This is a genomic window from Plantibacter sp. 2H11-2, assembly GCF_050031945.1.
In the GTDB taxonomy this organism is placed as follows: Bacteria; Actinomycetota; Actinomycetes; order Actinomycetales; family Microbacteriaceae; genus Plantibacter; species Plantibacter auratus.
The window spans coordinates 514,583-569,609 of the sequence record NZ_JBNBBL010000001.1; the positions used below are offsets into that span (position 1 = coordinate 514,583).

57 protein-coding genes, 1 tRNA gene and 1 riboswitch (2 of these 59 cut by a window edge) are annotated in these 55,027 nt (G+C 70.1%); of the genes, 27 read left to right on the top strand and 31 right to left on the bottom strand.

Features of this window, described 5'->3' with window-relative positions; genetic code table 11:
• Positions 1-15: riboswitch (glycine riboswitch) on the bottom strand (it extends 71 nt beyond the left edge of the window).
• A 151-nt stretch (positions 16-166) separates the two neighbouring features.
• From ACQG07_RS02360 to ACQG07_RS02395, 8 genes are all read left to right on the top strand, one after another.
• On the top strand, positions 167-949 hold the full coding sequence (locus ACQG07_RS02360) for an NUDIX hydrolase (RefSeq protein WP_426737032.1): 783 nt from the start codon (positions 167-169) through the stop codon (positions 947-949).
• Complete coding sequence (gene nadA, locus ACQG07_RS02365) at positions 946-2,253, top strand: quinolinate synthase NadA (protein ID WP_426737033.1); 1,308 nt, start codon at positions 946-948, stop codon at positions 2,251-2,253. The genes ACQG07_RS02360 and nadA overlap by 4 nt, the downstream gene beginning before the upstream one ends.
• A gap of 1 nt (position 2,254) precedes the next feature.
• Complete coding sequence (gene nadB, locus ACQG07_RS02370) at positions 2,255-3,880, top strand: L-aspartate oxidase (protein WP_426737034.1); 1,626 nt, start codon at positions 2,255-2,257, stop codon at positions 3,878-3,880.
• Entirely contained in the window at positions 3,874-4,725 is an 852-nt protein-coding gene (nadC, locus tag ACQG07_RS02375) for a carboxylating nicotinate-nucleotide diphosphorylase (RefSeq protein WP_159878220.1), read from the top strand. Before nadB ends, nadC begins: the two co-directional genes overlap by 7 nt.
• A 1-nt stretch (position 4,726) precedes the next feature.
• Complete coding sequence (locus tag ACQG07_RS02380; RefSeq protein ID WP_426737036.1) at positions 4,727-5,869, top strand: cysteine desulfurase family protein; 1,143 nt, start codon at positions 4,727-4,729, stop codon at positions 5,867-5,869.
• Positions 5,870-5,977: 108 nt separating this feature from the next.
• Positions 5,978-6,178 carry a hypothetical protein gene (locus ACQG07_RS02385; protein WP_064296429.1) on the top strand — a complete coding sequence of 67 codons (201 nt, stop codon included), beginning with the start codon at positions 5,978-5,980 and terminating at the stop codon, positions 6,176-6,178.
• A 135-nt stretch (positions 6,179-6,313) separates the two neighbouring features.
• Positions 6,314-6,529 (top strand): hypothetical protein, encoded by a 216-nt coding sequence (locus tag ACQG07_RS02390; RefSeq protein ID WP_079705518.1) that lies wholly within the window; start codon positions 6,314-6,316, stop codon positions 6,527-6,529.
• Positions 6,530-6,747: 218 nt separating this feature from the next.
• Entirely contained in the window at positions 6,748-7,317 is a 570-nt protein-coding gene (locus ACQG07_RS02395; protein ID WP_426737037.1) for a carboxymuconolactone decarboxylase family protein, read from the top strand.
• A gap of 16 nt (positions 7,318-7,333) precedes the next feature.
• Here the strand turns inward: ACQG07_RS02395 and ACQG07_RS02400 are convergent, their stop codons facing one another.
• Positions 7,334-8,989, bottom strand: coding sequence for an ABC-F family ATP-binding cassette domain-containing protein (locus tag ACQG07_RS02400; RefSeq protein ID WP_274499652.1), 1,656 nt, complete (start codon positions 8,987-8,989; stop codon positions 7,334-7,336).
• Positions 8,990-9,199: 210 nt separating this feature from the next.
• On the opposite strand from ACQG07_RS02400, the gene ACQG07_RS02405 reads away from it, so the two are divergent.
• Both ACQG07_RS02405 and ACQG07_RS02410 read left to right on the top strand, forming a co-directional pair.
• Positions 9,200-10,411 (top strand): ice-binding family protein, encoded by a 1,212-nt coding sequence (locus ACQG07_RS02405; RefSeq protein WP_274499651.1) that lies wholly within the window; start codon positions 9,200-9,202, stop codon positions 10,409-10,411.
• Between the two features lie 46 nt (positions 10,412-10,457).
• The gene (locus ACQG07_RS02410; protein ID WP_085510499.1) at positions 10,458-10,805 is read left to right on the top strand and encodes a LysR family transcriptional regulator; all 348 of its coding nucleotides are present in this window, start codon (positions 10,458-10,460) and stop codon (positions 10,803-10,805) included.
• Positions 10,806-10,818: 13 nt separating this feature from the next.
• Here the strand turns inward: ACQG07_RS02410 and ACQG07_RS02415 are convergent, their stop codons facing one another.
• Positions 10,819-11,709, bottom strand: coding sequence for a hypothetical protein (locus ACQG07_RS02415; RefSeq protein WP_426737038.1), 891 nt, complete (start codon positions 11,707-11,709; stop codon positions 10,819-10,821).
• A gap of 36 nt (positions 11,710-11,745) precedes the next feature.
• On the bottom strand, positions 11,746-11,988 hold the full coding sequence (locus ACQG07_RS02420; RefSeq protein ID WP_426737039.1) for a hypothetical protein: 243 nt from the start codon (positions 11,986-11,988) through the stop codon (positions 11,746-11,748).
• A 134-nt stretch (positions 11,989-12,122) separates the two neighbouring features.
• Between ACQG07_RS02420 and ACQG07_RS02425 the strand changes: the two genes are divergently transcribed.
• Both ACQG07_RS02425 and ACQG07_RS02430 read left to right on the top strand, forming a co-directional pair.
• Positions 12,123-12,641 carry a hypothetical protein gene (locus ACQG07_RS02425; RefSeq protein WP_426737040.1) on the top strand — a complete coding sequence of 173 codons (519 nt, stop codon included), beginning with the start codon at positions 12,123-12,125 and terminating at the stop codon, positions 12,639-12,641.
• Between the two features lie 29 nt (positions 12,642-12,670).
• Positions 12,671-12,976 (top strand): hypothetical protein, encoded by a 306-nt coding sequence (locus tag ACQG07_RS02430; RefSeq protein ID WP_426737042.1) that lies wholly within the window; start codon positions 12,671-12,673, stop codon positions 12,974-12,976.
• A gap of 69 nt (positions 12,977-13,045) precedes the next feature.
• Here the strand turns inward: ACQG07_RS02430 and ychF are convergent, their stop codons facing one another.
• Positions 13,046-14,119 carry a redox-regulated ATPase YchF gene (gene ychF / locus ACQG07_RS02435; RefSeq protein WP_085510494.1) on the bottom strand — a complete coding sequence of 358 codons (1,074 nt, stop codon included), beginning with the start codon at positions 14,117-14,119 and terminating at the stop codon, positions 13,046-13,048.
• Between the two features lie 132 nt (positions 14,120-14,251).
• Between ychF and ACQG07_RS02440 the strand changes: the two genes are divergently transcribed.
• Positions 14,252-14,833, top strand: coding sequence for an exonuclease domain-containing protein (locus ACQG07_RS02440; RefSeq protein ID WP_064296572.1), 582 nt, complete (start codon positions 14,252-14,254; stop codon positions 14,831-14,833).
• A 58-nt stretch (positions 14,834-14,891) separates the two neighbouring features.
• Entirely contained in the window at positions 14,892-16,271 is a 1,380-nt protein-coding gene (gene rmuC / locus ACQG07_RS02445) for a DNA recombination protein RmuC (RefSeq protein ID WP_426737043.1), read from the top strand.
• Between the two features lie 79 nt (positions 16,272-16,350).
• Here rmuC and glpX read toward each other — a convergent pair whose 3' ends face one another.
• Positions 16,351-17,349 (bottom strand): class II fructose-bisphosphatase, encoded by a 999-nt coding sequence (gene glpX / locus ACQG07_RS02450; RefSeq protein ID WP_064296437.1) that lies wholly within the window; start codon positions 17,347-17,349, stop codon positions 16,351-16,353.
• A 50-nt stretch (positions 17,350-17,399) separates the two neighbouring features.
• On the bottom strand, positions 17,400-18,395 hold the full coding sequence (locus ACQG07_RS02455; RefSeq protein WP_426737044.1) for a fructose-bisphosphatase class II: 996 nt from the start codon (positions 18,393-18,395) through the stop codon (positions 17,400-17,402).
• A gap of 76 nt (positions 18,396-18,471) precedes the next feature.
• Here ACQG07_RS02455 and fbaA point away from each other — a divergent pair, with 76 nt between their 5' ends.
• On the top strand, positions 18,472-19,497 hold the full coding sequence (gene fbaA / locus ACQG07_RS02460) for a class II fructose-bisphosphate aldolase (RefSeq protein WP_085510491.1): 1,026 nt from the start codon (positions 18,472-18,474) through the stop codon (positions 19,495-19,497).
• 62 nt (positions 19,498-19,559) lie between these two features.
• On the opposite strand, the gene ACQG07_RS02465 is transcribed toward fbaA, so the two are convergent.
• Entirely contained in the window at positions 19,560-20,168 is a 609-nt protein-coding gene (locus ACQG07_RS02465; RefSeq protein ID WP_085510490.1) for a DUF6264 family protein, read from the bottom strand.
• Complete coding sequence (locus tag ACQG07_RS02470; RefSeq protein ID WP_426737339.1) at positions 20,165-21,196, bottom strand: 4-hydroxy-3-methylbut-2-enyl diphosphate reductase; 1,032 nt, start codon at positions 21,194-21,196, stop codon at positions 20,165-20,167. The genes ACQG07_RS02465 and ACQG07_RS02470 overlap by 4 nt, the downstream gene beginning before the upstream one ends.
• A 134-nt stretch (positions 21,197-21,330) precedes the next feature.
• On the opposite strand from ACQG07_RS02470, the gene xseA reads away from it, so the two are divergent.
• From xseA to ACQG07_RS02495, 5 genes are all read left to right on the top strand, one after another.
• On the top strand, positions 21,331-22,590 hold the full coding sequence (gene xseA, locus ACQG07_RS02475) for an exodeoxyribonuclease VII large subunit (RefSeq protein WP_064296441.1): 1,260 nt from the start codon (positions 21,331-21,333) through the stop codon (positions 22,588-22,590).
• A gap of 9 nt (positions 22,591-22,599) precedes the next feature.
• Entirely contained in the window at positions 22,600-22,836 is a 237-nt protein-coding gene (locus ACQG07_RS02480; protein WP_064296575.1) for an exodeoxyribonuclease VII small subunit, read from the top strand.
• Positions 22,833-23,528, top strand: coding sequence for a DUF4245 domain-containing protein (locus ACQG07_RS02485; RefSeq protein WP_167620449.1), 696 nt, complete (start codon positions 22,833-22,835; stop codon positions 23,526-23,528). The genes ACQG07_RS02480 and ACQG07_RS02485 overlap by 4 nt, the downstream gene beginning before the upstream one ends.
• Positions 23,525-24,166, top strand: a complete 642-nt coding sequence (locus tag ACQG07_RS02490) for a carbonic anhydrase (RefSeq protein ID WP_079705503.1) — start codon at positions 23,525-23,527, stop codon at positions 24,164-24,166. The genes ACQG07_RS02485 and ACQG07_RS02490 overlap by 4 nt, the downstream gene beginning before the upstream one ends.
• A gap of 62 nt (positions 24,167-24,228) precedes the next feature.
• The gene (locus tag ACQG07_RS02495; RefSeq protein WP_082455866.1) at positions 24,229-25,632 is read left to right on the top strand and encodes a class II fumarate hydratase; all 1,404 of its coding nucleotides are present in this window, start codon (positions 24,229-24,231) and stop codon (positions 25,630-25,632) included.
• Positions 25,633-25,704: 72 nt separating this feature from the next.
• On the opposite strand, the gene ACQG07_RS02500 is transcribed toward ACQG07_RS02495, so the two are convergent.
• The 4 genes from ACQG07_RS02500 to ACQG07_RS02515 form a co-directional block, all read right to left on the bottom strand.
• Positions 25,705-26,286: a prepilin peptidase gene (locus tag ACQG07_RS02500; RefSeq protein WP_426737045.1), complete on the bottom strand. Its 582-nt coding sequence runs from the start codon at positions 26,284-26,286 to the stop codon at positions 25,705-25,707.
• Positions 26,287-26,386: 100 nt separating this feature from the next.
• Positions 26,387-27,811, bottom strand: a complete 1,425-nt coding sequence (locus ACQG07_RS02505; protein WP_086473691.1) for a PhoH family protein — start codon at positions 27,809-27,811, stop codon at positions 26,387-26,389.
• Positions 27,812-28,014: 203 nt separating this feature from the next.
• Positions 28,015-29,181, bottom strand: a complete 1,167-nt coding sequence (locus ACQG07_RS02510; protein ID WP_426737046.1) for an aminotransferase class V-fold PLP-dependent enzyme — start codon at positions 29,179-29,181, stop codon at positions 28,015-28,017.
• Complete coding sequence (locus ACQG07_RS02515; RefSeq protein WP_085510483.1) at positions 29,178-29,960, bottom strand: isoprenyl transferase; 783 nt, start codon at positions 29,958-29,960, stop codon at positions 29,178-29,180. The genes ACQG07_RS02510 and ACQG07_RS02515 overlap by 4 nt, the downstream gene beginning before the upstream one ends.
• A 73-nt stretch (positions 29,961-30,033) precedes the next feature.
• Between ACQG07_RS02515 and trhA the strand changes: the two genes are divergently transcribed.
• Positions 30,034-30,750, top strand: coding sequence for a PAQR family membrane homeostasis protein TrhA (trhA, locus tag ACQG07_RS02520; RefSeq protein ID WP_202939035.1), 717 nt, complete (start codon positions 30,034-30,036; stop codon positions 30,748-30,750).
• A gap of 43 nt (positions 30,751-30,793) precedes the next feature.
• On the opposite strand, the gene ACQG07_RS02525 is transcribed toward trhA, so the two are convergent.
• Positions 30,794-31,117, bottom strand: a complete 324-nt coding sequence (locus tag ACQG07_RS02525) for a hypothetical protein (protein WP_426737048.1) — start codon at positions 31,115-31,117, stop codon at positions 30,794-30,796.
• A complete protein-coding gene (gene mca / locus ACQG07_RS02530) occupies positions 31,114-31,989 on the bottom strand; it encodes a mycothiol conjugate amidase Mca (protein WP_079706259.1) in 876 nt (291 codons plus the stop codon). Before mca ends, ACQG07_RS02525 begins: the two co-directional genes overlap by 4 nt.
• A gap of 168 nt (positions 31,990-32,157) precedes the next feature.
• On the opposite strand from mca, the gene ACQG07_RS02535 reads away from it, so the two are divergent.
• Positions 32,158-32,592 (top strand): DUF4307 domain-containing protein, encoded by a 435-nt coding sequence (locus tag ACQG07_RS02535; RefSeq protein ID WP_159878183.1) that lies wholly within the window; start codon positions 32,158-32,160, stop codon positions 32,590-32,592.
• Positions 32,593-32,748: 156 nt separating this feature from the next.
• Positions 32,749-33,240 carry a transcription elongation factor GreA gene (greA, locus tag ACQG07_RS02540; protein WP_229938696.1) on the top strand — a complete coding sequence of 164 codons (492 nt, stop codon included), beginning with the start codon at positions 32,749-32,751 and terminating at the stop codon, positions 33,238-33,240.
• Between the two features lie 86 nt (positions 33,241-33,326).
• Here greA and ilvA read toward each other — a convergent pair whose 3' ends face one another.
• Both ilvA and ACQG07_RS02550 read right to left on the bottom strand, forming a co-directional pair.
• Entirely contained in the window at positions 33,327-34,583 is a 1,257-nt protein-coding gene (gene ilvA / locus ACQG07_RS02545) for a threonine ammonia-lyase (RefSeq protein WP_079705493.1), read from the bottom strand.
• A complete protein-coding gene (locus ACQG07_RS02550; protein ID WP_426737049.1) occupies positions 34,580-35,902 on the bottom strand; it encodes an AI-2E family transporter in 1,323 nt (440 codons plus the stop codon). The genes ilvA and ACQG07_RS02550 overlap by 4 nt, the downstream gene beginning before the upstream one ends.
• A 111-nt stretch (positions 35,903-36,013) precedes the next feature.
• On the opposite strand from ACQG07_RS02550, the gene ACQG07_RS02555 reads away from it, so the two are divergent.
• Positions 36,014-37,360: a winged helix-turn-helix domain-containing protein gene (locus tag ACQG07_RS02555; RefSeq protein ID WP_426737050.1), complete on the top strand. Its 1,347-nt coding sequence runs from the start codon at positions 36,014-36,016 to the stop codon at positions 37,358-37,360.
• Between the two features lie 38 nt (positions 37,361-37,398).
• Positions 37,399-38,925, top strand: a complete 1,527-nt coding sequence (locus ACQG07_RS02560) for a hypothetical protein (protein ID WP_426737051.1) — start codon at positions 37,399-37,401, stop codon at positions 38,923-38,925.
• Positions 38,926-39,004: 79 nt separating this feature from the next.
• Here ACQG07_RS02560 and ACQG07_RS02565 read toward each other — a convergent pair whose 3' ends face one another.
• The 6 genes from ACQG07_RS02565 to ACQG07_RS02590 all read right to left on the bottom strand — a co-directional run bounded on the left by ACQG07_RS02565 (position 39,005) and on the right by ACQG07_RS02590 (position 45,046).
• Positions 39,005-39,889 (bottom strand): M48 family metalloprotease, encoded by an 885-nt coding sequence (locus ACQG07_RS02565; RefSeq protein ID WP_079002033.1) that lies wholly within the window; start codon positions 39,887-39,889, stop codon positions 39,005-39,007.
• 19 nt (positions 39,890-39,908) lie between these two features.
• Positions 39,909-40,475, bottom strand: a complete 567-nt coding sequence (locus ACQG07_RS02570) for a LemA family protein (protein WP_064296457.1) — start codon at positions 40,473-40,475, stop codon at positions 39,909-39,911.
• Positions 40,476-40,609: 134 nt separating this feature from the next.
• Positions 40,610-41,920 (bottom strand): D-arabinono-1,4-lactone oxidase, encoded by a 1,311-nt coding sequence (locus ACQG07_RS02575; protein ID WP_426737052.1) that lies wholly within the window; start codon positions 41,918-41,920, stop codon positions 40,610-40,612.
• Positions 41,920-43,164, bottom strand: coding sequence for an alanine racemase (locus ACQG07_RS02580; protein WP_426737053.1), 1,245 nt, complete (start codon positions 43,162-43,164; stop codon positions 41,920-41,922). The genes ACQG07_RS02575 and ACQG07_RS02580 overlap by 1 nt, the downstream gene beginning before the upstream one ends.
• Positions 43,164-44,420, bottom strand: a complete 1,257-nt coding sequence (locus ACQG07_RS02585; RefSeq protein WP_159878174.1) for an MFS transporter — start codon at positions 44,418-44,420, stop codon at positions 43,164-43,166. Before ACQG07_RS02585 ends, ACQG07_RS02580 begins: the two co-directional genes overlap by 1 nt.
• Complete coding sequence (locus tag ACQG07_RS02590) at positions 44,417-45,046, bottom strand: TetR/AcrR family transcriptional regulator (RefSeq protein WP_159878172.1); 630 nt, start codon at positions 45,044-45,046, stop codon at positions 44,417-44,419. The genes ACQG07_RS02585 and ACQG07_RS02590 overlap by 4 nt, the downstream gene beginning before the upstream one ends.
• 206 nt (positions 45,047-45,252) lie before the next feature.
• Between ACQG07_RS02590 and ACQG07_RS02595 the strand changes: the two genes are divergently transcribed.
• Both ACQG07_RS02595 and ACQG07_RS02600 read left to right on the top strand, forming a co-directional pair.
• Positions 45,253-47,439 carry a hypothetical protein gene (locus ACQG07_RS02595; protein WP_426737055.1) on the top strand — a complete coding sequence of 729 codons (2,187 nt, stop codon included), beginning with the start codon at positions 45,253-45,255 and terminating at the stop codon, positions 47,437-47,439.
• Between the two features lie 107 nt (positions 47,440-47,546).
• Positions 47,547-47,984 carry a hypothetical protein gene (locus ACQG07_RS02600; RefSeq protein WP_426737056.1) on the top strand — a complete coding sequence of 146 codons (438 nt, stop codon included), beginning with the start codon at positions 47,547-47,549 and terminating at the stop codon, positions 47,982-47,984.
• 67 nt (positions 47,985-48,051) lie between these two features.
• On the opposite strand, the gene ACQG07_RS02605 is transcribed toward ACQG07_RS02600, so the two are convergent.
• From ACQG07_RS02605 to eno, 9 genes are all read right to left on the bottom strand, one after another.
• Positions 48,052-48,363, bottom strand: a complete 312-nt coding sequence (locus ACQG07_RS02605) for a rhodanese-like domain-containing protein (protein WP_426737057.1) — start codon at positions 48,361-48,363, stop codon at positions 48,052-48,054.
• A 275-nt stretch (positions 48,364-48,638) separates the two neighbouring features.
• The gene (locus ACQG07_RS02610) at positions 48,639-48,893 is read right to left on the bottom strand and encodes a hypothetical protein (protein WP_138946673.1); all 255 of its coding nucleotides are present in this window, start codon (positions 48,891-48,893) and stop codon (positions 48,639-48,641) included.
• A 95-nt stretch (positions 48,894-48,988) separates the two neighbouring features.
• A complete protein-coding gene (locus tag ACQG07_RS02615; RefSeq protein WP_426737058.1) occupies positions 48,989-49,204 on the bottom strand; it encodes a histone-like nucleoid-structuring protein Lsr2 in 216 nt (71 codons plus the stop codon).
• A 37-nt stretch (positions 49,205-49,241) separates the two neighbouring features.
• Positions 49,242-49,315, bottom strand: a tRNA-Leu gene (locus ACQG07_RS02620).
• 102 nt (positions 49,316-49,417) lie between these two features.
• Complete coding sequence (locus ACQG07_RS02625; RefSeq protein ID WP_192018229.1) at positions 49,418-50,968, bottom strand: NAD(P)/FAD-dependent oxidoreductase; 1,551 nt, start codon at positions 50,966-50,968, stop codon at positions 49,418-49,420.
• A gap of 66 nt (positions 50,969-51,034) precedes the next feature.
• Positions 51,035-52,252: a S8 family serine peptidase gene (locus ACQG07_RS02630; protein WP_426737059.1), complete on the bottom strand. Its 1,218-nt coding sequence runs from the start codon at positions 52,250-52,252 to the stop codon at positions 51,035-51,037.
• Positions 52,253-52,377: 125 nt separating this feature from the next.
• Positions 52,378-52,899 carry a DUF501 domain-containing protein gene (locus ACQG07_RS02635; RefSeq protein ID WP_426737060.1) on the bottom strand — a complete coding sequence of 174 codons (522 nt, stop codon included), beginning with the start codon at positions 52,897-52,899 and terminating at the stop codon, positions 52,378-52,380.
• Positions 52,900-52,937: 38 nt separating this feature from the next.
• Positions 52,938-53,717 carry a septum formation initiator family protein gene (locus ACQG07_RS02640; protein WP_426737062.1) on the bottom strand — a complete coding sequence of 260 codons (780 nt, stop codon included), beginning with the start codon at positions 53,715-53,717 and terminating at the stop codon, positions 52,938-52,940.
• 74 nt (positions 53,718-53,791) lie between these two features.
• A protein-coding gene (gene eno / locus ACQG07_RS02645) for a phosphopyruvate hydratase (protein WP_056007454.1) crosses the window boundary here: on the bottom strand, positions 53,792-55,027 show its 3' portion. 45 nt of this gene lie beyond the right edge of the window; only the last 1,236 of its 1,281 coding nucleotides appear in the window; its start codon lies off the right edge, out of view; it ends in the stop codon at positions 53,792-53,794.

Here is a 55,027-nt window from a genome sequence, read left to right on the forward strand (position 1 = left end):
TCCCGCATCGTGTTTGCGGCCCGATGTTCGATTGAGCCGCCAGCATATCGCGAGTGGTCGCCTCGGCGCAGGACCTTGTTCGAGTCAGGTGTACACTAAGCCTGTATCGAGTACAGGTCATTTCTACCTGAAGTGCCGCCGGTGCTCCGGAACACGGAGATCCCCCATGCAGCGATCGACGACTCCCGCGGAGCAGACGGACCCGCAGGTCGGCCTCGCGGTCTCGACCGTCATCTTCACGCTCCGAGCCGACGACGGGTTCGGCGCGACCGACCCGCAGTCGGGCATCTGGCTCCCGCTCGTCCGGCGCATCCGTGAGCCCTACGACGGCCTCTGGGCGCTGCCGGGCGGCCCGCTCGGTGCCGCGGAGTCCCTCGCGGACGCGGCCTCGTCGACCCTGGAGACGACCACCTCACTCCGCCCGCGGTACCTCGAGCAGTTGTACGCTTTCGGTGACCTCGACCGCTCCCCCGCCGAGCGCGTCGTCTCGATCGTCTACTGGGCGCTCGTCGGGTCCGACGAGGCGAAGCGCACGCGGCTCGGTCAGAACGTCCGCTGGTTCCCGGCCGACGCACTCCCCCCGTTGGCCTTCGACCACCGCGACATCGTCGAGTACGCCCTGTGGCGGCTCCGCAACAAGCTGGAGTACAGCCACATCGCGCACGCCTTCCTCGGCGAGACCTTCACCCTCTCCGAACTCCGGGAGGTGCACGAGGCGGTGTTGCAGAAGCAGCTCGACCCCGCGAACTTCCGACGCCAGGTCGAGTCCTCCGGCCTCGTCCTGCAGACCGACGAACTCCGCACCGGTGGGCGCCACCGCCCGGCGCGGCTCTACCGGTGGACCCAGCCCGTCACCCGACCGGAGACCCCGTCGCCCGGCCGGTCGACGAGCCGCAGGCCCACGACGTCCACCCCGACCACCCGTCAGCAGTCCGAGGAGCCAGCATGACCATCACCGCATCCGTCGACGACACCATCCAGCAGATCACCGAGGGTGCGTCCGACGGCGCGACCTGCGCGCCCGAGCTCGCGGCCGGGCCCTGGGTGTTCGACCTGCAGCCGCCGAGCTACGGCCCTGGCGCGTCGATGGGCGACGTCATCCCGACCGGTTCGCCTCGGCAGGGCCAGCTCCCGGCCGCCTATCGCGACGCCTCCAACGATGAACTCCACCGCCGCATCGTGGCCGCGAAGCAGACCCTCGGAGACCGCGTCGTGATCCTCGGGCACTTCTACCAGCGGGATGAGGTGGTCCAGCACGCCGACTACATCGGCGACTCCTTCCAGCTCGCGAACGCGGCCAAGGCACGCACCGAGGCCGAGGCGATCGTGTTCTGCGGCGTGCACTTCATGGCCGAGACGGCCGACCTCCTGTCCGGACCCGAGCAGGCCGTGATCCTCCCGAACCTCGCCGCCGGCTGCTCGATGGCCGACATGGCGGACATCGACCAGGTCGAGGAGGCGTGGGAGGCCCTCGAGGCGCTCTACGGGACCGAACCGGACGCCGACGGCCGGGTACCGGTCATCCCCGTCACCTACATGAACTCCTCGGCGGCGCTCAAGGGCTTCTGCGGTCGGCACGGCGGGATCGTCTGCACGTCCAGCAACGCGGAGACGGTCCTGCGGTGGGCCTTCGAGCGCGGACAGCGGGTGCTGTTCTTCCCGGACCAGCACCTGGGTCGGAACACCGCCAAGAAGCTTGGCGTGCCACTCGAGCACATGCCGATGTGGAACCCGAACCGCCCGCTCGGCGGCAACCAGGCGACCGACCTGGAGCAGGCAGAGGTCATCCTGTGGCACGGCTTCTGCTCGGTGCACAAGCGGTTCACCGTCGACCAGATCGACCGCGCCCGAGCGCAGCACCCGGGCGTCCGGGTCATCGTGCACCCCGAGTGCCCGATGGCGGTCGTCGACGCCGCCGACGAGGCGGGATCGACGGACTACATCCAGAAGGCCATCGCGGCGGCGCCGGACGGCACCACGTTCGCGATCGGCACCGAGATCAACATGGTGCAGCGCCTCGCCGCGCAGTACCCGCAGCACACGATCTTCTGCCTCGACGACGTGATCTGCCCCTGCTCGACGATGTACCGCATCCACCCCGGCTACCTGGCCTGGGTGCTCGAAGGACTCGTCGCGGGCGAGGTGCTCAACCGCATCACCGTCTCCGACGACGTGGCCGTCCCGGCCCGCCTGTCGCTCGAACGCATGCTCGCCGCGAAGCCACCGGTCGCCGCCGGAACCCAGGCCGGCTGACATGGCGACGGTGCTCGTGGTCGGGAGCGGGATCGCCGGGCTCGTGGCCGCGATCCACGCGAGTGAACGGCACGAGGTCGTGGTCGTCACCAAGGACGTCCTCGGCCAGAGCAACACGCGCTATGCGCAGGGCGGGATCGCCGGGGTCATGTTCGACGACGACCGCGTCGAGGACCACGTCCGGGACACGCTGCTGGCCGGTGCGGGGCTGTGCGACGAGGAGGCCGTCCGGGTGCTCTGCACCGAGGGGCCCGAACGGATCCGCGAGCTCATCGCCTTCGGTGTGGCGTTCGACCGCGACGGCGACGGCTTCGCGAAGGGCCTCGAAGCGGCCCACTCCTACCCCCGGGTGCTGCACGCCGGTGGTGACGCGACCGGCGCGGCGATCGAGACGGCGCTCGTCGAGACGCTTGCGGCCCGGCGGGTAACCGTGCTGGAGCACACCGTCCTCGTCGACCTGGTCGTCACCGCCGGGACGGTCACCGGTGCACACCTCCGGTCCTCCGAGCGAGGTGCGTTCACCGTCGACGCCGACCACGTGATCCTCGCCACCGGCGGTGTCGGGCAGCTCTACCCGTTCACGACCAACCCGGCGGTGGCGACGGGCGACGGCGCCGCTGCAGCACTCCGTGCTGGAGCGGTGCTGGCCGACGTGGAGTTCGTCCAGTTCCACCCGACCGCGCTCGCCGCACCCGGCAGTTTCCTCGTCTCCGAGGCCGTCCGCGGCGAGGGGGCCGTCCTCCGGGACGCGAACGGTGAACGCTTCATGCGGGCGCTGCACCCCGACGCCGAGCTGGCACCACGCGACATCGTCGCCCGAGGGATCGCCCGGGCCATGGCCGCGCAGGGCGGCGCCCCGGTGACGCTCGATGCGACCGCGCTCGGTGCGGACCGCCTCGCCGCGCGGTTCCCGGGGATCGACGAGCACCTCCGAACGTCCGGCGTGGACTGGTCGCGCACACCGGTCGCAGTCGCCCCGGCCGCACACTATTGGATGGGCGGTGTCGCCACGGACCTCGACGGCCGGACCACCCTGCCCGGGCTCCTCGCCGTGGGCGAAGTCGCACGCACGGGCGTCCACGGTGCCAACCGCCTCGCCTCCAACTCGCTCCTCGAGGGTGCCGTCTTCGCGGCCCGTGCCGTCGCGGCGATCGATGCGGCACCGGGTCCGATCGCCGGTCGCCCGAGGCTCGGTGGTGAGCGGGTCGTCCTCGATCCCCGTGCGTCCGATGACGACCTCCGACTCCCAACGGACGCCGTCGAGCCCTTCAGCCGCGCGGCGCTCCACGCCGTCATGTGGCGGGATGCCGGGCTGGTCCGTGACGCGCGTGGTCTTGAGCTCGCGCGCCGGACCCTGGACCGTTGGTCGACCGAGCTCGACGACGTCGTCACCGCGCCACGGTCGGTCGCGGCCACCGAGGACCGCAATCTCCTGCTGCTCGCCCGGGCCGTTGTCGCCGCTGCCCTCGCGCGCACCGAGTCACGCGGTGCCCACGCCAGGGACGACCATCCCGGTGTCGATCCGGATCAGGCGTCGCCGATCGCGATCACCCTCGCGACCCCGGCTGACGCGCCCCAGCCCACCACCCACCCATCCGTGAACGGAACCGTGCTCGCACCATGCTGACCCCACATCTCATCGACACCACCGTCACCGCGGCCCTCGTCGAGGACGCCCCGTGGGGCGACCTGACGGCGGCGACCCTCATCCCGGAGGACGCCACGGCCTCGGCCTCCCTGGCCGCCCGCGAGGCGGGCGTCTTCAGCGGTTCGGCCGTGTTCGAGGCGGCGTTCCGACTGACCGACCCACGCATCACGGTCGCGTTCCTCGTCGCCGACGGCGAACGGTTCGCTGCTGGCGACACCATCGCCATGGTGTCGGGTCCGGCGCGTGCCGTCCTGACCGCTGAGCGCGTCGCCCTGAACTTCGTCCAGCGGATGAGCGGCATCGCGACCATCACCGCGGCGTACGTCGAAGCCGTGTCCGACACCCGCGCCCGCATCGTCGACACCCGGAAGACGACCCCGGGCCTGCGCGTCTTCGAGCGCCACGCGGTGCGATCGGGCGGCGGGCACAACCACCGCCATTCGCTCTCCGACGCCGTCATGGTCAAGGACAACCACCTGGCGGTCCTCCTCGAGCGCGGCCTGACGGTCACCGAGGCGTTGCTGCGGGCTCGCGAGGAGCTCCCGCACACGACGACGATCGAGGTCGAGGTCGACCGCCTGGACCAGATCGAGGCGGTGCTCGCGGCGGGCGTCGACACGATCATGCTCGACAACTTCACCGTCGACCAGCTCCGCGAGGGCGTCGCGCTGATCGCCGGCCGCGCCATCGTGGAGGCGAGCGGGAACGTGACGCTGACGACGGTGCGGGCCATCGCGGAGACCGGCGTCGATGTCATCTCCTCCGGTGCCCTCACCCACAGCGTCCGGTCCCTCGACCTCGGGCTCGACGTCTCGGTCGACTGAGATGCTCTACCTCGACAACGCCGCGACGACGCCGGTGCGCCCGGAGGTGCTCGAGGCGATGTGGCCGTACCTGACGAGCACCTTCGGCAACCCGTCGAGCCATCACACCGTCGGCGAGGCGGCGGCCGGGGCGTTGCGGGACGCCCGGCGACGCGTCGCCACCGTGCTGGGCGTCCGACCTGGGGACGTGGTGTTCACCTCGGGCGGCACCGAAGCGGACAACCTCGCGGTCAAGGGCATCACCCTGGCGGCCCTCGATCGCGGACGCCATGTCGTCACCTCGCCGATCGAGCACGAGGCGGTCGCGGAATCGGTCGCGTACCTCACGCGGTTCCACGGGGTCGAGGCCACCGTCCTCCCGGTGTACGGGACCGGCCTGGTCGACCCGGCCGAACTCGCCGCTGCACTGCGGCCGGACACAGTGCTCGTCTCGGTGATGGCGGCCAACAACGAGATCGGCACGGTCCAGGACCTGTCGGCGCTTGGAGGCGTCGCCCAGGCCGCAGGCGTCCCGTTCCACACCGATGCCGTGCAGGCGGCGGGATGGCTGCCGCTCGGACTGGATCGCCTCGGCGTGGACGCGCTGAGCCTGGCCGGCCACAAGCTCGGTGCTCCGAAGGGCGTCGGACTGCTCGCCGTGCGCGGCTCCCTGCCGTTGGAACCGCTCCTGCACGGTGGCGGTCAGGAACGCGGTCGCCGGAGCGGGACCGAACAGGTGGCCGCCGCCGTCGGGCTCGCGACGGCGCTGGAGCTCGCCGAGCGTGATCGGGTGGAAGCGGTGGACCGCGTCAGCGGACTGCGTGACGCGTTCATCGCGAGGGTCATGAACGAGGTCCCGCGTGCTCGGTTGACGGGCCACCCCGAACGACGCCTACCGGGTATCGCATCGTTCGTGTTCCCCGGGACCTCCGGCGAGGCGGTCCTCCTCGAACTCGAACGGCGGGGCGTCATCTCCTCGAGCGGCTCCGCGTGTGCCGCCGGCAGCGACGAGCCGTCACCGGTCCTCCTCGCGATCGGCATCGCTCCGGAGGTCGCGCAGACCGCCGTGCGCTTCAGTTGGACCGCCGCCGTCACCGCGGCCGAGCTGGACCGGACGGCGAGCGCCGTCGTCGCCTCGGTGGAGGCCGTCGCGGGTCTCCGCTGAACCCCACGACGACCGACCGGACGGATCCGGCCGCGCGTTCGGTGACGGCTGTCCGACGCCGGGTGTCTGGCGGCACCCTCCGCCGGAGGCTGGGCTACGGTGGGATCCATGAGCACCGAGCAGGACGCGGCAGACCGCGCACGACGTCGACACGACAACGAGGACGCTGACGCCGTCACCCGGTTCCTCGCCGAGCGTGACCCGGAGTACGACCTCCACACCGAACGTCTGGTCGACCCGGAGGAGGTCATCCTCAAGGACTGGCTGCCGCACGCGACCCCGACCGACGGTGGCGCCCCCGCCCCCTGAGCGACGGCGCCCCCGCGCGCCGGATCGTCTCATGATCTAGCCGTCCACGCCTCGGAACACAAGTGGTTGCCTCGCGGGCGCGGGCCCGCGAGGCTGGAACGGTGACCGAGAGTCGGGATCAGAGACGGAGCTGACATGGGATTCCTGGACAACGCCAAGGACGCTGCTGAGGCGACCGGCCGGAAGATCGGCGAGACCGTCGAAGACGCCAAGGACCGGATCGGCGACAAGGTCGACGAGGCCAAGGCCGACGCGAAGGTGAAGCAGGCGGAGGCCGACGTGAAGAAGGCCGAAGCCGAGCGCGACACCACCGAGGCGAAGAACGACTACAAGGAGCAGCTGCGCGACTGACGCGCCCTCTGAACGACGAGGACCCCGCCTGGCGAACGCCGCGGGGTCCTCGCTCATTGTCGGGGCGCGGGTCTCCCCGGCGACAACCGGGGCCGGTGATGCCGATGTGATCGCCGAGACCAACCGGAAAAGGGTTCTGACAGCGCCGATCTCGAGTGCCATCATGAACGGTAGCCGCGGACACCCGGCCCGCGACCCGTTCCGACGAGGTGGCCGACATGTCGATCCTCCGCACCATTCCCGAAGCCGATGCCGATGCGACGACGGCCGCGATGTACGACGACGACATCGCCGACCAGGGATTCGTCGCGGCGCACACGAAGGTGATGGCGTTGAACCCCGCGGCCTACGCCGCGTGGGAGGCGCTGATCGGTGAGATCGCCCGACCGCTCGGCCTGCGACGCTACGAGCTCGTGACGCTCGCCGCGGCGCGAGGGACGCGGTCACGGCATTGCCGTCTCGCTCACGGCCGGAGATCGCTGTCGCTCTTCGAGGAGGACCAACTCGTCCGCATCGCGGCGGACTATCGCGACGCTGGCCTGAGCCCCGCGGAGGTCGCCATGATGGCCTACGCCGAACGGGTGGGTCGCGACTCGGACCGGATGACCGACGCCGACAGCCTGACCCTGCGCCAGCACGGCTTCTCCGACCGGGAGATCCTCGACATCACGCTCGCTGCGGCCGCCCGCAACTACTACAGCCGGGCGATCCAGGCGCTCGCGGTCGAGGTCGACGTTCCCGAGGACATCGGACCCGAACTCCGTGACGCGCTCCTCCGGGGCCTCTGAGCGGTACCGCCGCGGGCTAGCGCTCCGCGACCTGGCCGGCCTCGACGACCCACCGCCGTTCGATCCGGACGGTGTCGAGCATGCGGCGGTCGTGGGTGACGAGGAGGAGTGTTCCGTCGTAGCTCTCGAGTGCCTCCTCGAGCTGTTCGATCGCAGCGAGGTCGAGGTGGTTCGTCGGCTCGTCCAAGACCAGCAGGTTGATCCCCGTCGCCTGGAGCACGGCGAGCCCGGCGCGGGTGCGCTCCCCCGGTGACAGCTCGTCGACGGGCCGGTTCACGTGGTCGGCCTTCAGCCCGAACTTCGCCAGTAGCGTCCTGACCTCTCCCGGACTGAGGTCGGGCACGATCGCCTCGAAGCGGTCAGCGAGCGGCTCCGTGCCGACGAGCAGTGAGCGGGCCTGGTCGATCTCGCCGATCCGCACACTCGAGCCGAGGCTCGCGCTGCCCGCGTCGGGTTCGCGGCGACCGAGCAGCGTCGCGAGCAGGGTGGACTTGCCGGCGCCGTTGGGCCCGGTGATGCCGATGCGATCGCCCACGTTCACCTGGAGCGACAGGGGGCCGAGCTGGAAGTCGCCCTGCCGGACGACGGCCTCGGACAGCGTCGCGACGACCGTGCTCGAACGCGGTGCGCTGCCGATCGTGAACTGCAGCTGCCACTCCTTGCGCGGTTCCTCGACCTCGTCCAGCCGGGCGATGCGGCTCTCCATCTGCCGGACCTTCTGGGCCTGCTTCTCCGAGGACTCCGCCGAGGCCTTCCGCCGGATCTTGTCGTTGTCGGGCGCCTTCTTCATCGCGTTCCGCACGCCCTGGCTGGACCACTCCCGCTGGACCCGGGCGCGACCGACGAGATCCGCCTTCTTGTCGGCGAACTCGTCATAGGCGTCGCGGGCATGCCGCCTGGCGACCTCGCGCTCCTCGAGGTAGGCCTCGTATCCGCCCCCGAAGACGCGGTTGCTCTGCTGTGCGAGGTCGAGTTCGAGGACGCGCGTGACGCAGCGGGCGAGGAACTCGCGGTCGTGGCTGACGAGCACCACACCCCCGCGCAATCCCTGCACGAAGCGTTCGAGCCGCTCCAAGCCGTCCAGGTCGAGATCGTTGGTCGGTTCGTCGAGGAGGACGATGTCGAATCGCGACAGGAGCAGCGCCGCCAGTCCGACGCGAGCGGCCTGCCCGCCCGACAGCGAGGTCATCATCGTGGTCGTGACATCCGCGTCGAGGTCCAGCCCGAGGTCGGCGAGGACCGCGGGGATCCGCTCCTCGAGATCGGCCGCGCCGCTCGCCAACCAGCGGTCGAGGGCGGCGGAGTAGACGTCCGCGGGGTCCGCACCTGCCTGCGGGGGTTCGGCGAGCGCCGCGGCGGCCGCGTCCATCGCCTCGGTCGCCGCAGCACAGCCGGTGCGCCGGGCGATGTAGGCGGCGACGCTCTCACCGACGACGCGCTCGTGTTCCTGCGGCAGCGCGCCCACGAATGCGTCGGAGGGCGACAGCGTGATCGTGCCTGCCTGCGGTTCGAGGGAGCCGCCGAGGAGCTGGAGCAGGGTCGACTTCCCCGCGCCGTTCATCCCGACGACGCCGATGACGTCGCCCGGTGCCACCGTCAGATCGAGGCCGTCGAACAGGGTGCGGTGGCCGTGTCCTCCGGCCAGGCCTTGGGCCACGAGCGTTGCAGTCATGCTGCAATCGTCTCATTCGGAGCGGGCCTCGCCGAACGTTCATTTCACGCCACGAGTCGGCCGAGTAGCGTAATGCACTGAGATAACGATTGGCTACGTCAGGAGCGCTAGCCGATCTCGTGACCCCCGAAGGTGTTACACAGGGAACAGTTGCGGTCGATGTCGCCATGTTCCTTGGCTTCGCGCCCCTCCCACACGGAAGGGGCCCTGATGCGCCTCGAACTCTCTCCACCCGCCCGCAGCGCCAGACCCGCTCGCACTCGCCCACGGCTTTTCGCCGCAGCGGCAGTCGTGACCGTCGGGCTCCTGGCCATCGGTGCCGGACCGGCGAACGCCGCGACCACGATCGACGGCCCGATCAACCTGGGCACGGCAGCCAAGTACGGCGTGCTCGCAGGGTCGACCGTCACCAACACCGTTATCGGCGCGACCACGATCAACGGCGACCTCGGGCTGAGCCCGGGGAGCTCGGTGACCGGCTTCCCGCCGGGCATCGTGACCGGCGTTCAAGACGTGACCAACGACGTCGCCGCCACCGCCAAGAACGACCTCCTCACCGCGATGGGGGTCGCGTCGAGCCTCACGCCGAACGTGCAGGGCCTTGGCGACCTCGCTGACCTCGACGAACCCACGCCTGGTGTCTACTCGGGCGGCGAACTCTCCCTGACCGGCAACCTCACGCTCCGCGGAACCGCCGAGTCCGTCTGGGTCTTCCAGGCAGCCAGCACCCTCATAACCGACAGCGGTGCATCGATCACTCTGCTCGACGGCGCGAGCGCCTGCAACGTGTTCTGGCGTGTTGGGAGCTCGGCCACACTCGGAACCGCCACGGCCTTCGCCGGAACGATCCTCGCCGACGCGTCCATTACGGCGGGGACCGGGGCTACCGTCGAGGGAAGGCTGCTCGCCTCCACCGGCGCCGTGACGCTCGACAACAACGTGATCACCCGCCCGACCGGCTGTGACGACGGTAGCGGCTCGGTCGTGACCACGAGCCCGGAGATCACCTCCGCTCCGCTCCCCGGTGGCACCGTCGGCACGACGTACGACAGCACGGTCACCTCGACCGGCAGCCCGGACGCCACGTACACCGTCACCTCGGGTGCCCTGCCCCCGGGACTCGTCCTCGACAGCGTGACCGGTGGCGTGACCGGCACGCCCACGACGCCCGGGACCTACACGGTCACCATCACCGCGAGTAACGGTAGTGCGCCCGACGACTCCATCGAATCGACGATCGTCATCGTCCCGCCGGGCACCCCGCAGGTCCCCGGTCAGCCGGCGGTCCCGAGGCTCCCCGACACCGGGTTCCAGGGATCCACGCTCGCGATCGTGGCCGGCTCCCTGCTCGGCCTCGGCCTGCTCGCGGGTATCGCCTCGGTGATCGTGCGACGTCGCCGACGCGACCAGCTGGGTGGCTGACGCGACACTGGTCGGTAGCCTGACGCCGTCACCGTAGGCTGAGGGCATGGATCACAAGCAGCTGCGCTCCTTCGTCGCCTCCGCGGAGACCCTCCACTTCGCGAAGGCGGCCAAGGCGCTCGGTGTGCCGCGGAGCACCGTCGTCGCCGACGTCCGGAAGCTCGAGGAGAGCGTCGGAGCGGACCTGTTCGCCCGTGACGTGGAATCCACACAGCTGACGGACGCCGGCTACGCGTTCCTCATCGAGGCGCGTCGCCAGCTCGACGCCTCTGCGGCAGCGGCCGCCAAGTCGGCTCCCGCGCCTGGTGGCAAGGCCAAGGCGAACAAGGGCAAGGGTCGCGCGCCGAAGGTCAAGGGCGAGCCGCTGCCGTACAAGAAGCGCCAGGGTCGCTGATCCGCACCCGCCGTCAGCGGTCCTGCGTCTCCGACGCGGACTCGACGACCCGCACCGATTCGCCTCGCCGCTCCGCGTCGGCTCGGGCCGTCCGAGCGATCGACACGAGGGTCTCGACGGGCGTCGGCGCGGCCGAATCGACCGCGACACCGAGGTTGGCAGCGCCGGCGAAACCGTCGAGCTGCTGCGTCACGGCCTCCCGGTAGCCGGCGGCGATCGGTGCCGCGAGGTCGTGGAGACCCGAGAGGCCGGTCGGCCCAGATTCGACCGACGTGGCCACGAGGATCGTCCCGCTCCACACGCGGGTGCAGACGGACCCGGCCGGCAGATCACGGAAGACCGCGGCTGCGAGCAGTGCCTCCAGCTCCCCCGCCGTCGCCATCCCGTAAGCGCGGCGGAGGTCGCCGTAGCCGTCGATCGCCACGACGAGGACGGCGAGGCGACGATCGGACTGCTGGCCCTCGCGGAGTCGGGTCGCCTCGGCGATGAACGCCCGGCGCCCCACCGCGCGGACGCCCACCCGCTCCGAGGAGAGGCGCTGCTTGCGCTCCCAGGAGCGCAGGAGGACGAGGCCGACCGCCACGAGGACCACGAACACGAGGTTCATGTACGTGACGAAGGCCGTGCCGAACAACCGCTCGAAGAGCTCCGAGTGGGGACCGCCCGTGAGGTAGACCGCGAGGCGCACGGCGGTGAACGCCGCGTGCAGGATCATGACGACGACGAGCACCAGCGACGCCGGTGCCGTTCGCATCCGCCCCCGTCGCGCCTCGTACGCGACCAGCAGCGACAGCATGATGAGCGAGATGAGCCGGGCGATGGTGCCGGCCCACTCCGGGTCGTCGGTGGGGTCGAGGACGGCGGAGATCGCCGTCACGCCGACGAAGAGGGTGCCGAGCAGCACGAGGCTGCGTCGCCCGTTGAACAGCCGGCACCCGACCTACAGGGCGGCGATCGAGGCGACCATGGCGGCGTTGGCGACGGCGACGATCCATACCGAGTCGCCGTTGAGCGTGGCGGCGAGGTAGCTGACCGCCGAGAGGAGGGTGGTGGCGAATCCGGACATCCAGGCTGCCATGTGGCGTCCGGCGAGGGTTCGCGCGCTGTCGAGTCCGTAGAAGATCCCGCACGCGGCGCAGACGATCACCGCCACCACCAGCATGCTCGCCAGATCGATCGTCATCCGGTGCCTCCCGTGGCGCCCGTTCGGGTGGCGCCTCATCGAGCGTACCGCCGGAGCAGTACCCCGCTGGCGGCATGGGCGTCGGAACCACCAGGGTGCTGAACCACGGTGACCCGATGTGCCACCATCGATCCATGCGCGAATCGCCCGACCGTCCCGTCGCCGTCCGCGCGACGGCGTTCCGTGGCACGTCGAGATGGCGCCGACGGCCGCTGCGGTTCGTCGGCTACGACACCCTCCTGTCGGACGGTTCCGTCAGGTTCGACGTGGATCTCGCCGCAGCCATGCCTACCCAGCCGGCGGATGCCTCGACCCGCGACACGAACGTCCACGACCGCTGCCCCGAGGTCGGTGCCGGTCCGTGGGTCGACGGGTTCGGGCGTGCCGTCGACGGACCCGAGGACGGCGGACCGCCGCTGAGCGTTCGACGCCGGGCGCGCCCGCGACCCTCCGCCCTGCCCGGCCGCCGCCCATCTGCGAAAGCCGGGCGACGCTGGCGCATCGGGTTCGGCGTGGCAGCGCTCGGAGTCGGCGCCCTGCTCGTCATCGGCCCGCTCCGCGACACCCCTCTGGGCTTCCTCGGGGTGGTCAGCGCGTTCGCCGGGCTCGCGGCCCTCGCGGGCCTGGTCCCTCGCGCCAAGCGCTGGTGGTGACGGTGCGCTACGTGGACCATGAACCAGGAATGTGGTTCCTCGTCGAGCAGGAGGGTTCGCTCTACCTCGACGCGAGGTACACCTACAGCGCCCTCATCGACGATTCCGCGCTCATCCGGCTGAACGACACCGAGCTCGCCGCCTACCTCGCGGGCGACCACGATGTCCTGTCCGACCTCGCCGGACGCATCCACAACAGTGCGCCCTACCGGAGTGAGTCGCCGTTCTTCAGCAGGGATCTGTACCGCAGTGCAGACGGCGCGCAGTATCGCGAAGCCGTCTCAGCCGCGATCGCCGATCACACGTGGATCGCGGAACAGCGGCGGAAGCGGTAGCCACGACCGAGAGCGCTCATTCCGTCGACGTTGGGGCTGGTCGACGACGCGACGTGCGCTTTCGACGGGCTAGACGTTGAAGCGGAACTCCACGACGTCGCCGTCCTGCATGACGTAATCCTTGCCCTCCATGCGGGCCTTGCCCTTGGAGCGGGCCTCAGCGACGGAGCCGGTCTCGACGAGGTCATCGAACGAGATGACCTCGGCCTTGATGAAGCCCTTCTCGAAGTCCGTGTGGATGACGCCGGCCGCCTGGGGCGCCTTGGCACCCTGCGGGATCGTCCACGCACGCGACTCCTTCGGACCCGCCGTGAGGTAGGTCTGGAGACCGAGCGTCGCGAAGCCGATGCGTGCGAGCTGGTCGAGGCCGGACTCGGTCTGGCCGGTCGACTCGAGCATCTCGCGGGCGTCGTCCTCGTCGAGGTCGACGAGCTCCGACTCGAGCTTGGCGTCGAGGAAGACGGCCTTCGCCGGTGCCACGAGGGCGGCCAGCTCGTCGAGCTTCGCCTGGTCCTGCAGGACGTCCTCGTCGACGTTGAACACGTAGATGAACGGCTTGGCCGTGAGGAGACCGAGCTCCTTGATGGGCGCGAGGTCGATCTTCGTCGCCGAGAGCGGGGTGCCGGCGTTCAGCGCGTCCTGCGCCTCCTTCGCCGCCGTGAGGACGGAGGGGTCGAGCTTCTTGCCCTTGACCTCCTTCTCGAACCGGGTGATCGCCTTCTCGAGCGTCTCGAGGTCGGCGAGGATGAGCTCGGTGTTGATGGTCTCCATGTCGGACGCCGGGTTCACGTCGCCGTCGACGTGCACGACGTCGGGGTCGGCGAAGCCGCGGACGACCTGCGCGATGGCGTCGGCCTCACGGATGTTCGCGAGGAACTTGTTGCCGAGGCCCTCCCCCTCGCTCGCGCCCTTGACGATGCCGGCGATGTCGACGAAGGACACCGCGGCGGGCAGGATGCGCTCGCTGCCGAAGATCTCCGCGAGCTTGCCGAGCCGGGCGTCGGGCAGTTCGACCACGCCGACGTTCGGCTCGATCGTCGCGAACGGATAGTTCGCTGCGAGCACGTTGTTGCGCGTGAGCGCGTTGAACAGGGTGGACTTGCCGACGTTGGGCAGGCCGACGATGCCGAGAGTAAGAGCCACGAGGGTCTATCGTACTTGGCCGCGCGTCCCCGTGGGTCGCGCCTCCGCTCCGGGCACGGATCGGCACCGTCGATCGAGCGGGTTGCGGCGTGCCACCCGAGCGGTGTCGGACGCTGATGCGAGGGTGAGGACGTGCCACTGGATTTCACCGCCATCGACTTCGAGACCGCGAACTCGTCATCCGCCTCCGCCTGCAGCGTGGGCCTCGTCAGGGTCCGCGACGGCATCGTCGTCGACCGCGCGGGCTGGCTCATCCAGCCCCCTGCCGGACACGACGCGTTCCTCGAGTGGAACACCCGCATCCACGGGATCGTCGCCACCGACGTCCTCGGGGCGCCGGGCTGGGCGGACCAGCTCGACACGCTCCTCGACTTCGCCCAGGGTGACGCCCTCGTCGCCCACAACGCCGGCTTCGACATGGGCGTCATCCGGGGTGGCTGCGCCGCCACCGGCCTCGACTGCCCCGACCTCAGCTACCTGTGCAGCCTCAACGTCGCCCGCAAGACGTATCAGCTCGACTCCTACCGGCTCCCCGTGGCGGCCCTCGCCGCCGGGTTCGACGACTTCCAGCACCACGACGCCACCGGCGACGCCGAGGCCTCCGCGCACATCATCATCCACGCCGCCGCCCGCCATGGAGCTTCCTCGATCGCCGAACTCGCGCAGCTCACGAGCGTGAAGATCGGCCGGATCGGGACAGCCGTCGCCGCCTGAGCGCGCGGTCGCCGCGCGGCCTCCGAGCGATGTCGGCGGCCCGCGACACACTGAGGGCATGGACAGCGCACTCGCCCTCGGGATCGGCCTCCTCATCGGACTCGTCATCGGCGCAGCCGTGGCGGTCCTCCTGCTGCAGCGGCGCGCCGGCGCGGGGTCGGTCGACCCGGCGCTGCTCGAGGCCAGGCACACCGCCCAGCTCGCCGACCTCCGCGGCCAGCAGGCGCAACTCCTCGCCGATGCGTCCGCCCGGGAGGCGGAACTCCGGGCCGCGCTGCGCGCAGAACTCGCCGCACTCGACGCCACTGCCGACGGTCTCGGGCGCGAGCTGAACGCCCAGCGCGAGCAGTACCGCGAGCTCGCCGAACGCCACCGCGCCGACGCCGAACGACGATCGCGCCAGGAACACGAGGAGAGCCAGGTCCTGCAGGCCCTCGCGCCCGTGCAGCACAGCCTCGAGCACATGCAGGCGAAGGTCGCGGAACTCGAGCAGCAGCGCAGCCGCCAGCACGGTGAGCTCGCCCAACAACTGAAGACGGCTTCGGAGTCCGAGGAACGCCTGCGGTCCACGACGGAGTCGCTCGCCTCGGCGCTCCGCAACAACGCCACCCGCGGCGTCTGGGGCGAGACCCAGCTCCGGAACGTCGTGGAAGCCGCGGGCCTCACGCAGCGCGTCGACTTCGACCTGCAGTCGAGCATCACGTCCGACAACGGCATCGGCCGACCCGACATGGTCGTGCGACTCCCCGGCGGCAAGTCGATCGCGGTCGACGCGAAGGTGCCGTTCGCGCAGTACCTCGAAGCCAGCACCATCCCCGTCACGGCGACAGGCGAGGAAGCCGCACGACGTACCGCCCTCCTCGCGCAGCACGTGAAGGCCGTGCGGTCGCACGTCGACGCCCTTGCGGCGAAGGGCTACTGGCGCGGCCTCGAGTCGAGCCCGGAGTTCGTGATCTGCTTCATCCCGAGCGAGTCACTCCTCGCCGCAGCACTCGACGCCGACGCGAGCCTGCTCGACTACGCCTTCGGCAAACGGGTCGCCCTCGCCTCCCCCGTCAACCTGTGGGCGGTCCTCAAGACGGTCGCGTTCACCTGGCAGCAGGACGTCCTCACCGAGGACGCGAAGCGACTGTTCGACCTCGGCAAGGAGCTCTACCAGCGGCTCTCGACGCTGTCGGACCACGCCGACCGCCTGCGCCGGTCCATCGAGAGCACGGTCACCAACTACAACCAGTTCGCCTCGTCGTTCGAGACCCGCGTGCTCGTCACGGCGCGCAAGCTCGACGGCCTCGACGAGGCGACGGTCATCGGTCAGGTGAGCCAGAGCGACGCCTCACCGAAGCGCCTCACCGCACCGGAGGCGCAGCCCTCGCCGGAGCCGTCCGATAGCGAGCCGACCGAGCTCGAGGCGCGACTCGCGCATCGGCTGCAGGACTGACCGGCACGAGCACCGCACGACGAAGCGCCCGGCACCACCGTGAGGTGGAACCGGGCGCTTCGCTCTGCTGGAGGAACGGCTACAGCCACTTCGCAGCTAGGTGGTCCGCCTCGACGCGACGGATGGTGCCGGAACGCGACCGCAGCACGAGGCTCTCGGTGCGGATGATCGGCCCCTTGCGCTGCACACCGTCGACGAGTTCACCGTGGGTGACGCCCGTCGCGACGAAGTACGTGTTGTCGCCTCGGACGAGGTCGTTCGCGCCGAGGACGCGGTCGAGGTCGTGACCGGCCGCGAGCGCACGCTCACGCTCGGCGTCGTCCTTCGGCATGAGCTTGCCCTGGATGAGCCCGCCGAGCGCCTTCACCGCACACGCGGTGATGATGCCCTCAGGCGTGCCGCCGATGCCGACGCACATGTCGATCCGCGAGTCGTAGCGCGCGGCGTTGATGCCACCCGCGACGTCGCCGTCGAGCAGCAGACGCGTCCCGGCACCCGCCGCGCGGATCTCCTCGATGAGCTGCGCGTGGCGCGGTCGGTCGAGGACGGCGACGCGGATGTCCTCGGGCTGCTTGCCCTTGGCCTTCGCGAGCTCGCGGATGTTGTCGCCGATGGACTGGCTGATGTCGACGACACCGATGCCGTCGGCGCCGGTGACGATCTTGTCCATGTAGAACACCGCGGACGGGTCGAACATGCTGCCGCGGTCGGACACGGCGATGACGGAGAGGGCGTTCTGGCGGCCTGCGGCGGTGAGGCTCGTGCCGTCGATCGGGTCGACGGCGATGTCGCAGGACGGGCCGCGGCCGTTGCCGACATGCTCGCCGTTGAACAGCATGGGCGCTTCATCCTTCTCGCCCTCGCCGATGACGACCACGCCGTCGAAGTTGACGGTGCCGAGGAAGGCGCGCATGGCGTCGACCGCTGCGCCGTCGGCGGCGTTCTTGTCGCCTCGCCCGATGAACGGCGCCGCCCTGATCGCGGCGGCCTCCGTCGCTCTCACGAGCTCCATGGCGAGGTTGCGGTCGGGCTGCAGATAGTGGGAGCCGGTTTCAGGCTGGGTCACTGGATCCTCCATGGATCGCTCGCCTCGTGGGACACGACGCTTCGGTGGATGAGGGTTTCAGCCTATCGAACCGGGCTGGGAAGGCCGCTGGGTGCGTCTCGATCGAGGCGCTTCCGTGACCTCGTCAGCGGGCTTCCGGGACCGACGACGACGGACTCGACCATGACACCGCCGTCCGCTTCGACCCGGACTCCGGCGAGTTCGGCTCCGGCGGCGAGCGCGGTCGACGTGACGGCGCTGAGCAGCAGCCAGGCGTCATCGCGGCAGAGTTCGTCGAGCGGGACCTCGCGATCGAGATCGGTCCCGGCCTCGACGAGCCGCGCACGTTCCTCCGGCGACTGCGGTGCGAAGCGCGCTGTCATCCAACCACCGAGGGCCTGGACCGCGGCAGCCGTGAGGATGCCCTCGGGGGCTCCTCCCACACCGAGGAGCAGATCGAGGTCGCCGTCGGCGGCCGCGGCCCGCAGGGACAGGGCGACGTCGCCGTCCATGAAGCTCACGAGCTCGGCACCGGCGGCGGTCACGGCCTGGGCGGTCGCCGCGTTCCGCGGACGGTCCTGGACCGCGACCCGCAGCTGCTCGACCGGCCGCCCCAGCCGGGCCGCGAGCCGGTCGAGGGTCACCGCGATCGGGTCGGCCAGCGACAACTCGCGTCCCCCGCCGGCGGCGACGAGCTTCTCGAGGTAGTACGCCGGGCCGATGTCGAACATCGCACCGCGCGGGGCGATGGCGATCACGGCGACGGAGTCCGGCTTCCCGGAGGCAGCGAGCTTCGTGCCGTCCACGGGGTCGACGGCGAGGTCGATCGCCGGCCCCGCTCCCGTGCCGAAACGTTCCCCGACGAAGAGCATGGGCGCCCGGTCCTTCTCGCCCTCCCCCACGACGACGCGCCCGTCGACCGGGAGCGATTCGAGCGCTCGGCGGAGCGCATCGACGGCGACCCCGTCGATGCGCATGCCGTCTCCACCTCCGACGAGACCCGCGACGGCGGCAGCCGCGCCCCTCGTGGCGTCGAGGAAGCCGTCGAGGAGGTCGGTGTCCGGAGTGCGCTCGATCATGTCCCCATCGTGCCGTATGCCTCGGAGCCCGAGTCACTAGACTTCAAGGCGAATCGTCCCCACGCAAGGAGAAGACATGCCCGTCGCCACCCCGGAACAGTACGCAGCGATGCTCGACAAGGCGAAGTCGAACGGGTTCGCGTACCCGGCGTTCAACGTCTCGAGCAGCCAGACCATCAACTCCGTCCTCCAGGGCCTCACCGAGGCCGGTTCCGACGGCATCATCCAGGTCACCACGGGCGGCGCCGACTACTTCGCCGGCCACACCGTGAAGAACCGTGCCGCCGGCGCGATCGCCTTCGCGAAGTTCGCGACCGAGGTCGCCAAGAACTATCCCGTCACCGTCGCGCTCCACACCGACCACTGCCCGAAGGACGCGCTCGACGGCTTCGTCATGCCGCTCATCGCCGCCTCCGAAGAAGAGGTGAAGGCCGGTCGCAACCCGATCTTCCAGTCCCACATGTGGGACGGCTCGGCGGTCCCGCTCACGGAGAACCTCGAGATCGCGACCGAGATGCTGAAGCGCACCAAGGCCATCAACGCCATCCTCGAGGTCGAGATCGGCGTCGTCGGCGGCGAAGAGGACGGCGTCAGCCACGACATCAACGAGCACCTGTACACCACCCTCGACGACGCCATCGCGACCGTCGAGGCGCTCGGCCTCGGCGAGCAGGGTCGCTACATGGCCGCCCTCACCTTCGGCAACGTGCACGGCGTCTACAAGCCCGGCAACGTCAAGCTCCAGCCCGAACTGCTGAAGACCATCCAGGACGGCCTCACCGCCAAGTACGGCCACGGCCCCAAGCCGCTCGACCTCGTCTTCCACGGCGGGTCGGGTTCCACCGACGCCGAGATCGCCGAGGCCGTCGCGAACGGTGTCGTCAAGATGAACATCGACACCGACACGCAGTACGCGTTCACCCGCTCGATCGCCGGCTACATGCTCTCGAACTACGAGGGTGTGCTGAAGCTCGACGGCGAGGTCGGCAACAAGAAGGTGTACGACCCGCGCGCCTGGGGCAAGGTCGCCGAGTCGGCGATGGCCGCTCGCGTCCTGGAGTCGACGAAGCAGCTCGGCTCGTACGGCACCAGCACCTCCTAGTCACCTGCACCAACAGAACGGGCCCGGCATCGCTGCCGGGCCCGTTCTTCGTGTGTGGACGACTACGGCTGCTGCGAGCGGACGTACTCCATGAACGCCGGGTCGGCACCCATGGCCACGGCGAGACAGATCACCACGACCAGGTTCGCTGCGACACCGGCGACGAGCGGGATCCAGAAGGTCAGTCGACCCGCGCGGAGGGACCGGCTCGACAGGATGATGGCGCCCACCCACAGGGCGATCTGGAGACCGAGCGCCAGGATGCCCATGGCGCTCGCGAGACCGTCCGAGGAGTACCCCGAGACACCCATCTGCACGAGTGCAGGGCGGATCAGTCCGGGGAGGTCGAGCAGACCCGGCATGGTCACGATCAGGCCGACGAGGCCGAGTCCGAGCAGGATCGACGTCGCGATCCGGTCTCCGGCGACGGGTCGTCGGGCGGCCACGGTCGGAGCGCCCGGCTGCACCACCCCAGGCTCATTCGCCTGCTCACGCGTCTGCTCGCGGAGGGTCGGCTCCTGCTGCTGCCGCGGTTGCCGTTCGACGGGGACGACCGGCGCGATGCCGAGCTCCTCCGCCCGCTGTTCGTCGATGGGCTCGGCGATCCGGGCACGCTGCTCCTCGGGGGACGCGTACTCACCGAACTGCGGACGGGGGCGGGATTCGCTCATTGTCGACGCCCTCCCAGGGCGCGCGGATCGGTCGTGCCGGCAAGGTCTTTGCGCAGCTCCTTCGGCAGGGAGAACATGAGGTCCTCCTCGGCCGTCTTGACTTCCTGCACCGCGCCGTAGCCGGCTCCGGAGAGTTCTTCGAGGACCTCGTCGACGAGGACCTCCGGCACGGAGGCGCCGCTGGTGACACCGACCGTGACGACGCCGTCGAGCCAGGCCTGCTGGATCTCGTGCGCGTAGTCGACGCGGTAGGCGGCCTTCGCGCCGTACTCGAGCGCAACCTCCACGAGGCGCACCGAGTTCGAGGAGTTCGCCGACCCGACCACGATCACGAGGTCGGCGTCCTGGGCCACCTTCTTGATGGCGACCTGACGGTTCTGGGTCGCGTAGCAGATGTCGTCGCTCGGCGGATCCTGGAGCTTCGGGAACCGCTCGCGCAGGCGGCGGACCGTCTCCATGGTCTCGTCCACCGACAGCGTGGTCTGCGAGAGCCACACGACCTTGTCGGGGTCGGCGACAACGAGGTCGTCGACGGCTTCCGGGCTCGTCACGAGCGTGACGTGGTCGGGCGCTTCACCGGCCGTCCCCTCGACCTCCTCGTGCCCCTCGTGTCCGATGAGCAGGATCTCGTAGTCGTCGCGGGCGAAGCGCACGGCCTCGCGGTGCACCTTGGTGACGAGCGGGCAGGTGGCGTCGATCGCGAGCAGTCCGCGGTCGGCGGCGGCATCGACCACGGCTGGCGAGACGCCATGCGCACTGAAGACGATGTGCGCGCCGGACGGCACCTCGTCGACCTCCTCCACGAACACCGCGCCCTGGGCCTCGAGCTGATCGACGACGTGCACGTTGTGGACGATCTGCTTCCGGACGTACACCGGCGCGCCATAGTGCTCGAGCGCCTTCTCGACGGCGACGACCGCACGGTCCACGCCGGCGCAATAACCACGAGGGGCGGCGAGCAGGACGCGCTTCTCGCCGGCGACGGGGAGGTCTGCGAGGCGTCCGGCGATGCGTCGGAGCCTCGGCATGCCGAGGCCGATGGCTGGGGCGTCGCGGAGATCGGTCACGTGTGGATTCTACGCGGCAGCGCTCGGGAGTCGGCCGTGAACGGTCGGGTGGTCCGCGACCCCGCGCCGTCGGTGCTCGCGGCTAGGCTGGAGGGATGAGCGATGCACCGGCCACCATGGAAGCCCCCTGGCCGGTCGCGCTCCTCGGCACGAAGCTCCGCGACTACATCGACCGCCTCGGCACGGTCTGGGTCGAGGGCGAGATCACGCAGTGGGGAGCCTCGGGCGGCAACGTCTACGGCAAGCTCAAAGACCTCGAGATCGATGCGACGGTCGGGTTCACCATCTGGTCGTCCGTCCGGGCGAAGATCCCCGCCGACCTCAAGCAGGGCGACCACGTGGTCGCGTTGGTCAAGCCGAACTACTGGCTCAAGGGCGGCACGCTCACCATGCAGGTCATGGCGATGAAGCACGTCGGCATCGGCGACCTCCTCGAGCGACTCGAACGACTCCGTCGGCAGCTCGCCGAGGAGGGGCTCTTCGACGCGTCGCGCAAGCGGCCACTCCCGTTCCTCCCACAGTGCATCGGGCTCGTCACCGGCAAGGACTCCGACGCCGAGAAGGACGTCCTGCGCAACGCTGAGCTGCGCTGGCCGTCGGTCCGGTTCCGCGTCGTCCACGCCGCCGTCCAGGGCGACCGCACCCCTGGCGACGTCGTGAGCGCTCTGCAGACGCTCGACGCCGACCCCGAGGTCGACGTCATCATCGTCGCGCGTGGCGGTGGCGACTTCCAGAACCTCCTCGGGTTCAGCGACGAACGCGTGGTCCGAGCCGCGGCCGCCTGCACCACGCCCCTCGTGAGCGCCATCGGCCACGAGGCGGACCGCCCGCTGCTCGACGACGTCGCCGACCTCCGCGCCTCCACACCGACCGACGCCGCCAAGCGGGTCGTCCCCGACGTCGCGGAGGAGTTCGCTCGCGTGCAGCAGGCCCGCGTCCGGTTGTCCTCCCGGGTGACCTCGTTGCTCGGTCACGAGATCGACCGACTCGCGACGCTCCGCACCCGTCCCGCGCTCGCCGACCCGTCCTGGATCGTCGACTCACGGGCGGACGAGCTGACCCGCACGGTCGCGAGGGGTGCCGAGCTCATCGACCGCGCCGTCGAGCGCTCCCAGCGCGAGGTGACGGAACTCCGCGCGCACCTCCGCGCCCTGTCGCCGCAGCGCACGCTCGACCGCGGCTACGCCATCGTCCAGCGAGCGGACCCGGAGGCCGGCGTCCCGGGTGGCGCGGTCATCCGTGCGGAGGGCGACGCCCCCGCCGGGACGGAGCTCCTGGTCACCCTCGCCTCCGGCGCGATCGGCGCCTCCAGTACCGGCCCGGCCACGGCTGCCGCCCGGACCGACGACGAATAGGATAGATGCATGCCAACCCCCTCCGATGTCCAGGAGCTCAGCTATGAGCAGGCACGCGACGAGCTCGTGCGTGTCGTGTCCGAGCTGGAGCAGGGCTCGGCGTCGCTCGAGGACTCCCTCCGACTCTGGGAACGCGGCGAACAGCTCGCCCAGCGCTGCGAGGAGTGGCTGATCGGCGCGAAGGCACGGCTGGACGCGGCTCGCGCCGCCCAGCTCGGATCCGGCACTCCGGACGCATCGCGGTGAAGGACACCAAGCCGCCGCGCGTCGTTGCCGAACTCGGCCGCCCCGAGACGCCGCAGGAGACCGCCGACCGCAAGGCGGAGAACTCCCGCCTCTACCGCTCGCGCAAGACCGTCAACAACCTCGTCCTGTCGCTCCTTGCCACGGTCGGCCTCGTGGTCGTGATCGTGCTCGCCGTGCCCCGAGGTGAGGCCCCGGAACGCCCGACCGTCGACTACGCGCAGCTCGCCGGTCAGGCGCAGCCCGATCTCCCCGTCCCGCTCCTCACCCCCGAGCTCGGCGACGACTGGGGCAGCAACTACGCCGACGTCCGCACCGCAGCCTCACCGGTCGCCGGCACACCCGACATCCGCTCCTGGAACGTCGGACTCATCTCCCCCGACGACGAGTTCGTCGGCCTCGTCCAAGGCGTGGACGCCAACGACACCTGGCTCCTCGCCGAGCTCGACGAAGCCCGGCCCACCGGAACCGTCACCATCGACGGCGTCGAGTGGGTCGAATACGCGAACGGCAGCGGCTCCGACGACGGCAACGTCGCGTACGCCCTGTCGACCGTCGCCGGTCGGAGCACGATCGCCGTGTTCGGCACGGCGAAGCCCGAGTACGTCCTCGATGTCGCACGCTCCGTGCGCACCGGGGTCACCGCCAACCTCGACGCCCCGTCGGGCGCCCCCGCAGAAACGGACTCAGAATGACCCAGAAGCGCCCCGGTGCCGTCTGGCGCGAGATGCAGCGCGGTAACGCGCGGTTCGTCGCCGGTCAGCCCGCACACCCCCGGCAGGACGTCGAACGCCGCGCCACGCTCGCGCACTCCCAGGCCCCGGAGGCGGTCATCTTCGGCTGCTCCGACTCCCGTCTCGCGGCCGAGATCATCTTCGACAAGGGACTCGGCGACCTCTTCGTCGTCCGCAACGCCGGCCAGATCGTCTCCGACTCGGTGCTCGGCACCCTGGAGTACGCCGTCGGCGTCCTGCAGGTCCCGCTCATCCTCGTGCTCGCGCACGACGAGTGCGGTGCCGTCCGCGCGGCGATCGACTCGCAGGCGGAGGACGCCGTCCCGCTCCCGCCGTACATCGACCGGCTCATCCAGCAGATCGTCCCCGCGGTGAGCGCCGTCGCCGGACCTGCCCCGATCGACGCGGCCGCGGTGGACTCCTCGGAGGTCGGTCGCCGCCACCTGCGGCGTACCGTCATGGAGGTCGTCTCGAGGTCCGAGCTCATCAGCGACGCGGTCGCCGCCGGCACGGTGGCCATCATCGGCGCGAACTACAAGCTCCTCGAGGGGACCGCCATGGCCGACATCGTCATCGGCGACGTCACGGTCCCCGAATAACCATCCGCTCGCCGTCCGGCGCAGCACCCACCACCGCAATCGCACGAAGGAGAACGAACAGCGTGGTAGACACCTCAGCAACCGAGTACCGCATCGAACACGACACCATGGGTGAGGTGCGGGTCCCCGCGAACGCGCTCTACGGTGCGCAGACGCAGCGGGCCGTCGAGAACTTCCCGATCTCGGGCAGCGGGCTCGAGTCGGCGCAGATCGCCTCGCTGGCCCGGATCAAGAAGTCCGCGGCACTCGCCAACGCCAAGCTCGGCGTCCTCGACCAGGGTGTCGCCGACGCGATCGCCGCAGCGGCCGACGAGGTCATCACCGGCGCACACGACGCACAGTTCCCGGTCGACACCTACCAGACCGGCAGCGGCACCTCGTCGAACATGAACATGAACGAGGTCCTGGCGACGCTCGCGAGCGCGCGCCTCGGCAGCCCGGTGCACCCCAACGACCACGTCAACGCCTCGCAGTCCTCCAACGACGTCTTCCCGACCTCGGTGCACATCGCGGTCACGAGCGCCCTCATCGACGACCTCATCCCGGCCCTCGACCACCTGGCCGTGTCGCTCGAGCGCAAGGCCGAGCTGTGGAAGACCGCGGTGAAGCCCGGCCGGACACACCTCATGGACGCCACGCCGGTCACCCTCGGCCAGGAGTTCGGCGGTTACGCGCGCCAGATGCGTCTCGGCATCGAGCGTGTGCGCACGGCCCTCCCCCGCGTCGCGGAGGTCCCGCTCGGTGGAACCGCGACGGGCACCGGCATCAACACGCCGAAGGGCTTCCCCCAGCTCGTCATCGAGCTGCTCGCGCAGGAGACCGAGCTGCCCATCACCGAGGCCCAGGACCACTTCGAGGCCCAGGGCGCACGCGACGGACTCGTCGACGCCTCGGGAGCCCTCCGGGTCATCGCGGTGAGCCTCACGAAGATCTGCAACGACCTCCGCTGGATGGGCTCCGGCCCGAACACCGGTCTCGGCGAGCTGCACATCCCCGACCTCCAGCCGGGATCCTCGATCATGCCCGGCAAGGTGAACCCCGTGATCCCGGAGGCCGTCCTGATGGTCGGCGCCCGGGTCATCGGCAATGACGCGACCATCGCCTGGGCCGGCGCCTCGGGCTCCTTCGAGCTCAACGTCGCGATCCCGGTCATGGGCACGGCGCTCCTCGAGAGCATCCGTCTCCTGTCGAACGCGACCCGGGTCCTCGCCGACAAGACCGTCGACGGCCTCGAGGCCAACCTCGACCGCGCTGCTGCACTCGCCGGCTCCTCGCCCTCGATCGTCACCCCTTTGAACAAGATCATCGGCTACGAGTCGGCGGCGAAGATCGCCAAGCACTCCGTCGCCAAGGGCCTGACCGTCCGCGAGGCCGTCGTCGACCTCGGGTTCGTCGAACGCGGTGAGATCACGGAGGAGCAGCTCGACACGGCGCTCGACGTCCTCTCGATGACGCACCCCGGCTGAGTCGACCCGCTCGTCGAACGACCGGACGGCCCCGGAACCCTCGCGGTTCCGGGGCCGTCTCCGTCCGTGTGGTCACGCCGAGATGGCGATCGCGCTCCAGCAGCCGAGGAGCAGGAACGGGCCGAACGGGATGCGCGTGCGCCAACCGGCGGAGCCACCACGTGAGCGTGCGAGGCACACGACGACCACACCCGCGAGGCCGGCCGAGGAGACCGACACCACCGCGAAGAGCAGCACCGCGGACGTCCCGAAGCAGCCGACCGCGAGGCCGAGCAGCGCGCCGAGCTTCACGTCCCCCATGCCCAGCCCGCCGAGGAGGGCGCACACGTACAGGACGGCTCCGACCGCGAACCCCATCAGGAGCGGTTCGAGCGGGGCCACCTGACGCACTGCGGCATCGACCGCGGTGACCGGCACCGCGATGGCGAGCGCCGGCAGCACGAGACGGTTCGGGAGCCGCCGCTCCGCGACGTCGATGCGCACGAGCGGCGGCGTGATGCAGGCGAGCCAGACGAGCACGATGACGACCGGACGCGGGTCGGGGCCGAGCCGGGCCACAACGACGGCTACGAGCAGCAGCGTCGAGCCGGCCATCGCCGCGGTGGCGACACGCGGGCGCAGCCGCCTGCCGGTGGAGGTCGGTCGCGAGGGCATCCCGTCAGGATAGGAGGATCCTCGTGCCGGCCTGCGGCGTTCTCCACAGGCGGCCAGGGTCGGCGGGGCGGGCCCTGCGAGCCAGCCCCGCCGACGGCCGCTAGGCCAGCTCGTTCCCTTCGAGCATCTCGGTCACGAGAGCCGCGATGGCCGAGCGCTCCGAGCGCGTCAGCGTGACGTGCGCGAACAGCGGGTGCCCCTTGAGCGTCTCGATCACCGAGGCGACGCCGTCGTGTCGGCCGACGCGCAGGTTGTCGCGCTGGGCGACGTCGTGCGTGAGGACGACCCGCGAGTTCTGCCCGATCCGGCTGAGGACCGTGAGGAGGACGTTGCGCTCGAGCGACTGGGCCTCATCGACGATCACGAAGGCGTCGTGGAGCGACCGGCCGCGGATGTGCGTCAGCGGGAGCACCTCGAGGATCCCCCGCTCCACCACCTCGTCGAGCACGTTCTGCGAGACGACCGCGCCGAGCGTGTCGAAGATCGCCTGTCCCCAGGGGTTCATCTTCTCGCCCTGGTCGCCGGGCAGGTACCCGAGCTCCTGGCCGCCGACCGCGTACAGCGGCCGGAACACCATGATCTTCTTGTGCGCCTGTCGCTCGAGGACGGCCTCCAGACCCGCGCAGAGGGCGAGCGCGGACTTCCCCGTCCCTGCTCGACCTCCCAGCGAGAGGATCCCGATCTCGGGGTCGAGCAGGAGGTCGATCGCGAGCCGCTGCTCGGCCGAGCGTCCGTGCAGACCGAAGACGTCGCGGTCGCCGCGGACGAGCTTGTAGCTGCGCTTGCCCGTGACCCGCCCGAGCGCGGATCCCCGGTCGGAGTGGATCACGAGGCCCGTGTTGATCGGCAGGTCCTCGATGATCGGCGTCGTCCCCTCCTCGCGCTCCCACAGCGTGCTCATGTCCTCGGAGCCGAGGGTGATCTCGGACATGCCCGTCCAGCCGGAGTCGACCGCGAGTTCCGCCCGGTACTCCTCCGCCTGCAGACCGATGGAGGCCGCCTTGACGCGCAGCGGCAGGTCCTTGGACACGACCGTGACCGTCAGGCCGTCGTTCGCCAGGTTCAGCGCGACCGCGAGGATGCGCGAGTCGTTGTCGCCGAGCTGGAGACCGGACGGCAGCGAGGCCATGCTCGAGTGGTTGAGTTCGACCCGCAGGGATCCGCCGTCACCGACGGGGATCGGGAAGTCGAGGCGTTCGTGCTCGATGCGGAGCTCGTCGAGGATGCGGAGTGCCTGACGTGCGAAGTAGCCGATCTCGGGGTCGTTGCGCTTGCCCTCGAGCTCGCTGATGACGACGACCGGGATGACGACGGCGTGCTCGGCGAACCGGAAGAGCGCCTTGGGGTCCGACAGCAGCACGGACGTGTCGAGCACGTAGGTGATCTCGGCCTGCGCCTGATCTCCCCCGCTCGCCGTGTGGTCGGCGGGTCGCCGGCTCGGTCTCGTCGACGCGTCCCGCGTCTCGGTCCCGGCTGACGTGTTCTGGATTTCTCGCGAGGCCACAACCACTCCCACCCCGAGCATCTGATGCTCGGATCACTGTGCGAAACGGCCGCCTGCAGGGTTTCGAGCCGAACTTGTGTGGCCGTCTCGACCGGGCTCCATGCCCGATGAGATGAACGTACGTCCGGCCGCCGACATCGACGCGACGACACGCCCCGTGTCCTGTTACGGGGAGGTGAACAGATGGGGGCCGTCTCCTGGCCCGCCGGTGGTCGGACTGCGGCTCAGTAGCTCGCGGCCGTCGCGAACGAGAGCAGCGCACCGCGCAGCTGGTCCAGCGTCTGCCGGCTGGTACCGGCGTGCACGCTGAGCCGCACGGCCCCGGCGCGGATCGTCGCGGTGACGCCGTGGTTCTCGAGCGAGGTCCACAGCGTGTCGAGGACGGACTCCTCCGGCTCCAGGACGACGATGCCCGCGCGTTCGTGCTCGTCTCGCGAGGAGACCACCGCGACGCCGAACTCGTCCGCGAGCTCGATCACCTCGGCCGTGAGCTCGGCGATCGCGGCGTGGACCGCCGCGGTCCCGACGGCGACCGTGTCCTCCAGCGACGCGGCGAACCGCGCCGCCGCGAGCGGGTCGGGCCTGGTGATCGAGTACGCGCGCGCCGATCGGCTCGGTGCCGGGGTCGCGTTGAACGGCCAGGCCTCGTCGGTGCCGGTCACGCCGGAGAAGACCGGCTCGAGTCGCTCGACGGCGCGGTCGCTCAGGGCGAGGAATCCGGTGCCCCAGCCCGCCCGCATCCACTTCTGCCCGCCCGAGGCGACCACGTCGGCGACGGCGTAGGGGGCGTCGACCACACCGAAGCCCTGGATGGCGTCGACGATCAGGAGGCGGTCGCCGATCACCTCGCGGACGGCTTCGAGGTCGCAGACGTAGCCGGTGCGGTAGTCGACGAGGCTCACGGCCACGGCGGTGACGGCGTCGTCGAGCTGCTCGCGCACGCTCTCGGCCGTCACGTGTCCGCGTCGCGTCTCGAGCCATCTCGGCGTGAGCAGGTGCCGGTGCTCGGCGGCCCGCTCCGCGGCGAGCGGCAGCGTGGGGTATTCCAGGCGGGAGAGCAGGACCGTTCCGCTCAGGCCGAACATCGCGTGCATGAGGCCCTGCGAGGTGTTGGGCTGGGCGACGATCTGGTCAGCTCGGAACCCGGTGAGCGTCCCGACGGCGGTCCGCATCCGTTCGTCCTGCACGTCGACCCCGCCGAGCGTGCCGGGGGTCGCACTCGCGAGCACGTCGTTCCAGCGGCTGGCCTCGAGGACGACGGACGCCGCCAACGGACCGACACTGCCGTAGTTGAGATAGCCGTCGACCTCACCGAATCCCGCTTGGAAGGCCTCCAACCGGGACGCCGTCTCCGGCTCGTCCGGCTCCGAGGCCGGAGTCGAACGGCTCATCCGCCGAACCGCCGCTGCCGTCTCGAGAAGTCGCGGAGGGCGCGGAGGAAGTCGACCTCGCGGAGGTCGGGCCCGAGCGCCTCGACGAAGTAGAACTCGCTGTGGGCGCTCTGCCAGAGCATGAAGTCGCTCATCCGCTGTTCGCCGCTGGTGCGGATGACGAGGTCGGGGTCGGGCTGGCCTCCCGTGTAGAGGTGCTCACCGATGAGGTCGGGGGTGAGCAGCGCCGCGAGGTCTTCCAGGCTCCGACCCTCGAGGTGGTGCTTGGCGACGATCGCGCGCATCGCGTCCACGATCTCGGTCCTGCCGCCGTAGCCGACCGCGAGGTTGATGTGCATGCCGGAACGGTCGGCCGTGCGCTCCTCCGCGCTCGTCAACGCCGTGCGCAACGACTCCGGGAGTCCATCGCTCGAACCGACGTGCTTCACGCGCCAGTCACGGTAGTGCGAGAGCCCCTCGGCGAGGTCGGCGATGATGTCGACGAGGTCGTCCAGCTCGTCCGGTGCGCGGTTCACCAGGTTGTCGCTCGACAGCAGGTACAGGGTGACGACGCCGATGCCGAGGTCGTCGCACCAGGTCAGGAACTCGCGCATCTTCGCCGCGCCGGCCCGGTGGCCGTGCGCCGCGGTGTCGTACCCGAGTTGCTTGGCCCACCGCCGGTTGCCGTCGATGATCATCGCGACATGGTGCGGCAGCGTCTGCGGAGTGAGCGCCTTCCGGAGGCGCCGTGCGTAGACGCCGTACAGGAAGCCGTCCACCGGTGCGGAATGCCTCGTCATCACCCTGCAACGCTAGTGCAGTTTCCTGCATCGCTCCCAGTACGCGTTCCGTGCCACCCCGTATCCTGGACCCATGACGAGTGGAGACCCCGAGCTGCCGAAGCTGCCGTTGCTCGAGGTCGCCGCCGACGATGCCGCCGCACCGGAGGAGGTCAAACCGACCTGGCGCGGATGGCTGCACGCCGGGATCTTCCCCATCTCGATCGTCGCCGGGATCGTCCTCGTCGTGCTCGCACAAGGCGCGGCCGCGAAGTGGAGTTCGACGGTGTTCGTGCTCACCTCGATGCTGCTCTTCGGGAACTCGGCGTTGTACCACCGGTTCTCCTGGCGCCCCTCGGTCAAGCTCCTCCTCAAGCGGATCGACCACGCCAACATCTTCCTGTTGATCGCCGGCACCTACACGCCGCTCGCCGTGCTCGCGCTGCCACCGGCGCAGGGCAACCTCCTGCTCGTGCTCGTCTGGGGAGGCGCGCTCCTCGGCATCGGCTTCCGCGTGTTCTGGATCAACGCCCCGCGGTGGCTCTACGTCCCGCTCTACCTGGCACTCGGGTGGGGTGCGGTCGCGTACCTCGGCGACATCGCCCGCGGCAACTTCGCCACGATGGTGCTCGTCGCCGCCGGTGGCCTGTTCTACACGGTCGGCGCGGTCATGTACGCGATGAAGCGACCGAACCCCTGGCCGGGGCGGTTCGGGTTCCACGAGCTCTTCCACCTGTGCACGGTGCTCGCGTTCCTCTGCCACTGGTCCGGGATCCTGCTGATCGCGATCGACCCGGTCTACAACCGCTGACGACCGACGGCCCACCGAGCGGCGAGGCGTCGCGGTGGTGGCGTCAGCGGGCCGACTGGTCCGACGGCGGGCGAGGGTCGTCCTCGACGCCTGCGGGGGCCGCCTCACCGGCGTCGCTCCCCGAGCGGTCCGCGGCTGCCCGCTCGGCGACCTCGGCCTGGAGCCGCTCGTCGATCTCCGCGCGGTAGTTGACCCGGCGCACGCGACGCACCATGTCGATGACGAGGAAGACGACGATGCCGGCGATGGCGAAGGTGATCACGAAGCCCCACGGTCCCGGCGTCACCTGGTTCTCGTCGAACGCCGGCGAGGGCGACGGCGACGGCGTGACCGCCAACAGGACCTCGGTGAACAGGTGGTGCATCATGCGGTTCCTTCGCTGGTGTCGATGCCGTCGAACAGCTCCGACTCTGGGGTGGTCGACGCGACGTGCGACGTGACCAGTTGGTAGTCCTCGAACGGCCATGCGGCACGGAGGACGTCGTTGGGCCAGAAGAAGAACGGTGAGTCTGGCGGCACCTGGCTGCCGTGCGCCCGTAGCGCGGCGTCGCGCGCCTCGAAGAAGTCGCCGACGCGCACGTGCGTCGTCGCGAGATCGGGCCGGCCGGCCATCCACTCGCGCATCTCGGCCAGTCGCTCGACCGCCGGGTCGTCGGGGTGGTGCTCCAACAGGTAGGCGTACACGGCCTCGAGCCGGGCGGGGCTGAACGAGCGGTCGTAGTAGAGCTTGTCGACCCGCCAGGGCTCGCCCGCTTCGGGATAGCGCGTGGGATCTGCCGCCGCTTCGAACGCCGCGACGCTCACCTCGTGGCACCGGATGTGGTCGGGGTGCGGGTAGCCCCCGTTCTCGTCGTAGGTGATGATGACCTGCGGCCGGAAGGAGCGGACGATGCGCACGAGCACACCGGTCGAGACCTCGAGGGGGATGTCGGCGAAGCTCGCGGGTGGGACCGTACCGTCGTCGCGTGCCATCCCGCTGTCCTGATAGCCGAGCCACCGGTGCTCGATGTCGAGGATCTCCTGCGCCGCGGCCATCTCGAGGCGACGGTAGCCGGGGAGGTCGCGCTCGATCATCGCGACGTCGGCGAGTCCGGGGTTCTGGAGGTCGCCGCGTTCACCACCGGTGCAGCTGACGACCATGACCTCGGCGCCGAGGCTCCGGTAGTGCGCGAGGGTCGCCGCCCCCTTGCTCGACTCGTCGTCGGGGTGCGCGTGCACGGCGAGCAGTCTCATGGTCATGGTGCTCCGCCTTCCGGCTGGTCTGCGCGAGGGGACCGCTTCGCGACTCGTGACGTGACGACGCGGTCGGGACTCCGCATCCAGGAAGAGGCAATACGCTTGAGGTGTCGACCTCGAGGCGTCTCGCACTCCTGGTCCAGCTTAACCGTTCGAACCGGAGCCCGTGACGTGACCTCTCCCCTGCAGGATGCCGGCCCTCAGGACGCCATCGCGGCGCGATACGGACGCACCCCTGGCAACCGTGCCCGCGACCGCCGCCTGATCTGGCTGGCCGCCGCCGCGTTCGCCGTCGTCTTCATCGCGTGGGTCGTGTGGGCCGGTCTCGACGGCAGTCGGCCGAGCATCGAGTCGCGCAACACGGCGCACGAGATCGTCGACGACACGATGGTCAGCGTGTCCTTCGAGGTCACCGGTCCGCAGGACACCCCCATGGCCTGCTCGGTCCAGGCGCTCAACGAGCAGTTCGCGGTCGTCGGATGGAAGGTCGTCGAGCTGCCGCCGTCCGAGCAGCGCACCCGCACGTTCACGGAGAGCGTCCGCACCACGGAGCTCAGCAACACCGGCGTCGTCGACACCTGTTGGGTGGTCGAGCGCCGCTCCTGACCCGCGACGGCGTCGGCGCGTGCACCGCACTCGCGCGCCGATCGTGCGATACTCGAAGGCAGTACTTCATACGCCCCGGCATTCCGCCGGGGCGTCTGGCATATGACGGGCGTTTCGGCCGTCGTGTGCGGACCCACCATGCAAAGGAGTTCCATCGTGTCCGAGCAGATCCAGGAGACGTTCCTCACCCAGCAGGCCTTCGACCGGCTGCAGGCGGAACTCGAGCACCTCAGCACGACGGGCCGCGAGGAGATCGCCAAGCGCATCGAAGCGGCTCGCGAAGAGGGCGACCTCAAGGAGAACGGCGGCTACCACGCCGCGAAGGACGAGCAGGGCAAGCAGGAGGCCCGCATCCGGACGCTCACGCAGATGCTGCGCGACGCCAAGGTGAGCGAGGCACCGCAGTCCAGCGGCGTCGTGGAGTCCGGTACCGTCATCACGGCCGTCGTCGCCGGTGGCGAGGAGCGGTTCCTCCTCGGCAGCCGCGAGATCGCCGGCAACACCGACCTCGACGTCTACAGCGAGGGCAGCCCGCTCGGCGCCGCCATCCTCGGTCTGAAGATCGGCGAGAAGACCACCTACGAGGCGCCGAACGGCAAGGAGATCACCGTGTCGATCAGCGCAGTGGAGACCTACACCGGTTCCTGATCCGGCAGGTCGCGCCTTCGCGACCGACCAGACGCACGAAGGGCCCCGCCGACACGGCGGGGCCCTTCGGTGTTCCGTCAGTCGGATCAGTCGTCGACGATCTGCGGGTCGTACCCCGCCTCGCGGAGCGTCTGCACGACGAGGTCGCGGTGGTCTGGCCCGCGCGTCTCGATGCTGAGCTCGAGTTCGACGTCGCTGATCTGCAAGCCGTGGCCGTGTCGGGTGTGCAGCACCTCGATGACGTTCGCGTTGGCCTGCGCGACGAGCTCCGCCGTCCGTGCGAGCTGCCCCGGTCGGTCGGGCAGCGGGATGCGCAGCGTCAGGTAGCGGTCCGACGCCGCGAGGCCGTGACTGACGACCCGCTGGAGCAGGAGCGGGTCGATGTTGCCGCCGGAGAGGATGGTGACCGTCGTGCCGGTCGGTTCGATCTTCCCGGCCAGGATCGCCGCGACACCGGCGGCTCCGGCAGGTTCGACGACGAGCTTGGCTCGCTCGAGGAGGACGACGATCGCCCGGGCGAGGTCGTCTTCGCTGACGGTGACGACCTCGTCGACGAGGGCGCTGATCATCTCGAAGTTGAGCTCACCGGGACGGGCCACGGCGATGCCGTCGGCGATGGTCGGCTGCACGGTGATGGTCGTCGGGGTTCCGGCTTCCAGCGACGCCGGGTACGCGGCCGCGTTCGCCGCCTGGACGCCGATCACGCGGATGGTGCGTCCTTCGAGGGCCGCGCGCTGCTTCATGACACCTGCGACACCCGAGATGAGCCCGCCGCCGCCGATCGGCACGATGACCGTCTCGACGTCGGGGACCTCCTCGAGGATCTCGAGCCCGAGCGTGCCCTGCCCGGTGATGACGTCCGGGTGGTCGAACGGCGGGATGAGGATGGCACCGGTCTCCGCGGCGAACTCGGCGGCGGCGATCAGCGGTTCCGCCACCGTGTGGCCGCGCAGGATGACGTGCGCACCGTAGTCGCGCGTGGCGGCGAGCTTCGGGAGCGGGACGCCGACCGGCATGAAGATGGTCGCGGTGATGCCGAGCTCACGGGCGGCGAAGGCGACGCCCTGCGCGTGGTTGCCCGCTGAGGCGGCGACGACCCCGCGCGCGCGCTCCTCAGGGGTCAGGCTGGACATGCGGTTGTACGCGCCGCGGATCTTGTAGGAGCCGGTGCGCTGGAGGTTCTCGCACTTGAGGTGCACGGGCACGCCGAGGACGTCGGCGAGGTAGCGCGAACTCTCCATCGGCGTGCGCTGGACGGTGCCGACGAGGGTGTCCCTGGCTCGCTCGAACGCGGCGAGCGACGGGCCGGGGAACACGGGTGTGGTGGTCGTTGAATCGGTCATGGTGTGCGGGGTCCTGGACTTTCTGGGGACGAGGTCTCTCGGAGGTCTTCGCTGGGGTGCTGGGGCTCCTGATCGCCTGGGCGATCCTGCGGCTCGTGGGACGAGCGGGAGCCCGGACGGATTCGCCTGGGGCTCGGGACGGTCTGCCAGATGGCGCCGTCGGCGTCCGGCTCCGGCGGAGCACTGCCGCCGGTCCGCCAGGTGCCGCTGGCGATGGTGTGGACCATCACGTTGATCACGGCCACCACGGGCACCGCGAACAGGGCGCCGGGGATGCCGGCGACGAGCGTGCCGCCCGCGACGGCGAGGACGACGGCGAGCGGATGGACCTTGACGGCCGTACCCATGATGAGCGGCTGCAGGACGTGGCCCTCGAGCTGTTGGACGAGGAGCACGACGCCGAGCATGAGCAGCGCGATGACGGGACCGTTGTAGACGAGCGCGAGGAAGACGGCCACGGCGCCGGTCACCACGGCGCCGACGATCGGCACGAACGAGCCGAGGAAGACGAGCACGGCCACCGGGATCGCGAGCGGGACGCCGAGGAAGAACGCGCCGAGTCCGATACCGACCGCGTCGATCGAGGCCACGAGGATCTGCGTGCGGACGTAGTTGCCGAGCGTCCGCCAACCTGCGCGACCGGCGCTGTCGACCGCGGGGCGTGCCCGCTGCGGGAAGACGCGTACCGTCCAACGCCAGATCGTCCGACCGTCGATGAGCATGAACAGCAGACAGAAGAGCGTCAGGAAGACGCCCGTCGCGACATGGCCGAGCGTCGAACCGATCGACAGGGCGCCCGAGAGCAGGACCTGGCTGTCCTGCTGGAGCGAGTCGAACGCCTGGGCGATGAAGTCGTTGAGCTGTGTCTCGGTCACGTGCAACGGACTGGCGAGCAGGAAGGCCTTGAAGTCGCCGTAGGCGGTCATGGTGCGGGCCTGCACGGAGGCGAACTGCGAGGTGATCTGCGAGATCGCGAGGAAGATCAGCCCGCTCACCACGGAGAGCGTGCCGACCATCGCGAGCGCGATGGCGAGACCCTTCGGCCAGCGGTGACGCACCAGGACGTCGACGACGGGCTTCAGGAGCGCGGAGACGAGGACGGCGATGAGCAGCGGGATCACGATGAGCCGGAGCTGCACGACGAGGAAGACGAGCAGCGCGACGACCGCGGCCACCAGCAGGATCCGCCAGGACCATGCTGCGGCCACGCGCATGCCGCGCGGGACGCTGCTCGATCCGCTCAGGTCCGGTTCGCGCACGGGCGAGGCCGCTTCGGGAAGGAAGCGTCCCCACCAGGTCTTCGGAGTGTCGTCCGCCATTGCTCAAGTGTATGGCTGGCACATGCCGGTGAGCGCATGCGGACGCCGGTCGGGCGGCGGTGCTTCCGCCGGTGCACGGCGGGTGTCCGACGCCGGTGCTAGCGTCGGGCCGTGTCCGCTTCCCTCTCCCCCGCCCTCGCCCGACGGATCGCGCTCGGTGCGCAAGGGTTCGGCGCCCCGCAGCGCACGACCCCGGCGGGTACCCGCACCCTGCGCTCGACGATCGATCGCCTGGGTCTCCTGCAGATCGACTCCGTCAACGTGTTCGAGCGCAGTCACTACCTGCCGCTGTTCGCGAGGCTCGGCGGATACGACAAGACGCTGCTGGATCGGCTGACCCTCGGAGCCGACGCGCCCTACCTCGAGTACTGGGCGCATGAGGCGGCCTTCATCCCCCGCGACTCGTGGCCGTTGTTCCGGTGGCGGATGGACGCGCACCGCGCGAAGCATGTCGGCGACGAGACCACCTGGGCGAGCCAGAACACGGAGATGTTGGACTGGGTCCGAGCGCTCCTGCGCGTCGAGGGGCCGCTGAAGGCGAGCGAGATCGAACACGACGCGAACGTCCGACGCGGACCCTGGTGGGGATGGTCCGATGTGAAACGGGCGTTGGAGGTCCTGTTCCTCTACGGCGAGGTGGTCACGGCCGGTCGCGACCGGTTCGAGCGCCGGTACGCGCTGGCCGAGCACGTGCTGCCGCAGCACCTCCTCGACCTCGACATCGCCCGGCCCGACGCGATCCGTGCGCTCGTCGAGCAGGCAGCGGCAGCGCAGGGCGTCGCGACCCTCGCGGACCTCGCGGACTACTTCCGGATCAAGCCGCAGACCGCGGTCCGCCGAGCTGTCGACGAGCTCGTGGACGCCAATGTCCTCGAACCCGTGACCGTGGCCGGCTGGGACCGACGCGGTGGGCCGCAGGAAGCGTGGCTGCACCGCGACGCCCGACGGCCGCGGCGGATCGAGGGGGCCGCGCTGCTCAGCCCGTTCGACCCTGTCGTCTGGTTCCGCGAACGCGCCCTCCGCATGTTCGGACTCCACTATCGGATCGAGATCTACACGCCGGAGCCCAAGCGCGTCTACGGCTACTACGTGCTACCGGTTCTCATCGACGGCGAGATCGTCGCGCGCGTCGATCTGAAGAGCGACCGCCAGGCCGGGGTCCTGCGGGTCCAGTCCGCCTGGTTCGAGCGTGGACACCAGGATGCCGTCGCCAGAGGGCTTCGTCCCGTCGCCGACGACGCGATCGCAGGACGCCTCGCGGAGCTCCTCGAACAGACGGCCCGCTGGCAGGGACTCGACGCGGTGGTCGTCGTCGACCGCGGGACGCTGGCGGCGCCCCTCGCGCATGCGGTCGGCACCCGGCTCGTCCCCGGCTCGCGCGCGCCGGAGATGGGTACTACTCCCCATGCTCAGGAGGCGCAATCACTCTCAGGGGATGCACACCGACTGCTAAGTTGATGAGCACCTTCATGGTCCGAAACGAGGGGAACCCGCCCATGAGCAACGACGACACCACACCACAGCAACCAGGCCGACCGAACCCGGGCGAGCAGCACAACCAGCCGTCCCAGGGCGACCAGCAGCCCTCGTACCAGCAGGGTCAGCAGCAGCCCAACCCATACCAGTCCGGACAGCAGCAGACGCCGAACCCGTACCAGCAGGGCCAGCAGCAGACGGCGAACCCGTACCAGCAGGGTCAGCAGGGTCAGCAGGGTCAGCAGGGTCAGCAGAACCCGTACCAGTCCGGGCAGCAGCAGACGCCGAACCAGGCGCCCCCGGCTCCCTACGGTCAGCAGACCGGTCAGCAGCCCGGCGCCCAGAACCCGTACCAGCAGGGCCAGCAGGGCCAGCAGCCCAACGGCCAGTACGCGACGGCACAGAACCCGTATGCGACCGGCGCTCCGAAGCAGCCGATGGACCCGAAGCAGAAGAAGCGGATCATCCTGTGGTCGTCGATCGCCGGTGGCGCACTCGTGCTCATCGCCGCCGCCGCCATCACCATCAGCGTGCTGAACACCACGGCGTTCGGCCCGCAGGCGAAGGTCGAGGAATACCTCAAGGCCATCGCCGCCGGCGACGCGAAGCTCGCGACGAGCCTCGTCGCGCCGGACCCCTCGATCGTCGGCAGCACCGACGACGAGTCCGCAGAGCCCGAGGCGACCCCGGACCCGTCCGCGTCGGCCGATCCGGATGCGGACGCCGAAGCCGAGGCTCCGGCCGCCGTCAAGCCGACCGCTCTGCTCACCAACGAGGTCTTGAAGGGCGCCGACGAGCGCATCAAGAACCCTGAGGTCGGCCGCGTCTACAACCGTAACGGCGAGGCACGCGTGCAGGTCACGTACGAACTCGGTGGCAAGAAGTACGAGGACTCGGTCACGCTCGAGAGCGAAGGCAAGCAGTTCCTGTTCTTCGACCAGTGGAAGCTCGCCAGCTCCCTCGTCGGCAGCATCAACGTCTACACCGGTCTCGGTGGCACGGCGTTCAGCGTCAACGGCGTCAACTTCGACGGCGCGTCCGACGAGAGCCTGTTCGCCTACCCGGCCATCTACACGGTCGCACCGCCGGAGAGCAAGTTCCTGCAGGGCGATGCCCAGACCATCACGCTGAGCTCATACAGCGCCGGCGAGGGTTCGGCCTTCATCGACATCGACGTGACCGCCACCGAGGCACTCACGACCGAGGTCACGAAGCAGGTCGTCGCGATGATCGAGAAATGCCTCGACGCCACCACGCTCGACACCACCTGTGGCGTCATGCCTGACTGGCAGCAGAAGCAGTTCACGAGTGTCGGCCCGGTGACCTGGACGCTCACCTCTCCCCCGACCGTCGAGGTCGATGAGAGCGGTTCGTACTTCTACACCTCGGACGGCCGGATCGACGGCTCGTTCGACGCCTCCTGGTACGGCAGCGCCGTGGCGGGTCAGCAGGTGTGGGACACGTACCTGAACTTCCCCGGCAAGATCACGATCGACGCCGACGACAAGGTCACGGTGACGTTCGACTCCGACGAGCAGACCGAGTAACGGTTCTCGCCTGAACGCCGAATGGGGCGGCACCTCCGGGTGCCGCCCCATTCGTGTGTCCGAGGCCGGAGGCCCTCGCCTAGAAGCCGCCGCCGATGGTGCTCAGGCGCTTGATCCGTTCGACGAGCGGCGGGTGGGTGCTGAACAAGCGGGCCACCGCGCCGGGCTTCAACGGGTCGGAGATCCAGAGGTGCGCCATGGACGAGTTCTGCTTCGCCATCGGTCGACCGTAGGCGGCGAGCTTCCCCAGTGCGCTCGCGAGCGCTTCCGGGTGACGGGTCGTGAGGGCGCCCGTCGCGTCGGCGAGGTACTCGCGCTGACGTGAGATGGACAGCTGGACGAGCGTCGCGAGCAGCGGTGCCACGAGCATCGCCACGATGCCGATGATGAGCATGACGGGGTTGCCGCCGTTGTTGTTGTTCCGGTTGCCGCCACCCCAGATCGTCATCCGGAGGAGCATGTCGGAGAGGAACCCGATCGCGACGACGAGCCCGAAGACGACCATGGACACGCGGATGTCGTAGTTGCGGACGTGACCGAGTTCGTGGGCCATGACCCCCTCCAGCTCGGCGTCGTTGAGGATCTCGAGGAGCCCGGTCGTCGCGGCCACCATCGCGTGCTGGGGGTCGCGACCCGTCGCGAAGGCGTTGGGCGCCGGGTCGGCGATGAGGTACACCTCGGGCATCGGCGTCCCGGTGGTGATCGCGAGGTTCTCGACGATGCGGTACAGCCTCGGGTTGTCGGCCAGCTCGATGCGCTGCGCACCGGTCATCGCGATGGCCTGCCGCCCGGCGAAGAAGTACTGGATCACCGCGTACACGACGGCCACGACGAGCACCACGATCGTGATCGTCAGGTTCTGGTAGAGATACCCCGCGAGCCAACCGAGGCCGCCGATGATGACCAGGAAGACGACGAAGATCAGGACCGTGTTGAGCTTGTTCCTGGCGATGGCGCGGTACATGGGACTGCGCTACCGCACGTCAGAACTGGACGCGCGGCGGTTCGGCGATCGCCGCGTTGTCGGTGACCTCGAAGAAGTCGTGCTCCGAGAACCCGAGGCCCTTGGCGAACAGGTTGTTCGGGAACACCTTGACCTTGGTGTTCAGCTCCCGGACACCGCCGTTGTAGAACCGGCGCGAGGCCTGGATCTTGTCCTCGGTGTCGACGATCTCGGACTGGAGCTGGAGGAAGTTCTGGCTCGCCTGGAGCTGCGGGTAGGCCTCCGCGACGGCGAAGATGCTCTTCAGCGCCTGCTGCATGTGGGTCTCGGCCTCACTCACGGCCGCCGGCCCCTGCGCGGTGAGCGTCTCGGCACGAGCCTTCGTCACGTTCTCGAACACGGCCTTCTCGTGCGCCGCATACCCCTTGACCGCCTCGATGAGGTTCGGGATGAGGTCGGCGCGTCGCTTCAGCTGGACGGTGATGTCGCTCCATGCTTCCTCGACCCGCACGTTCAGCGTCACGAGCGAGTTGTAGGTCACCCAGAAGTAGATGCCGACGATGACGACCAGGGCGACGACGATGAGGACTGGGATCAGCCATTCCATGAGGATGGGCTCCTTGTGAGTCGATGGAGAGCGGGTCTGCTCATTCTACCTGCGACCCGCCGGTGCCCTTGGGGAGTTCGGAGGAAGCACGCAGCAGGCGTGCAGCGCGGACGCACCGGACACCCGGCGGGCCGTCACTCGCCGAGGACGCGGGCGAGGTACCGGTTGCCGAACAGGCGGCCGGGGTCGAGGCGGTCGCGGAGGCGGACGAACTCGTCGAAGCGAGGATAGGCGCCACGCAGGGACGATGCGTCACGGCCGTGCAGTTTGCCCCAGTGGGGCCGGCCGCCCAACTCGATCATGATCGCCTCGACGGCGCGGAAGTACTCCCCCGGGTCCTCGCGGAAGAAGCGGTGCACGGCGACGTAGCCGGTCGCTCGTCCTGATGCCGTGGAGAGCCACAGCTCGTCGGCCGCTGCGACCCGGACCTCGATGGGGAAGGAGATCCGCCACCCCCGCTCCTCGATGAGCGCGCGGATCCGGGCGAACGCGGTCGGGAGGTGCTCGAGCGGCACCGCGTACTCCATCTCCACGAACCGCACCGTGCGGCTGGTGGTGAACACCCGCGTCGACCGATCGGTGAACTCACGGTCGCCGACGAGGCGGTCCGCGAGCCGGTTCACGCGCGGGACGATGGCCGGCGCGACGACGCCCGTGTTGCAGAGGACCCGGTAGACCCCGTTGGCGAGGAGTGTGTCGTCGACCCACTTCGCGACCGGGCGGAGTGGCCTGGTGGGCGCGTCACCCGGCAGCCGGTGGTTCGTCTTGGTGAGGGCGGTCGCGGTGTGCGGGAACCAGTAGAACTCGAAGTGGTCGACGGCGGCGGCCCGGTCGAGCAGCGCGGGCAGCAGCTCGTCGAGCGGCTCCGGCCGCTCCACCGCGTGCAGGACGAACGCCGGGACGCACTGCAGCGTGACCTCGACGAGGATCCCGAGCGCGCCGAGCCCGAGCGCCAGCGCCGGCAGGAGCTCTGGCTCCTGCTCGGCGTCCGACGTCAGCAGCTCGCCGTCCGCCGTCACCATCGTCACCCCGACGACCTGCGTCGCGATGCCGCCGAACCCTATCCCGGTCCCGTGTGTGCCGGTGGAGATCGCGCCGGCGACGGACTGCCGGTCGATGTCGCCGAGGTTCGGCATGGCGAGACCGAACGGTTCGAGGAGGCGCGGGATGTCGTGGAGGCGCGTGCCGGCGCGGAGGGTCACGCGGCTGCGTTCCGGATCGACCCGGACCAGACCGCTCAGGGCGTCGAGCTCGAGCAGCACACCGGGCGCCACGGCGATCCCGGTGAAGCTGTGTCCGGCTCCGACCGCCTTGATCGGAAGGCCCGCCCCCGCTGCAGCACGCACGAGGCGCTGCACCGCGCCGACCGAGTCGGGCCGCTCGACCCGCACGGGCCATGCCCGCTCGGTCCGCGCCCAGTTCGTCCACGATGTCGTCTTCCCCATCAGACGAACCCCTGCCCTTCGCCGCGGTACGTCGGTAGGACGGCTTCCACCCCGTCGTCCCCGACCACGTGGAAGGCGTCCACCCGTTCGCTGAGCTCCCCGGACTTCGTGTGCCGCAGCCAGACGCGGTCACCGAGCCGGAGCGACGCAGCCTCAGCCCCGGAGACCGGCGTCTGCACCTCGCCGGCCATCTCCCGCGGGAGCATCTCGAGGCCCTCCGGCCACGCGATGAGCGGGAGGCGGTCGAGCCCTGGCGGACCGGAGGCGACCCATCCGCCGCCGAGGATCGTCGCGAGCTCCGGCGACGGCTTCCGGACGACCGACAGACCGAACGCCGCGGCCGGTGCCGGGGTGAACGCCCGGTAGTGGTCGAAGAGGTGTCCGCCGAAGACGCCACTCCCGGCGGCGATCTCGGTCACCGAGTAGTCGGACGCGGTGAGCTCCAGGGATCCCGTCCCGCCGCCGTTGACGAACTCCAGCTCCGCGACCGCTCGGACCTCCGCGACCACGGCGGCACGACGTTCCCGGAGTTCGGCCCACGAGCGCCGCTGGATCGCGCGGAGCGCAGCCGACCACGCCGGTCGACCCGCGAGGTCGTCCCCCTGCCCGGCGATCTGCGCCTCGTAGGCCATGATCCCGACCAGCCTGAAACCGGGTCGGGCGACGACCGCCTCCGCGAGAGCCCGGACCTCGTCCGGCGTGCGCAGGGGCGAGCGGCGGACACCGACGTGGCCGAGGGCGGGCGCGCGGAACGAGGCGTCGAGCTCGATGCACACGCGGATGCGTGCACGTCGCTCCGGAGGTGTCACCGCGTCGACGAGGTCGAGGTGGTCGAGGGAGTCGATCATCAGGGTGATCCGCGAGGCCGCCCGTTCGTCGGCTGCCAGCCGCGCGATGGCACCCCGCTCCGCCGTCGGGTAGCCGACCACGACGTCGTCCACCGTCTCGGACAACCAGAGCGCCTCGGACAGGGAGTAGGCCAGCACGCCGGCGTAGCCGGGTTGTCTGAGGAGCGCGTCGATCACCGCTCGGACACGGATGGATTTGCTGGCGACGCGGATCGGTTTCCCCGCGGCCCGTCGGAGCATGTCGTGCGTGTTGTGGCGGAGGGCTCCGAGCTGCAGGACGGCGACAGGCGAGTCGACGTCCGACACGGCCCGCTCGATTCCGCCCCAGTACCGTCTCGGGTCGAGCCAGGGCATCGGGTCGGACACCCGGCCGCCTGCGGTCAGTTCGATGCTCATCAGCGCACTCCTCGTACTCGGGTGACGGCGACCGCCCCTGCGACGGCGCAGGCCGCGGAGACGAGGTAGAGGCCGGCGAATCCGCCGAGCCAGGCGACGAGGCAGGCGCCGATGAGCGGAGCGACCGCCTGCGGCACCGCCTGGGCGATGTTCATGATGCCGAGGTCCTTGCCGTGCGACGCCGGGTCCGGCAGGACCTGCGTCGCGAGCGCCTGGTCGACCGACATGAAACAGCCGTAGCCGAGCCCGATGAGCGCCGCCGACACGAACCCCATCGGCAGCGAGGGCCAGATCGCGAGCAGGAGTGCGGCGAGCGCCTGTGAGGCGGAGGCCGCGACGACGAAGACCCGTCGTCGGCCGATGCGGTCGGACAGTCGGCCGAGCAGGATCGAGGACCCGACCACGAACACCGTGTAGACGACCGTGACCAGCAGGAGGTCGGTCTCGGCGTCGGCGTCCCCGAGCCCGAAGAGCAGGAAGTAGAACAGCAGCGAGGTGCTGAAGGCGTTGCCGAGGTTCACGAGGACGCGGCTGAGCATGGTCCAGGCGAAGTCGGGGTGCCGTCGCGGTGAGATCCAGAGGCTCTCCAGGAGCGCGTGCACGGTGAGCGGCACGGGTCTATCGCCCGTCGGGAGTGGATCGGACAGCCGGAGGAAGGGCACGACGAGCACGATCAGGAGGACGGCGAGCGCCAGGTACCCCACGACCATCTGGGTGCCGAGCAGGAGCAGGAGGGCAATGCCGAGGATGACCCCGACAGCCTGCGGAGCGGAGATCCACCCCGAGACGAAGCCGCGCTGCCCCACGGGCACCTGATCGGAGATGGTCGCGGTGAGCGCCGCTCCGAGGATGCAGAAGCCGATGATGGCGAGGCACCAGCAGACGCCGATGCCGACGATGCCGGTCTGGAGTCCGAGGAGGACGAGCCCCAGGGCGAAGACGAGCGCACCAGCTGCGATCCACGGTCGGCGTCTCCCGAACCGCGACCGTGTGCGGTCGGACAGGGCGCCCGTCAGCGGATACACGACGATGGAGCAGAGTCCGGCCGCCCCGGCGACGACACCGAATGCGACGACGCTGTCCACCCAGTGTTCGGGAGCGAGCGTCGCGTCGATCTGCGCGGGCAGGAGGAGCTGCAACGGGGCGAGCTGGGCCATCCAGACGCCCAGCCAGGCGACCGCGAAGGCGGCGACCCAGCGCCCGGTGACCCGTCGGTCGGCCGGGTGGTCGACGGCCGCGGTGCCGAGGCCGCTCATCTCGGCCCCGGTTCGGCGAGGGTTGCGACGAGGTGCGCCACCGTCCCGACGAGTCGCCTGGCTTCGGCATCGTCGCGTCGCACCAGCCAGCCGAGTGTCAGCCCGTCGGTGAAGGCGATGACGGTCCGCGCGATCTCGTCGACGGGCTGCGTCCAGGTGCTGCCGCTGACCCTGGCGGCGAGCGCGAGCGCCTCACGCGCGAGCTCCTCGTACCGGCGGTACTGCTCGAGCGCGAGGTGCTCGAGGCCGGGCGTCCGCATCGCGTAGGCGCTGAGCTCCTGCATCGCCGCCTCCCGAGCCGGATCGGCGCGGAGGAGGTCGACGTAGCGTTGGAGGCCGGCACGGACGACGGCCTCGAGGGTGGGCGAATGCTCCTGAGTGGCCTCCTCGTCCGTCAGCAGCTCGCCGACGTCGAGGACGACGCGTTCATGCTCGACGACGTGTGCCACCAGTTCGGCGAGGAGCTCGTCGCGGGAGGCGAAGGCGTAGTGGAAGCTGGCCAGCGACATCCCGGCCTCGGCCACGATGGCCCTGGTCGTGGCGGCGGCGACGCCCTCGGCTGCGACGACGCGGAGGGCGGCGCTGATCAGCTCGGCTCGTCGGTCGACAACGGAGATCCTCGGCATCGCAACCCTTCCCGGGGCGCCCACGGGTCGTGCCGCTCCATCGCGGTCGACTCGACTGGGACGGATGACCCAGTCGCGCAAGTATGGCGGACCGCCGGCCCGAGCGCACCTGTCGCGACGGTTTTCCCGTGCGGATCGGCCGAGAATGTGACCCGATCTGGCGCGGGAGGTTGACTTCCCGCGGTGATCTTGGGGGAATGGAGACGGTGACCGGGGAACACGCGCGCGCAGGAACAGGAGTCCGATCGAATCGCTCGATCGGACGCGTCGCGATCCTCCTCGCCGTCTTCCTCTCGGCCGGACTCTGGACGACGACCGTCGCGGGCCCTGCATCGGCGACGCCCGAACCGCTCCCCACCCCGAGCGAGAGCGCTGCGACGCCGACACCACCGCCGCTCGACGGGCCGACCATCACGAGCCCCGATTCCGGTTCTTTCATCGGCAGCGGCAGCACCACCGTCACCGGGACGAAGGACGCCGGCACGGGGGTCCAGCTGCAGGTCGGCGACGGTCTCGAGCCGGTCTGCATCCTGCCGCAGGACGACAGCACCGAGTGGTCCTGCTCGATCGACCTTCCCGACGGCGGCGGACTGCTCATCACCGCCGTCGAGGTCGGCGGCCCGGAGACGCTCTCCGCGCAGATCTCCGTGTCCGCGCTCGGCCCGCCCACCATCACCGAGGGGACGCCGAGCAACGGCGGCGTCCGCGGCACCGCCCACCCCGGAGCGACGGTGACGGTCCGCGCCGACTCCGGTGCCACCTGCAGTTTCGCGGCGGACAGCTCCGGAAGCTGGTTCTGCGTGCTGGGCGAGCCGCTGCCGGCCGGCGACGTCTCCGTGACGGCGACGCAGCAGGCTTCGTTCAGCGGCAATCAGCGCTCCGACGCGTCCGCCCCGGTCGTGCTCACCATCGACCGCGACGCTCCGGCCCCGCCTGTCATGTCCTCACCGACGGCCGGACAGGCGATGCCGACCTCGGCGGCAAGCTACGCCGGCACCGGCGAGGAGGGCGCGACCGTCACCGTCTTCGCCGACTCGACGTCGGTCTGCACGGCGGTCGTCACCGGTGGCGGGTGGAGTTGCTCGGGCGGGGGCGTACCGGCGGGCGCGCACGTCGTCCTCGCGATCCAACAGGATGCCGCGGGCAACACGAGCGGGGCGAGTCCGGCGATCACCCTGACGTTCGGCGACGCATCGGCCGCGCCCGCCACGCCGGCACCGTCCGCCTCCCCATCGCCGTCCGACGGCACCGAGCCCGCGCCCGCGCCGGGGACACCCGCTCCGGGGACGCAGCAGCCGACCCCGTCGCCGAGCGGCGAACCGGCACCAGGCGCCGCTCCACCCACCGGTGGTGGAGGACTCTGGTCGGGGACGACGCCGTTCACGCAAACCCTCGCCTCCACGATCGACGGCCGCGGCCAGCCGGTCTGGTGGCTCGCCGCACTCCTCGCCCTCGCGGCGGTGGCGCTCATCGCGATCCCGGCCCGACTCCTCGCTACCTCCATCGCCCCCTGGCGCGCCACGATCGCCGACCGTCGTCGTGCAGCGGTGACCGGGCGCAACCGACCGAGGGACGAGTTCGAGCGGGTCCCGTCGGTCCCGCTCCCGAATCGCACGGCGATGGCCGTCGTCACCGCCGTGCTCGCGGCAGGCATCCTCATGTTCGCGCACCCAGTGACCGGTCAGCCGGCGTACCTCCGGCTGTGGTTCGCCTCACTCATCGCCGTGGTCGCGATCAACGTCGTGGGCCTCCTCGCGCAGCTCGTCGTCGCCCGCCGAGCCAGGCTGGGCTCGATGCGCGTGAGCGTCCGTGTCGGCGGACTGGTGGCGGTCGGTGTCGTCACCGCGCTGTCACGCCTCCTGGCCGTGCAGCCGGCTCTGCTCTTCGCGCTATTGACCGAACTCCGACCCACACGGAGACCCGAAACGCATGAAGCCGGCTCGACATCCTCGACGGAGACCGATTCCGATGACATCACGCCACGCATCGCGGGTCGCCTCGCGCTGGCCCGGATCGCTGCGGCCGCCGGGCTCGGTTCGGTCGCCTGGCTCGTGTCGGCGCTGGCCGGTGAGCCGAGCGGCGGCGTGGGCGCGATGCTCGTCGAGGCCGTGAACCTGACCGCGATCGCGGGGATCGGATCCGCGTCGATCGCACTCCTCCCCCTCGGTCCGCTCGGTGGACGCGCCATCCTCGCCTGGTCGAGGCCGGTGTGGCTCGGCAGCGCGTTCGTGGGATTCACACTGCTGTTCGGACTCCTGGGCCCGACGGCGACGGTTCCGGGTGCGGGTGACACGCTCGTCGGACTCCTGCTGGGGTCGCTCGCGTTCGCCGCGGTCGGAGCTGGGACGTGGGCCTGGAACCGTCACCTCCGGCCGCTCATCGACGCGCGCTAGGCCGGACTCCTCCGGCGACGGCGGTCGCGAACGGCCCTGGCCTACAATCGCGGTGAAGGCCACACACCGGGTCGAGAACGCGGTGCCGAGGTGCGGGAGGGTTCGGGATGTTCGGTTCGAAGAGGAAGCTCGACGATCTCATGGCGCAGCTCAGGCCTGACCTGAGTCGGGAAGCACTGGGCGTCGGGGCCGCGTTCCCCGGCGTCGCCCCGAATCCGGTCCTCAGCGGAGATGCTCGCAAGCGGAACGCCGAACTGCGGACGGGGACGCTGGCGCTCGGTGTCCTCGTCGATTGGCGGGAGGTCAACAACAATCCGCGCCTGGTCCTGATGCTCGACGTGGAGACCGCCGACGGCCGCTCGTTCCGCGGGATCGCCGACGAGAACTTCACGATCACGGAGCTCACCCGGCTCGCCCCCGGACAGACGTTGCCCGTGCGCTACCGCCCGGACGTCATGGACCACTACGTCGCCCTCGCGCGCGACGCGGACCCCGCCCTGGTGCAGCAGCTCGCGGACGAGATCGCGAGACGCAAGCGGCGCTGATCCGATCGCCCGCACCGCACGGCACGGCACGGCTCGCGACCATCGCGATCCGCTCGTCGGGGACGACTCAGCCGGCGTCGGCGGGACGCTCGACCGGCAGGCCGCCGGCGGCCCACTCGGAGATGCCCCCGGTGACGTTCACGGCGTCATAGCCCTGCTGTTCGAGGTATCCCGTGACGCGGGCACTGCGACCGCCGGAGTGACACATCACGTACACGGTCTCTTCGCGGGGCACCTCGTCGAGGTGGTCGAGGAAGGACGACATCGGCAGGTGCCGGGCACCGGGCACGCTGGCGACGGCGACCTCGTCGGCTTCGCGGACGTCGATGATGACGGCCTGCTCGAGCTTGCTCAGTTCGGTTGGGGTGATCTCCTGCATCGTTTCAGCCTACCGTCGAGGACGTACGGCCGGGCCGGAAGATGCGGCGGGCAAGCGTGAGGGCGAGGTAACCCGAATACCTCGCCCTCACTTGAGGCGTCTAGCAACCGGTCGACCAAGAAGCTTGCGGCTTCCGGGACCGGCTCACGGGTGACGCCCCCACCTCGAAGGTAGCGGACGGGAGGCACCTTGCGTGACGCAACACCGCCGTGTCGCGTTCGCGTCGTGCGTTTTGTGCACCCCGTTCAGGGGTCAACGCCCGAGGCATCGTTGTCTCAGTGCGCGCTGTCGGGATCGCGAGGGATGTGGAGCTCACCCGGGTCGACGTCGACGTCGCCGGTGTCGTCCGGACCACCGGTCCCGGGGGCGACGTTGATCATGCCGGAGGCGATGTCGGGATCACGGACGACGGGCTGCCCGTCGTCCTGCTTGGCCGCCGTCTCCGCCTCGCTGGAGGGGCTGTACGTGCGGTCTTTGCTCGTCTGCTCGTCGTCGTTCAGGGCGTGGTCGTGGTCGCTCGGAGTACTCATGCTGAGCACGCTAGTCGCGCCCCCAAGCCCGGCAGGGACCCTTGCAGGATCGGGGCGAACGTGCAGAGGGGTACGACCGCCGTGCGGGCGTCAGCTCAGTGCAGGCGGCGGAGCGATACCGATGCGATGACGGGTCGTGCGGCCTCGACGTATGACGCCAGGGTCTCGCGCAGTGCCGCCGCGTTGTCGTCGGTCAGGTCGATCTCGTAGTTCTCGCCGTCGATGCCGAACCGGACCGTCTCCCCCAGCCCGCGAGGGATGTCGGAACCGTCGAGGTCGTCGACGAGCGTCGTGATCGTGCGGGTAGCCATGCGTCCATCCTTCCATGCGGGTGCCGGTACGGCGTCGTACCCCCGGTGGGGTTCGAACCCACACTGCGGCGATTTTAAGTCGCCTGCCTCTGCCAATTGGGCTACGGGGGCGTGCACCTCATCGTATCGAGGCGTCGAACGCCGAGAGGCGCATGCCCCGGCGGACCGGATGACATGCGCCTCTCGAGGAACGGAGCTGGGCTCCGGACCGGACTACTTGTTCGCGCTGACTTCCTCAGCGGGCGTCGCGTAGGCCTGCTCGTCGTCGGCACCGGTCGGGGCGCCAGCAGCAGCAGGAGCCGCGGCAGCAGGTGCCTCGGCGGCGGGCGCTGCGGCCTCGGCCGGGGCGGCCTTCGGCTTGCGCTTCACGGGAGCCTTGCGAGCGGGCTTCTCAGCCGCTGCGGGAGCCGCCGGAGCTGCTGCGGGGGCCGCAGCGTCTGCCGGGGGCTTCGGGCGCGACGCGAAGGTCTCGAAGGCCTCACGCGGGTTCTGCACGGCCGACAGGGAGACGATGTCGCGTCCCAGCCAGAAGTTGTTCCACCAGCCACCGAACACGCGGAACTTGCGCTCGAAGCTCGGCATGGCCAGCCCGTGGTACCCACGGTGCGCGAACCAGGCCGGGAGGCCCTTGATCGCGAGGTTGCCGGACTGGAAGACACCGACGCCGATGCCGAGACCGGCGACCGCACCCATGTTCTTGTGGAAGTAGTTCTTCGGCTCCTCGCCACGGAGGACCGCGGTGATGTTCTTCGCGAGCAGCTTGCCCTGACGGACGGCGTGCTGAGCGTTCGGCACGCAGAAGCCACCGACGCCACCACCGCTGAGGTCGGGAACGGCGGAGACGTCGCCGGCCGCCCAAGCACCCTCGACGATGTCGTCGTCGGTACCGACGCGGAGGTCGGCGCGGGTCTTGATGCGACCGCGCTCCTCGACGGGGAGGTCGCCACCGCGGACGACGCCCGGGTTCGCCATGACACCGGCGGTCCAGACGATGAGGTCGGACTCGAACGACTCACCGGTCGAGAGCTCGATCTTGCCGTCGACAGCCGACTGCAGCTGGGTGTCGAGGTGCACGAGTGCGCCGCGCTCGGCCAGGTTCTTGAGGACCCAGTGGCTCGTCTCGATCTTGACCTCGGGCATGATGCGACCCATGGCCTCGATGAGGTGGAAGTGCGTGTCCTCGAAGGAGAGCTGCGGGTAGAACTTCAGCAGCGAGCTCGCGAACGAACGCAGCTCGGCGAAGACCTCGATACCGGCGAAGCCGCCACCGACGACCGTGAAGGTCAGGAGGCGGTCGCGCTCGGGACCGGCCGGCAGGTTCGCGGCCTTGTCGAAGTTGGAGAGCACGCGGTCGCGGATCGCGACGGCCTCTTCGATGGTCTTGAGACCGATCGCGGTGTCGGCGACACCGGGGATCGGGAAGGTGCGGGAGACGGCTCCGGCGGTGACGACGATGATGTCGTAGTCGACCTCCCAGGGCTCACCGATCTCAGGCGTGATGGTCGCCTTCTTCTCGGCGTGGTTGATGCCCGTGACCTTGGCGGTGATCACGTTGGTGTGCTTCAGGTGGCGACGCGGCGAGACGACCGCGTGACGCGGCTCGATGGAACCGGCGGCGACCTCCGGCAGGAAGGGCTGGTAGGTCATGTAGGGCAGCGGGTCGACCATGGTGACTTCGGCCTCACCACGACGAAGCTGCTTCTCGAGCTTCCATGCGGTGTAGAACCCGGCGTAACCACCACCGACGATCAGAATTTTGGGCACGGCGAACGATCTCCTACGTCAAGACGATTGGTTCAGATGAGTGTCTGAGAATATCGGAACAGAGTACTACTTCTGCAGCACCCGCTTGAAATGCCTGGTAGCGCCTATGACACCGAGCGTGACCAGGCTACCAGTTCCGAGGAGGAGCGCCAGTGGCAGCGACCCGTAGAGCAGGGTGCTCGGCGTCGGGAGGAACGGGTTGGCGCGCACCTCGACGGCCTCGTTCTCCGGGATCGCCGGGGGTACCGGCTCCGGTGTCGGCGACGGCTGCTCGGCACCCGGATCGGGATCGGGGACCTGCGGTGCCCGTCGGTAGAGCGTGATCCAGTCGGACAGCTGCTGCTCCGGCGAGGTCGCCGCCGGACCGACGGAACCGCTGACCGCCTTCGCGGCGTCGATGAGTCCTGCACCGTAGATGGGGCTCTGCGCGGAGTCTCCCACCTGCTTCGCCGTTGCCGTCACGCGCTTGATGGCGTCCGCGGCGCTGAGCTCCGGCCAGGCGGAGCGGACGAGGGCCACGAGTCCGGAGACGATCGGCGCCGCCCCGCTCGTCCCCTGCCACTGCACGTAGGACCCGGCGGGCGTCACCCCGACGAGTTGCTCGCTCGGCGCAGCGACGGCGATCGTGATGCCCTGGCTCGAGGCGTCGAAGCTCGCCGACCCCGCGCGGTCCACACCGGCGACGGTCAGCACACCCGGGATCGTCGCCGGAGCACCGACCTCGACCGTCCCGCTCCCCCGGTTACCCGCTGCAGCCACCACGACGACGTCGTGCGAGAAGGCGTAGAGGAAGGCGTCGTCCCAGCTCGTCGGCCAGTCGAGGCTGTTGCGCGTCAGCGACATGTTGATGACGTCGGCGCCGTTGTCCACCGCCCACCGGACGGCGGTCGCGATCTGATCGTCCCAGGGGACGACGGCCGACCCGTCGGAGCCGAACCCGACCGAGACGGAGAGCAGGCGCGCCTCTGGCGCCACACCGATGACCCCGGCACCGCCCGTGCGACCACGTCCGGCGATCATCGAGGCGACCAGCGTCCCGTGCTCGCTCCCCTCGGAGCCAACCGGTGTCCGGCCGTCGGGACTCCCGAGCCCGGAGACGTCGACGCCACCCGCGACCGCACCGGTCAACTCCGCCGGCCCGCTCGCGATGCCGGTGTCGATCACGGCGACGGTGACACCGGCGCCTTTCGTCGTCTCCCACGCCGTCGTGAAGCCGTAGTCGCCGAGCCAGTACTGCATGTCGCGCACCGTGTCCGCCGACGCCGGGAGCGCCTGCGTCCCCACGAGCAGGAGCGTCAGGAGCGCCGTAGACAGCGCCGACAGCGCACCTCGGAGACCGCGCGGACGACGACGGTCTCCGCGTCGCGGTCCGTCACTCCCCCACAGGCGACCCCCGTCGCGTGCGGGGCCTATCCCTGCCCCGCCTGGCCGTCCGCGCATGCGCACACCTCGGGGCTCCAGCTCGCGCGGTCGAGCGCGAGGTCGCCGATGGGGTTGACGCCCGGACCAGCCGCAAGGGCGTGGCCGACGAGCGCGTGGAGGCATTTGACCCGCACCGGCATGCCGCCGGCGGAAATCCCGTCGATCTCGGCGACCTCGGCGATGGAGGTGCGGTCGGCGAGGTAGGCCGTGTGTGCGGTGGCGTAGTCGGCACGGACCGCTTCGTCCTCGGCCAGGAGCTCGTTGTACTCGTTCATCACCTGGGTCGCCTCGAGCGAGGAGACCGCGGCCGTGGCGGCCGGGTGGGTCAGGTAGTAGAACGTGGGGAACGGCGTGCCGTCGGCCAGGCGAGGAGCGGTGGAGACGACGGTCGGGGCGCCGCAGACACAGCGCGCCGCGATGCCGACGACGTTTCGGGCCGGGCGTCCCAGTTGCGCCGACACGATCTCGACGTCGCGCGCGGAGACGGGGCCGAAGGGAGGGGTGCTCATGGTTCCATTATCGCCGGGTTCGCCACTGCGTCCGGACGTCAGCCGCCGGCGGGAGGCGTCGTCTGCGTGGGAGCAGGGGTCTCGGTCGCGGCCGGGGCCGGCGAGTAGCCGGTGGCGACGAGCGAGGACAGCAGGCCGTCGAGCCAGTCGGATTGCGAGTCGACGAGCGTGTCGCTCACGGGTGTCTCGGTGGTGGGCAACGAGGCCGGATCGACGTCGTTGATGATGATGTAGCTGACCTCACCGGGCAGGGCGTAGAACAGGCGGTCGCGCGCCTGCGTCATGACGTAGCTCTGGTCGTTCCAGCGCTCGCGTTCGGCCTGCTGTGCGTCCACCTGCTTCTGGGTGTCGGCGACACCGGCCTCCAGCGCGGCGATCTGCTGCCGCTGCTCGAGGAAGGTCTTGAGGTTCGGCGCGAGGACGACGACCCCGAGCACGAGGATCCCGAGGAGCAGGACGCTGAACCCGGACAGTCGCAGACTCCGCAACCAGCCGCCGGCGTCCGACTGGCGTGCCGGGGTGGTCCGTGTCGAGCCGGTCCGCGATCGCGGTGCCGCGGAACCGGCCGACGCGGATCGCGGTGCCTTCGTCGTCGACCGCGGGGCTGTGGCTGCGGAGCGTGCGGGCTTCGCGGTGGCCCCCGCCGCCGGGCGCTTGGACGACGAGGCGGCGCGCTTGGCGGAGGCATCCGCGGAGCTCGACCGGGGCTTCGACGCCGGTCGCTGCTTCGACGAGCCGGAGGACGAGGAGGACGCTGCTCCGCTGCCGGACGACGTGGACTTCGACTCGCCGCCGGCCGGCATCGATGGCTTCTTCACAGGCGCCTCCCGCACACGACGAAGGCTCTCAGGGGTGCCGATCGGCACCCCTGAGAGCCTTCAGGTGACGATGCTTAGGCGGTGAACCGGGGGAAGGCGCTGCGGCCGGCGTAGACGGCTGCCTGGCCCAGCTCCTCTTCGATCCTCAGCAACTGATTGTACTTCGCGACCCGCTCGCTGCGCGCAGGCGCACCGGTCTTGATCTGGCCCGCGTTCGTGGCGACTGCGAGGTCGGCGATCGTGGTGTCCTCGGTCTCGCCGGAGCGGTGCGACAGGATCGTCGTGTAGCCGGAGCGCTGCGCGAGGGAGACCGCGTCGAGCGTCTCGGTGAGCGTCCCGATCTGGTTGACCTTGACGAGCAGCGAGTTCGCCGCACCCTTGGCGATGCCGTCGGCGAGACGCTTCGGGTTCGTGACGAACAGGTCGTCGCCGACGATCTGGACCTTGGAGCCGAGCTCGGGGGTGAGGTGGGCGTAGCCTGCCCAGTCGTCCTCGGCCAGCGGGTCCTCGATGGTGATGAGCGGGTAGTTCGCGACGAGGTCGGCGTAGTACGCGGTCATCTCGGTGCTGTTGAGTGCCTTGCCCTCGAACTGGTACGCGCCCTCCTTGTAGAACTCGCTGGAGGCGACGTCGAGGCCGAGCGCGATGTCGGTGCCGACCGTGAAGCCGGCCTGCTCGATGGCCTCGACGATGAAGTCGAGGGCCGCACGGTTGTGCTCGAAGTCGGGGGCGAAGCCACCCTCGTCGCCGAGGCCGGTCGCGAAGCCCTTCGACTTCAGCAGGCCCTTGAGCGTGTGGTACGTCTCGGTGCCCCAGCGGAGCGCCTCACGGAAGCTCGGAGCGCCGATCGGGAGGATCATGAACTCCTGGATGTCGACGCCGGTGTCGGCGTGCGAGCCACCGTTGATGATGTTCATCATCGGGACCGGGAGGACGTGGGCGTTGGCGCCGCCGACGTAGCGGTAGAGCGACAGGTCTGCGGAGTCCGCAGCGGCACGGGCGACCGCGAGGCTCGCACCGAGGATCGCGTTCGCGCCCAGGCGGCTCTTGTTCTCGGTGCCGTCGAGCTCGATCATGGTGTGGTCGACGAGGCGCTGGTCGTCCGCCTCGATGCCCTCGAGTGCCGGGCCGATCTCGTCGAGGACGGCGTCGACCGCCTTCTCGACGCCCTTGCCGAGGTAACGCGCGGCATCGCCGTCACGCAGCTCGTACGCTTCGAACGCACCGGTCGATGCGCCGGACGGGACTGCTGCACGGCTGACCGTGCCGTCTTCCAGGAGCACCTCGACCTCGACGGTCGGGTTGCCTCG

Coding starts and splice junctions, on each gene's coding strand:
- ACQG07_RS02360 (WP_426737032.1), top strand. CDS start 167: ATGCAGCGATCGACGACTCCCGCGGAGCAGACGGACCCGCAGGTCGGC.
- nadA (WP_426737033.1), top strand. CDS start 946: ATGACCATCACCGCATCCGTCGACGACACCATCCAGCAGATCACCGAG.
- nadB (WP_426737034.1), top strand. CDS start 2,255: ATGGCGACGGTGCTCGTGGTCGGGAGCGGGATCGCCGGGCTCGTGGCC.
- nadC (WP_159878220.1), top strand. CDS start 3,874: ATGCTGACCCCACATCTCATCGACACCACCGTCACCGCGGCCCTCGTC.
- ACQG07_RS02380 (WP_426737036.1), top strand. CDS start 4,727: ATGCTCTACCTCGACAACGCCGCGACGACGCCGGTGCGCCCGGAGGTG.
- ACQG07_RS02385 (WP_064296429.1), top strand. CDS start 5,978: ATGAGCACCGAGCAGGACGCGGCAGACCGCGCACGACGTCGACACGAC.
- ACQG07_RS02390 (WP_079705518.1), top strand. CDS start 6,314: ATGGGATTCCTGGACAACGCCAAGGACGCTGCTGAGGCGACCGGCCGG.
- ACQG07_RS02395 (WP_426737037.1), top strand. CDS start 6,748: ATGTCGATCCTCCGCACCATTCCCGAAGCCGATGCCGATGCGACGACG.
- ACQG07_RS02400 (WP_274499652.1), bottom strand. CDS start 8,989: ATGACTGCAACGCTCGTGGCCCAAGGCCTGGCCGGAGGACACGGCCAC.
- ACQG07_RS02405 (WP_274499651.1), top strand. CDS start 9,200: ATGCGCCTCGAACTCTCTCCACCCGCCCGCAGCGCCAGACCCGCTCGC.
- ACQG07_RS02410 (WP_085510499.1), top strand. CDS start 10,458: ATGGATCACAAGCAGCTGCGCTCCTTCGTCGCCTCCGCGGAGACCCTC.
- ACQG07_RS02420 (WP_426737039.1), bottom strand. CDS start 11,988: ATGACGATCGATCTGGCGAGCATGCTGGTGGTGGCGGTGATCGTCTGC.
- ACQG07_RS02425 (WP_426737040.1), top strand. CDS start 12,123: ATGCGCGAATCGCCCGACCGTCCCGTCGCCGTCCGCGCGACGGCGTTC.
- ACQG07_RS02430 (WP_426737042.1), top strand. CDS start 12,671: ATGTGGTTCCTCGTCGAGCAGGAGGGTTCGCTCTACCTCGACGCGAGG.
- rmuC (WP_426737043.1), top strand. CDS start 14,892: ATGGACAGCGCACTCGCCCTCGGGATCGGCCTCCTCATCGGACTCGTC.
- glpX (WP_064296437.1), bottom strand. CDS start 17,349: ATGGAGGATCCAGTGACCCAGCCTGAAACCGGCTCCCACTATCTGCAG.
- ACQG07_RS02455 (WP_426737044.1), bottom strand. CDS start 18,395: ATGATCGAGCGCACTCCGGACACCGACCTCCTCGACGGCTTCCTCGAC.
- fbaA (WP_085510491.1), top strand. CDS start 18,472: ATGCCCGTCGCCACCCCGGAACAGTACGCAGCGATGCTCGACAAGGCG.
- ACQG07_RS02465 (WP_085510490.1), bottom strand. CDS start 20,168: ATGAGCGAATCCCGCCCCCGTCCGCAGTTCGGTGAGTACGCGTCCCCC.
- ACQG07_RS02470 (WP_426737339.1), bottom strand. CDS start 21,196: ATGCCGAGGCTCCGACGCATCGCCGGACGCCTCGCAGACCTCCCCGTC.
- xseA (WP_064296441.1), top strand. CDS start 21,331: ATGAGCGATGCACCGGCCACCATGGAAGCCCCCTGGCCGGTCGCGCTC.
- ACQG07_RS02480 (WP_064296575.1), top strand. CDS start 22,600: ATGCCAACCCCCTCCGATGTCCAGGAGCTCAGCTATGAGCAGGCACGC.
- ACQG07_RS02490 (WP_079705503.1), top strand. CDS start 23,525: ATGACCCAGAAGCGCCCCGGTGCCGTCTGGCGCGAGATGCAGCGCGGT.
- ACQG07_RS02500 (WP_426737045.1), bottom strand. CDS start 26,286: ATGCCCTCGCGACCGACCTCCACCGGCAGGCGGCTGCGCCCGCGTGTC.
- ACQG07_RS02505 (WP_086473691.1), bottom strand. CDS start 27,811: ATGCTCGGGGTGGGAGTGGTTGTGGCCTCGCGAGAAATCCAGAACACG.
- ACQG07_RS02510 (WP_426737046.1), bottom strand. CDS start 29,181: ATGAGCCGTTCGACTCCGGCCTCGGAGCCGGACGAGCCGGAGACGGCG.
- ACQG07_RS02515 (WP_085510483.1), bottom strand. CDS start 29,960: ATGACGAGGCATTCCGCACCGGTGGACGGCTTCCTGTACGGCGTCTAC.
- trhA (WP_202939035.1), top strand. CDS start 30,034: ATGACGAGTGGAGACCCCGAGCTGCCGAAGCTGCCGTTGCTCGAGGTC.
- ACQG07_RS02525 (WP_426737048.1), bottom strand. CDS start 31,117: ATGATGCACCACCTGTTCACCGAGGTCCTGTTGGCGGTCACGCCGTCG.
- mca (WP_079706259.1), bottom strand. CDS start 31,989: ATGACCATGAGACTGCTCGCCGTGCACGCGCACCCCGACGACGAGTCG.
- ilvA (WP_079705493.1), bottom strand. CDS start 34,583: ATGACCGATTCAACGACCACCACACCCGTGTTCCCCGGCCCGTCGCTC.
- ACQG07_RS02550 (WP_426737049.1), bottom strand. CDS start 35,902: ATGGCGGACGACACTCCGAAGACCTGGTGGGGACGCTTCCTTCCCGAA.
- ACQG07_RS02560 (WP_426737051.1), top strand. CDS start 37,399: ATGAGCAACGACGACACCACACCACAGCAACCAGGCCGACCGAACCCG.
- ACQG07_RS02565 (WP_079002033.1), bottom strand. CDS start 39,889: ATGTACCGCGCCATCGCCAGGAACAAGCTCAACACGGTCCTGATCTTC.
- ACQG07_RS02570 (WP_064296457.1), bottom strand. CDS start 40,475: ATGGAATGGCTGATCCCAGTCCTCATCGTCGTCGCCCTGGTCGTCATC.
- ACQG07_RS02575 (WP_426737052.1), bottom strand. CDS start 41,920: ATGGGGAAGACGACATCGTGGACGAACTGGGCGCGGACCGAGCGGGCA.
- ACQG07_RS02580 (WP_426737053.1), bottom strand. CDS start 43,164: ATGAGCATCGAACTGACCGCAGGCGGCCGGGTGTCCGACCCGATGCCC.
- ACQG07_RS02585 (WP_159878174.1), bottom strand. CDS start 44,420: ATGAGCGGCCTCGGCACCGCGGCCGTCGACCACCCGGCCGACCGACGG.
- ACQG07_RS02590 (WP_159878172.1), bottom strand. CDS start 45,046: ATGCCGAGGATCTCCGTTGTCGACCGACGAGCCGAGCTGATCAGCGCC.
- ACQG07_RS02600 (WP_426737056.1), top strand. CDS start 47,547: ATGTTCGGTTCGAAGAGGAAGCTCGACGATCTCATGGCGCAGCTCAGG.
- ACQG07_RS02605 (WP_426737057.1), bottom strand. CDS start 48,363: ATGCAGGAGATCACCCCAACCGAACTGAGCAAGCTCGAGCAGGCCGTC.
- ACQG07_RS02610 (WP_138946673.1), bottom strand. CDS start 48,893: ATGAGTACTCCGAGCGACCACGACCACGCCCTGAACGACGACGAGCAG.
- ACQG07_RS02615 (WP_426737058.1), bottom strand. CDS start 49,204: ATGGCTACCCGCACGATCACGACGCTCGTCGACGACCTCGACGGTTCC.
- ACQG07_RS02635 (WP_426737060.1), bottom strand. CDS start 52,899: ATGAGCACCCCTCCCTTCGGCCCCGTCTCCGCGCGCGACGTCGAGATC.